Annotated in this window: 45 protein-coding genes; 30 read left to right on the top strand and 15 right to left on the bottom strand. The window is 69.0% G+C overall.

Annotated elements, in window-relative coordinates; translation table 11 throughout:
• Window positions 1-372, top strand: a 372-nt coding sequence (locus N801_RS21030) for a hypothetical protein (protein WP_035937074.1), incomplete at its 5' end; no start/stop codon positions are given.
• A 17-nt stretch (window positions 373-389) separates the two neighbouring features.
• On the opposite strand, the gene N801_RS19725 is transcribed toward N801_RS21030, so the two are convergent.
• The 3 genes from N801_RS19725 to N801_RS09935 all read right to left on the bottom strand — a co-directional run bounded on the left by N801_RS19725 (window position 390) and on the right by N801_RS09935 (window position 2444).
• A complete protein-coding gene (locus N801_RS19725) occupies window positions 390-1250 on the bottom strand; it encodes an alpha/beta hydrolase (protein WP_169744244.1) in 861 nt (286 codons plus the stop codon).
• 28 nt (window positions 1251-1278) lie between these two features.
• Window positions 1279-1515, bottom strand: a complete 237-nt coding sequence (locus N801_RS09940; RefSeq protein ID WP_035937071.1) for a DUF1059 domain-containing protein — start codon at window positions 1513-1515, stop codon at window positions 1279-1281.
• 74 nt (window positions 1516-1589) lie between these two features.
• Window positions 1590-2444, bottom strand: a complete 855-nt coding sequence (locus tag N801_RS09935) for a sigma-70 family RNA polymerase sigma factor (protein WP_035937068.1) — start codon at window positions 2442-2444, stop codon at window positions 1590-1592.
• 115 nt (window positions 2445-2559) lie between these two features.
• On the opposite strand from N801_RS09935, the gene N801_RS09930 reads away from it, so the two are divergent.
• The 3 genes from N801_RS09930 to N801_RS09920 all read left to right on the top strand — a co-directional run bounded on the left by N801_RS09930 (window position 2560) and on the right by N801_RS09920 (window position 4548).
• A complete protein-coding gene (locus N801_RS09930) occupies window positions 2560-3141 on the top strand; it encodes an RNA polymerase sigma factor (RefSeq protein ID WP_035937067.1) in 582 nt (193 codons plus the stop codon).
• Window positions 3138-3899 carry a hypothetical protein gene (locus tag N801_RS19720; protein ID WP_156996667.1) on the top strand — a complete coding sequence of 254 codons (762 nt, stop codon included), beginning with the start codon at window positions 3138-3140 and terminating at the stop codon, window positions 3897-3899. Before N801_RS09930 ends, N801_RS19720 begins: the two co-directional genes overlap by 4 nt.
• Window positions 3900-3978: 79 nt before the next feature.
• Window positions 3979-4548, top strand: a complete 570-nt coding sequence (locus N801_RS09920; protein WP_035937063.1) for a mycothiol transferase — start codon at window positions 3979-3981, stop codon at window positions 4546-4548.
• A 52-nt stretch (window positions 4549-4600) separates the two neighbouring features.
• Here N801_RS09920 and N801_RS20200 read toward each other — a convergent pair whose 3' ends face one another.
• The gene (locus N801_RS20200; RefSeq protein WP_084108636.1) at window positions 4601-5089 is read right to left on the bottom strand and encodes a MerR family transcriptional regulator; all 489 of its coding nucleotides are present in this window, start codon (window positions 5087-5089) and stop codon (window positions 4601-4603) included.
• A 148-nt stretch (window positions 5090-5237) separates the two neighbouring features.
• Between N801_RS20200 and N801_RS09910 the strand changes: the two genes are divergently transcribed.
• Both N801_RS09910 and N801_RS21880 read left to right on the top strand, forming a co-directional pair.
• Window positions 5238-5666 carry an Hsp20/alpha crystallin family protein gene (locus tag N801_RS09910; protein ID WP_035937060.1) on the top strand — a complete coding sequence of 143 codons (429 nt, stop codon included), beginning with the start codon at window positions 5238-5240 and terminating at the stop codon, window positions 5664-5666.
• A gap of 196 nt (window positions 5667-5862) precedes the next feature.
• Window positions 5863-6198 carry a J domain-containing protein gene (locus N801_RS21880; RefSeq protein WP_084108633.1) on the top strand — a complete coding sequence of 112 codons (336 nt, stop codon included), beginning with the start codon at window positions 5863-5865 and terminating at the stop codon, window positions 6196-6198.
• Here the strand turns inward: N801_RS21880 and N801_RS09905 are convergent.
• A complete protein-coding gene (locus tag N801_RS09905) occupies window positions 6098-6634 on the bottom strand; it encodes a hypothetical protein (protein ID WP_035937055.1) in 537 nt (178 codons plus the stop codon). The genes N801_RS21880 and N801_RS09905 overlap by 101 nt on opposite strands.
• Before the next feature lie 182 nt (window positions 6635-6816).
• Here N801_RS09905 and N801_RS09900 point away from each other — a divergent pair, with 182 nt between their 5' ends.
• Window positions 6817-10251 (top strand): ATP-binding protein, encoded by a 3435-nt coding sequence (locus N801_RS09900; protein WP_084108630.1) that lies wholly within the window; start codon window positions 6817-6819, stop codon window positions 10249-10251.
• Here N801_RS09900 and N801_RS09895 read toward each other — a convergent pair.
• From N801_RS09895 to N801_RS09885, 3 genes are all read right to left on the bottom strand, one after another.
• Window positions 10248-10967 carry a hemerythrin domain-containing protein gene (locus tag N801_RS09895; protein ID WP_052112825.1) on the bottom strand — a complete coding sequence of 240 codons (720 nt, stop codon included), beginning with the start codon at window positions 10965-10967 and terminating at the stop codon, window positions 10248-10250. The two genes, N801_RS09900 and N801_RS09895, sit on opposite strands and share 4 nt — an antisense overlap.
• Window positions 10964-11923 (bottom strand): SDR family oxidoreductase, encoded by a 960-nt coding sequence (locus N801_RS09890; RefSeq protein WP_035937050.1) that lies wholly within the window; start codon window positions 11921-11923, stop codon window positions 10964-10966. Before N801_RS09890 ends, N801_RS09895 begins: the two co-directional genes overlap by 4 nt.
• 198 nt (window positions 11924-12121) lie before the next feature.
• Window positions 12122-13138, bottom strand: a complete 1017-nt coding sequence (locus N801_RS09885) for an EcsC family protein (protein ID WP_035937048.1) — start codon at window positions 13136-13138, stop codon at window positions 12122-12124.
• A 265-nt stretch (window positions 13139-13403) separates the two neighbouring features.
• Here N801_RS09885 and N801_RS09880 point away from each other — a divergent pair, with 265 nt between their 5' ends.
• From N801_RS09880 to N801_RS09830, 11 genes are all read left to right on the top strand, one after another.
• Complete coding sequence (locus tag N801_RS09880) at window positions 13404-18653, top strand: DEAD/DEAH box helicase (protein ID WP_052112823.1); 5250 nt, start codon at window positions 13404-13406, stop codon at window positions 18651-18653.
• Complete coding sequence (locus tag N801_RS09875) at window positions 18650-21544, top strand: DUF8741 domain-containing protein (RefSeq protein ID WP_035937045.1); 2895 nt, start codon at window positions 18650-18652, stop codon at window positions 21542-21544. Before N801_RS09880 ends, N801_RS09875 begins: the two co-directional genes overlap by 4 nt.
• Window positions 21541-25521: an Eco57I restriction-modification methylase domain-containing protein gene (locus tag N801_RS09870; protein ID WP_035937043.1), complete on the top strand. Its 3981-nt coding sequence runs from the start codon at window positions 21541-21543 to the stop codon at window positions 25519-25521. The genes N801_RS09875 and N801_RS09870 overlap by 4 nt, the downstream gene beginning before the upstream one ends.
• A gap of 2 nt (window positions 25522-25523) precedes the next feature.
• Window positions 25524-28523, top strand: a complete 3000-nt coding sequence (locus N801_RS09865; RefSeq protein ID WP_052112822.1) for an AAA family ATPase — start codon at window positions 25524-25526, stop codon at window positions 28521-28523.
• Window positions 28520-29749 carry an McrC family protein gene (locus N801_RS09860; RefSeq protein WP_052112821.1) on the top strand — a complete coding sequence of 410 codons (1230 nt, stop codon included), beginning with the start codon at window positions 28520-28522 and terminating at the stop codon, window positions 29747-29749. Before N801_RS09865 ends, N801_RS09860 begins: the two co-directional genes overlap by 4 nt.
• Complete coding sequence (locus tag N801_RS09855) at window positions 29746-30378, top strand: hypothetical protein (RefSeq protein WP_035937042.1); 633 nt, start codon at window positions 29746-29748, stop codon at window positions 30376-30378. Before N801_RS09860 ends, N801_RS09855 begins: the two co-directional genes overlap by 4 nt.
• 1116 nt (window positions 30379-31494) lie before the next feature.
• The gene (locus tag N801_RS09850; protein WP_035937039.1) at window positions 31495-31839 is read left to right on the top strand and encodes a hypothetical protein; all 345 of its coding nucleotides are present in this window, start codon (window positions 31495-31497) and stop codon (window positions 31837-31839) included.
• 82 nt (window positions 31840-31921) lie between these two features.
• Window positions 31922-32605 carry a DUF6345 domain-containing protein gene (locus tag N801_RS09845; RefSeq protein ID WP_035937037.1) on the top strand — a complete coding sequence of 228 codons (684 nt, stop codon included), beginning with the start codon at window positions 31922-31924 and terminating at the stop codon, window positions 32603-32605.
• A gap of 37 nt (window positions 32606-32642) precedes the next feature.
• On the top strand, window positions 32643-33608 hold the full coding sequence (locus N801_RS09840; protein ID WP_035937034.1) for a hypothetical protein: 966 nt from the start codon (window positions 32643-32645) through the stop codon (window positions 33606-33608).
• A gap of 21 nt (window positions 33609-33629) precedes the next feature.
• A complete protein-coding gene (locus N801_RS09835; protein WP_035937031.1) occupies window positions 33630-34103 on the top strand; it encodes a pyridoxamine 5'-phosphate oxidase family protein in 474 nt (157 codons plus the stop codon).
• 103 nt (window positions 34104-34206) lie between these two features.
• Window positions 34207-34809, top strand: a complete 603-nt coding sequence (locus N801_RS09830) for a DUF5701 family protein (protein WP_035937027.1) — start codon at window positions 34207-34209, stop codon at window positions 34807-34809.
• Window positions 34810-34961: 152 nt separating this feature from the next.
• On the opposite strand, the gene N801_RS09825 is transcribed toward N801_RS09830, so the two are convergent.
• The 3 genes from N801_RS09825 to N801_RS21025 form a co-directional block, all read right to left on the bottom strand.
• Window positions 34962-35411: a cupin domain-containing protein gene (locus N801_RS09825; RefSeq protein WP_035937024.1), complete on the bottom strand. Its 450-nt coding sequence runs from the start codon at window positions 35409-35411 to the stop codon at window positions 34962-34964.
• Between the two features lie 84 nt (window positions 35412-35495).
• Complete coding sequence (locus tag N801_RS09820; RefSeq protein WP_035937020.1) at window positions 35496-36656, bottom strand: N(5)-(carboxyethyl)ornithine synthase; 1161 nt, start codon at window positions 36654-36656, stop codon at window positions 35496-35498.
• 1 nt (window position 36657) lies between these two features.
• Complete coding sequence (locus N801_RS21025) at window positions 36658-36798, bottom strand: hypothetical protein (RefSeq protein ID WP_169744243.1); 141 nt, start codon at window positions 36796-36798, stop codon at window positions 36658-36660.
• Between the two features lie 191 nt (window positions 36799-36989).
• On the opposite strand from N801_RS21025, the gene N801_RS09815 reads away from it, so the two are divergent.
• From N801_RS09815 to N801_RS09800, 4 genes are all read left to right on the top strand, one after another.
• Window positions 36990-37994 carry an ABC transporter ATP-binding protein gene (locus N801_RS09815; RefSeq protein ID WP_084108627.1) on the top strand — a complete coding sequence of 335 codons (1005 nt, stop codon included), beginning with the start codon at window positions 36990-36992 and terminating at the stop codon, window positions 37992-37994.
• Window position 37995: 1 nt separating this feature from the next.
• Window positions 37996-39171, top strand: coding sequence for an ABC transporter permease (locus tag N801_RS09810; RefSeq protein ID WP_052112820.1), 1176 nt, complete (start codon window positions 37996-37998; stop codon window positions 39169-39171).
• On the top strand, window positions 39168-40340 hold the full coding sequence (locus N801_RS09805) for an ABC transporter permease (protein ID WP_035937017.1): 1173 nt from the start codon (window positions 39168-39170) through the stop codon (window positions 40338-40340). The genes N801_RS09810 and N801_RS09805 overlap by 4 nt, the downstream gene beginning before the upstream one ends.
• A gap of 145 nt (window positions 40341-40485) precedes the next feature.
• Window positions 40486-41238, top strand: a complete 753-nt coding sequence (locus N801_RS09800) for an SDR family NAD(P)-dependent oxidoreductase (protein ID WP_035937012.1) — start codon at window positions 40486-40488, stop codon at window positions 41236-41238.
• A gap of 77 nt (window positions 41239-41315) precedes the next feature.
• Here the strand turns inward: N801_RS09800 and N801_RS09795 are convergent, their stop codons facing one another.
• Window positions 41316-42140, bottom strand: coding sequence for an alpha/beta fold hydrolase (locus N801_RS09795; protein ID WP_035937009.1), 825 nt, complete (start codon window positions 42138-42140; stop codon window positions 41316-41318).
• A 99-nt stretch (window positions 42141-42239) separates the two neighbouring features.
• On the opposite strand from N801_RS09795, the gene N801_RS09790 reads away from it, so the two are divergent.
• Window positions 42240-42881, top strand: coding sequence for a TetR/AcrR family transcriptional regulator (locus N801_RS09790; RefSeq protein ID WP_052112819.1), 642 nt, complete (start codon window positions 42240-42242; stop codon window positions 42879-42881).
• Here N801_RS09790 and N801_RS21875 read toward each other — a convergent pair.
• Both N801_RS21875 and N801_RS09780 read right to left on the bottom strand, forming a co-directional pair.
• Window positions 42836-42991, bottom strand: coding sequence for a PLDc N-terminal domain-containing protein (locus tag N801_RS21875; RefSeq protein ID WP_369323924.1), 156 nt, complete (start codon window positions 42989-42991; stop codon window positions 42836-42838). The genes N801_RS09790 and N801_RS21875 overlap by 46 nt on opposite strands.
• Before the next feature lie 461 nt (window positions 42992-43452).
• Window positions 43453-44445, bottom strand: coding sequence for a DUF2804 domain-containing protein (locus N801_RS09780; RefSeq protein WP_245618347.1), 993 nt, complete (start codon window positions 44443-44445; stop codon window positions 43453-43455).
• A gap of 152 nt (window positions 44446-44597) precedes the next feature.
• On the opposite strand from N801_RS09780, the gene N801_RS09775 reads away from it, so the two are divergent.
• The 5 genes from N801_RS09775 to N801_RS09755 all read left to right on the top strand — a co-directional run bounded on the left by N801_RS09775 (window position 44598) and on the right by N801_RS09755 (window position 50990).
• Window positions 44598-45344 (top strand): response regulator, encoded by a 747-nt coding sequence (locus N801_RS09775; RefSeq protein WP_245618346.1) that lies wholly within the window; start codon window positions 44598-44600, stop codon window positions 45342-45344.
• A 294-nt stretch (window positions 45345-45638) separates the two neighbouring features.
• On the top strand, window positions 45639-46523 hold the full coding sequence (locus N801_RS09770; protein WP_035937002.1) for a diacylglycerol/lipid kinase family protein: 885 nt from the start codon (window positions 45639-45641) through the stop codon (window positions 46521-46523).
• A gap of 282 nt (window positions 46524-46805) precedes the next feature.
• Complete coding sequence (locus N801_RS09765) at window positions 46806-49787, top strand: M14 family metallopeptidase (protein WP_211254704.1); 2982 nt, start codon at window positions 46806-46808, stop codon at window positions 49785-49787.
• 144 nt (window positions 49788-49931) lie between these two features.
• Window positions 49932-50456 (top strand): 2'-5' RNA ligase family protein, encoded by a 525-nt coding sequence (locus N801_RS09760; protein WP_035936996.1) that lies wholly within the window; start codon window positions 49932-49934, stop codon window positions 50454-50456.
• A 96-nt stretch (window positions 50457-50552) separates the two neighbouring features.
• A complete protein-coding gene (locus tag N801_RS09755) occupies window positions 50553-50990 on the top strand; it encodes a VOC family protein (RefSeq protein WP_035936993.1) in 438 nt (145 codons plus the stop codon).
• Between the two features lie 63 nt (window positions 50991-51053).
• On the opposite strand, the gene N801_RS09750 is transcribed toward N801_RS09755, so the two are convergent.
• Entirely contained in the window at window positions 51054-51956 is a 903-nt protein-coding gene (locus N801_RS09750; protein WP_035936991.1) for an NAD-dependent epimerase/dehydratase family protein, read from the bottom strand.
• A gap of 176 nt (window positions 51957-52132) precedes the next feature.
• Between N801_RS09750 and N801_RS09745 the strand changes: the two genes are divergently transcribed.
• The gene (locus N801_RS09745) at window positions 52133-52816 is read left to right on the top strand and encodes a DUF6345 domain-containing protein (protein WP_035936987.1); all 684 of its coding nucleotides are present in this window, start codon (window positions 52133-52135) and stop codon (window positions 52814-52816) included.
• 12 nt (window positions 52817-52828) lie between these two features.
• The coding region (locus N801_RS09740) for a hypothetical protein (protein ID WP_035936986.1) at window positions 52829-53662 on the top strand (834 nt) is incomplete at its 3' end.

Genomic DNA, 53662 nt, shown 5'->3' with positions numbered 1-53662 from the left:
CCCACCCCCACACCGACCCCGGCGACCCAGTCCCCCGCCTCCCCGGCGACGACGTCACGACTCGCGTCGGCGATCACCGACTACTACGCACTGCTCCCCGGCGACACGGCGCAAGCGTGGCCGTTGATGACGGCCGACTACCAGAGCCGGAACGCCGGTGGCCGAGAGTCCTACGAGGCGTTCTGGAACGAGATCAACGACGTGAGCGTCAGCGACGTCGAGGCCACGGCCCCGGACCGGGTCGTCGCCACCCTGACCTACACCCGCGACAACGGCCGTGTCGACGTCGAACGCACCAGCTTCCGACTCGTCGACGAGGGCGGGCGCCTCAAGATCGCTGCGTCAGAGGTGCTCAGCAGCCGGCGCAGGTAGCCTTGCCGACCGGCCGGTCAGCCCAGACCGGCCAGCCAGCGGGCGATGAGGTCGGCGACGACCTCCGGGCGGTAGATCGTGTCGTGGTCGGCATCGGGGAGGATCTCCAGCTCCACGTCGTGGCCCGCGCCGGTCAGCGCAGCCCCGAAGTCCCGGCTCTGCGGGACCGCCACGACGTCGTCGAGCTCACCGTGCGCGAGCAGGACCGGCGGCGAGGGGGTGCGCTGACCGACCCAGCTGCTCGGGGTGCCCTCGCGCCACCGTTCGGGCTGCTGGCGGGGCGTCGCACCGAAGAGCGGCTGGACCACGTCGGCCAGCCCGGTGAGGTCGTACGCACCGGCCAGCCCGACGAGGCCGTCGACGTTCCTGGCCGGCCACGGGCACTCGGCCCGGAAGTGGGCGGGCGCCAAGGTGCCCAGCGCGGCCAGGTGTGCCCCGGCCGAGTGGCCGAGCAGCACGACGCGAGTCGGCGCGATCCCCGCCCGGGCGGCTCGAGCAGCGCCGTAGTCGGCTGCACAGACGACGTCCGAGACGGGCTGGGGGAACCGCGCGGCCGGCGCCACCCGGTAGGTCGCGTTGACCGCGACGTTGCCCGCGGCCGCCAGGGATGCGGCGAGCGGGCCGAGTCCGGCGCGATCGGCGCTGGTCCACCCGCCTCCGGGCACGAGGACGACCACGGGGGCCGACCCAGGGTTGCCGGCCGGCAGGTACAGGTCTGCCTCCAGCCCGGGAAGGTAGGCCTCGGTGCTGTCAGGCGCCCGCGCCGACACCGTGCTCGGCCCTCCCGTGGTTCCCGGGTCCGGGTCCGGGTCCGAGCCGCACCCGAGCAGGGCAAGGGTCGCGACGGTCGCCACCACCACCCTCGTCCCGCACCGCACGACATCCAGTGTGGCCGAAGCGGTGGGCTCAGGCCTCGGGGAGCGCGGCGAAGGCCTTCTTGGTGTCGTTGTACCAGCCCAGCGACTTCTTGGGGTGCCGCCAGCGGTTCTTCATGGCGTCGCGGGCCTCCTGGTGGGTGGCATCGCCGGCCGCCTCCGCCTCCTTGAGGTGCTGGTCCTGGGCGGTGATGACGTCGTCGGCTGTGTCGCCGTGGTGCTCGAGGTCGCAGGGCCCTCCGAGGTCACGGCAGGTCATGGTCTTCATGGGTGTCTCCTTCTCGATGGTCTCGATGGCCTTCTGAGGTGTTGACGATCGGCGTGGGCGGTGTGTGACCGGAGTCAGCCCTCGGCGCGCCCACCGCTGGTGGGCTCCCCGCCGTCGCGGCGGACGACGCGGGAGAGCACGTCGGGCGCGGCGCGGAAGGTGATGGCGCGCACGAGGCCGTCCGCCACGGTGAAGTCGAAGACGACCTTGGCCGCGCCACGGTGGAACCAGGCGGTGCCCGGGCGGTCGCCGAGGAAGACCGGAAGCGCTGCCTGTGCGCTGCCGTCGAAGAACGTGGCCACCTGATCCGCACCGTCGATCTGCTGCGGCGTGCCCATGAGGACCGCGGCGTCGTCGGCAGTCACCGCGGCGTCGGGCGCGAGCAGTCGGAGCAGCCGGTCGAAGTCGCCGTTCCTGGCCGCGGCCATGAAGGCGTCGACCACCTCCCAGTCGGCCAGACGGTCCTCGGGTCGCGGCTGGGCGACCTTGGCGCGGGCCCGCGAGGCCAGCTTGCGGGCGGCCGCTGGTGTGGTGTCGAGGACCGCCGCGATGGTGGCGAACTCGAAGCCGAAGCTGTCGTGGAGGACGAACGCGACCCGCTCGCGCGGAGCCAGCCGGTCGAGCACGACCTGCAGGCCGACACCGACCGTGTCGGCGAGCGCGACGTCGTCGGCCGGGTCGCTGACCGTCTCGCCGAGATCCACGTCAGCCACGGGCACCGGGGTCCGGGAGCGCAGCCGGTCGAGGCAGAGGCGGGTGGTGACCGTGGTCAGCCACGCCGGGAGGCTCTCGATCTCGGTGTCCGTCCGGTGCAGCCGCAGCCACGCCTGCTGCACGACGTCCTCCGCCTCGACGTGGTCGTCGAGGACGCGGCTCGCGATCGCCACGAGCCGTGGTCGTTCGAGCAGGAACGCTTCCGTCTGGTCCACGGCGTCCACCCTTCCACGGTGTTCGGTCACCCCACTGACGCGCGAGGCGGGCCCGGTGTGACCGCGGAACGGCGAAACGCTCACCCACCCCGCGCGGGAGCCCCACACTGGGCACGTGATCGGCGGGGAGTTCGCCACCGTGCTGGCCCGTGCCCAGGAGGGTGACGAGGTCGCCTTCGCGATGCTGTGGCGTGATCTCAACCCCGCACTGGTCCGCTACCTCGTCATGACGCGTGAGCCCGCCGACGACGTGGCGGCCGAGACGTGGCTGTCCGTGGTCAGGGGCTTGCACGCGTTCCGCGGAGACGAGATCGCCTGGCGCGCATGGGTCTTCACGACCGCCCGACGTCGGGCCGTGGACCAGGGTCGACGTCGCGCCCGGATCGCGGTCGTGGACCGGGAGTGGGTCCGGTCCACGACGGAGCCGGGGACCCGGGACGCCTCCGACCGAGCCCTCGAGCGGATCGACACCGAGGAGGCGCTCCGGCTGGTGGCGCAGCTCCCGACGGCGCAGGCCGAGGTCATCGCGCTGAGGATCGTCGTCGGGTTGCCCGCGGTGGCGGTGGCCGACGTCCTGGGGCGCAGCCCCGGTGCGGTCCGGGTCGCCACCCACCGTGGGCTGCGACGCCTCGAGGAGCTGCTCGCCGAACGAGGTGTAACGCCATCGCCGGCTCAGTCGCTTCCCCTTCCGACATGAGATCCGTGATGTGGAAGGTCCACGCGTGGTGGCGTCCTCGGGGCGAGGACGACGGCACGGACCTGTCGCTGCCCTCGGAGGGACAGCAACGCCTCGCGCAGCTGCGTGACGCCCTGACGGCCGAGGCCCGACCGCACGAGCTGGTCGGCTCGGCCGAGCCGCTCGCCCTGTTCCGCGCCACCGCTGCGTCCGCCGCGATGACGACGCGCAGCCCCCTGACGAGGAGAATCCCCGTGCTCAGTCCACTCATGAGTGCCCGGGCCGGGGCGGCAGTCGCCGGCATCGCCATCGGACTGGGTGGCACCGCCGTGGTCGCGTGGTCCGCCAGCCGCCCACCGGCCGCGCCGTCGACGGTCACTCCGGCCACGACCTCGACCAGCCCGAGTCCGAAGCCGTCGGACCGCCCCGTCGGCCCCGATGCCAACGGACCGGCCAAGTTCGGGCTGTGCCGGGCCTGGTCCAACCACCACAAGCACGACGACGGCGTCGAGCGCGCGAAGGGCTCCGTCGCGATGCGCAACCTCGCGGCCGCCGCCGGCGGCGAGGACAAGGTCGAGGCCTTCTGCGCGGCGGTGCCCCACCCGGGCAACGGGCCCAAGGCCGGCAAGGACGACGCCACCGAGGACGGCAAGGACGGGAAGGCCGGCAAGTCGGGCAAGGACAAGCCCGCGCACGCCGGCCCGAAGGACAAGTCCACCCCGGCCGGACCGAAGGACAAGGCGGCCCCCAGCCCCAGCCCCACCCCCAGCAGCCCCTGACCCGTCAGGTCCGAGCGGTGGAGGGAGGGTCCATGCGCTCAGGAAGCCGATCGTCCGGAACCCGTCCTACGGTGCCCTCATGAGCGAACAACCGACAGCCGGCTTCCCGGAGCCCCCGGCCGTGGGCGACGAGGTCGTCACCCTGCTCGGGTCCCTCGAGCGGCAGCGCGCCACCTTCACGTGGAAGTGCGCCGACCTCACCGCCGAGCAGCTGCGGCTGCGGCTCCCCTCGTCCGAGCTCTCCCTGGCCAGGCTCCTCAAGCACCTGGCCTGGATGGAGGACCTCAACTTCACCCGGGACCTCGCCCACGAGGAGGTGCCGGCGCCGTGGGCGGACGTCGACGCCGAGACGCGTTCGGAGTGGGCGTTCGAGTCCGCCGACCGCGACTCGGCCGACACGCTTTACGCCCTGTGGGGCTCGGCCGCGGAGCGGTCGCGGCGGGCGGTCCTGGCCGCCCTCGGCCCGGACGGCCTCGGCGCCACCTACCGCGACGGCAACGGGAACGAGGCCACGCTGCGGCGCCTGCTCGTCGACATGATCGAGGAGTACGGCCGGCACACCGGCCATGCCGACCTCCTGCGTGAGGCGATCGACGGCCGCGTCGGTGAGGACCCGCCGGGGCGCCCGGTGGCCTTCACCGTGGGCTGACCGGCATACGTCATCAGCCGGCGACACAGCGTGACCGCCGGCCGATGCGCGATCAGGTGGGGTCGGGCTCGTACTCCTCGTCGGGGTCGCCCACCACTTCCTGCACCTGTTCGAGGCGGTCGGCCTCGTCCCCGTCCCGGCCCTCGGGGGTCGGCCACTCCTCGTCGAGGCTGACCCTCGGGTCGGCCTGCTGCTGTTGTTCGAGGCGGTCGACCTCCGGGACGACGCCGTCGATCGGAATGTCGTCGGTGCGAGCCATGCGTTGCCTTCCTCTCTTGCGCAGCCGAGAGTTCTCGGCCTCCAGGTGCAGGACCCTGGCGACGCCCGCCAGGTTGAGCCCGGCCCCGAGCAGCTCCCCGATCCGGCGCAGCCGGTCGAGGTCGTTCGCGCTGTACCGACGGGTGCCGCCGTCGCTGCGTTCCGGCGTGAGCAGGCCCCGGGCCTCGTACAGCCGGAGGTTCTGCACCCCCATGCCGACGAGCTCGGCGGCCACGGAGATGCCGTACACGCCGCGGTCGTCGTCAGGAGTGCGGGTGGTCATCGTGCGTCGATCCTTCCCACATGACTTTCACTCGGGTACTTGCACCACTATGCCGGTGGTGCTAGAAAAAATCTATAGCGGTTGCCACAGGTTCTGCCTGATGGCAGCCACTCGTCCACAGGAAGAAACCGATACGGAGGTGACCACGATGCTCATGCGAACCGACCCGTTCCGTGAACTGGACCGACTGACCCAGCAGCTCTTTGCCCCGCAGGGCAGGCTCGCCCAGCTCGCGGCGATGCCGATGGATGCCTGGCGCGACGGTGACAGCTTCCACGTCGAGTTCGACCTGCCCGGAGTGGACCGGGACTCGATCGACATCGACGCCGAAAGCAATGTCGTCACGATCGAGGCAGAGCGTCCGACCCGTGCCAGCGATGCGGAGCTCCTCGCGGCCGAGCGTCCGCGTGGGGTCTTCAGCCGCCAGCTCGTCCTCGGGGACAACCTCGACACCGAGCGCATCGAGGCGGCGTACGACAACGGTGTCCTCACGCTGACCATCCCGATCGTCGAGCAGGCCAAGCCGCGCAAGATCGAGATCGGCAGCAGCGAGGGTCAGAAGGCGATCAACTCCTGACCCTTCCCCGCTCCCCCGCGGGGGCGGACACCCCGAGACCCTCGTCTGGGTCGCGTTCGTGCCATTGCGCTCGACGCCACCTTCGCGGCGCCCGCGCCTTGACGGCGTACCCGTTCGCGGCCCAGGCGAGGCCCTCACCCGGGGTCCTCCGTGACCACCGGGGGCTGTCCGCCGAAGGAAGGAACGTCCGGCGCACGTGAGCAGCGATGACGGCGACCTCTACAGCGCCCTGGGCCTGACACGTGAGGCGACCCCGGCGCAGGTCCGGCGTGCCTACCGCTCCCTCATGCGCCAGAACCACCCCGACACACGCGAGCCGGGGGACCCGGCCTCCGACGCGGCGCTCCAACGCGCCCTCGCGGCCTACGCGATCCTCGGCGACCCGGAGCTCCGAGCCGGCTACGACGAGCGCACCACCCGCCGGGACCCGGTCACTCCCCCTCCCGTCCGGCGTGCGCGAACCTTCCCGCGGACTGATCCGCAGACGTCACCGATCCGAGTGGGCCCGGTGCGCTGGCACCGGAGCGGGTGAGCGTCTCGCGCGTCCGCACCTCACCTCCCTGCCGCAGCCGGAAGAACCGACGTGCGGCGACCCCGCCCACGACCGCGATCATCGCGACGAGCAGACCTTGGTATGCCGTGTGCGCGCCGGTTCTCGCGGGGTCGCTGTAGCCGCCGTCGAAGAACCCCGACACGATGCAGACCGGCGCGACGAGCGCGAGCAGCGCGCTCGCGACGAGGGCCGGACGGCGACGTCGCCCGGACGCGACAGCGGCGGCGACGAGCTGGGCCAGCATCATCGGGACTGGGATCGACAGCCGTCCGGTGGGTCCCATGGCGTCGAGGACGGTGTCGGCGAGGCCACCGGTGACGGAGACGAACGCTCCGCCCAGCGACACCGCGGCGAGCACCGCGACGGCGAGGAGGACGCGGCGGTCCGGGGCGATCGGGCTGGGGGCGAGGGTCATGGCGGTCCTTTCGGGAGCGGAGGCGGGTGCGGGGGTCCGGGTCTGCCCCGGACGATTCGCCGCGACCAGAGTGCTCGTGGCTGCTTGAGCCGGGCTTGCGTGGGTCGTGAGCGACCTCAGGCCGGGGCGGTGCCGGCCCGGACCTGGGCAATCCCCGACCCCCGGTCCGCGCGGTCAGTAACGTGACGGCCGTGTCGGTGCAGGTCAGCGTCCTCGGGACGACCGCGCTCGCCGGGTCGGACGGGCCCGTCGCCATCGCGGCGCGCAAGCGTCGTGCGCTCCTCGCCGCCCTGGCGCTGGACCTCGGCGCGGTCGTCTCCGCGGACCGCCTCGTCGACCTCATGTGGGGTGCCGTGGCGCCGCCCGGAGCGTTCGGCACGCTCCACTCGTACGTCTCGGGCCTGCGGCGTCTCCTCGAGCCCGGGTTGGAGCCCCGCGCCAGGCCGACGATCCTGCTCACCTCGGATGCGGGCTACCGGCTCGCCCTTCCCCGAGGTGCCGTGGACGCGACCGTCTTCGTGGACGAGGTCCGCGCCCGACACCGCGTCCTCGACCCGCTCGCCTCACAGCTCACGACCGGGCCGGACGGCCGCTGGCCCAGGCGGGCCGAGGTCGAGGAGCAGGTCGACCGGCTCGAACAGGCGCTGCGCACGTGGCGGGGCACCCCCTACGCCGACCTCACCGACCACCCCGACGTCCTCGCCGAGCGGACGGCCCTCGAAGGGTTGCGCACGACCGCCAGCGACGACCTCGCCCTCGGGCTCCTCGCGCTCGGGGAGCACGCCACGGTCCTGGCCCTCACCGAGCAGGCCACCACCCGGGACCCGCTCCGCGAGCGTGGCTGGTCGCTGCACGCCCTCGCGCTGGCCCGGGCGGGGCGCCAGGCCGAGGCGCTCGACGCGATCCGACGACTGCGGAGCATCCTCGACGACGAGCTCGGGCTGGACCCCGGCCAGGAGGTCCGCGACCTCGAGTCCGCCATCCTCCGGCAGGACGAGGCGGTGCTCACCGGCTGGCTGCCGCCGTCGCGCCCCGGTGAGGCGGAGGCGCCGCCGGTCGCCTCCCTGCCGGCACCGACGCCGATGCGGGCGTCGACGCAGCCGCCGGTGTCACGTGCTGCCTCGAGCGAGCTGGGCGAGTGGCCACTGGTCGGTCGTCAGCGGGAGCGCGACGCCATCGCCCAGCTGCTCACGGCCGCCTCCCAGGGCCGGCCGGGCGCCCTCCGGATCGTCGGGGAGGCCGGGGCAGGGAAGTCCCGCCTCGTCGACTGGGCGGTCGCCGAGGCGATCAGCCGGGGCATGACCGCAGCGGTCGGAACCTGCTCCGCGGACGACGGGGCTCCGCCGCTGTGGCCCTGGCGGCAGCTCCTCGCGCGGCTCGACGTCCCCACGCCGCCCGAGCTCTCCCACGAGCACGGCGCCGACGGGGCCGCCGCCGAGCGGGCCTTCGCCACCCACGACGCCATTGCCGGCGCCCTGCGGGAGGCTGCGGCGGACCGCGGGCTGCTCGTCGTCCTCGACGACGTCCACTGGGCCGACACCCCGACCCTGCGCTGCCTGGCGCACGTCGTCGCGAGCCTGGAGCCCGGGGTCCGCGTGGCCGTCGTCGCGACCCGCCGGCCGGTCGCGCCGGCTGGCTCCGACCTCGCCGAGCTCGACGCCGCGCTGGCGCGGCACAGGGCGCGCACGCTCGAACTGGAGGGCCTGGCAAGCAGCGAGGCCCACGACCTCGTCACCTCGATCCTCGGTGAGGAGCTCGACGCATCCGCGGTGGAGGAGTGGCGCGACCGGACCGACGGCAACCCCTTCTTCCTCGTCGAGCTGGCCCGATTGGCGGGGCACGACGGACGGGTCGACGGTGAGGTCCCGGCCAGCGTCCAGGCTGTCGTGAGGCATCGCCTCGGTGACCTGCCCGAGCCCGTGCGGGAGCTCCTCCTCCTCGCCGCCGCGCTGGGCCGGCGGCACCCTCCGCTGCTGCTCGCCCGCGTCGCCGACCTCGATCCCGACGCCCTGCTCGACCGGCTGGAGCCCGCGCAGGAGGCCGGGATCATCCACAGCCGCAACGGGATCCTCGCCTTCGACCACGCCCTGACCCGGGACGCGGTCCTCGCGATGACCACCCCGAACCGCGTCGCCAGGGCGCACGCGCGCATCGCCCGCGCCCTCGAGAGCGCACCCCCCGCGGCAGCCGGTGGGGCCGAGCGCGCCTTCGACCTCGCCCACCATTGGCTCGCAGCCGGGCCGTTGTATGCAGCGAGCGCCTGGCCGGCGGCCAAGGCGGCCGGCGCTCTGGCGGCCGACGACTTCGCCAACGTCGAGGCCGCCGACCTCTTCCAGGCGGCCCTCGACGCCCACGCGGTCGACCCGTCCGGAACGGCGCTCGAGCGCTACGACCTCCTCCTGCAGTTCAACGAGACCGCGGCCCGCGCCGGGATGTGGCGTGAAGCCATGGCCGCCGTCAGTGCCGCCGTGGCCCTCGCCCGATCGCTCGGCGACCCGGTGCGGGTCGCAGGCGCCGTCGCGGCACTGACCCGCTACTCCGTCTGGACGCCGATGGAGTACGGCGTCGTCGACCACGAGCTCATCGAGGACCTCCGCGCCACGCTCGCCCAGCTCGAACCGCACGACTCCGCCGAGCGCTGCACCGTCATGCTCGCGCTCGCCGCCCAGCTCTACTACCTGCCCGGCTCTGACGCCGAGGTCGAGGCGCTCGTCGACGAGGGCATGGCGCTCGCGCGACGGCTCGCGGAGCCGAGCGTGCTCGCCTGGGCCGCGCGGACGGCATACATCGCACTGTGGCGGTCGCGATCGCTCGACCGTCGACGCGCCCTGGCTGCCGAGGAGGTCGAGGCCGCCCGCGCCAGTGGTGACCCGGCGGCCGAGGCGGTGGCGCTCGCGGGGATGGCCGGCGCCGCCCTCGAGGCCGGCGACCGGTCGACCTGGGAGACCGCGAGCCGTGCGGCGCTCGACATCGCCCGGAGGAGGCGGTTGTCCTTCGTGGAGTTCGCCGTCCGCTTCGTCGAGCTCGGCCTCGCCAGCCTGAGGGGAGGTGACGCATCCGCTGACGCGGCAGCGCTGCTCACCATGACCGGCGTGCGGATGTCGATCCCGGCCACCGAGTACATCGAGCTCGGCATCGCCTACGTCCTGGCCGGATGGGACCCGGTCGGCGCCCGCACGCTCGTCGACGGGGCCCTCGCCCTCGACCCTGACGCCGAGGACGACATCACGCGCACGCCGATCCTCCAGCTGCTCGCCGTCGTGGGGGACCGCCCGCAGCTGGAGCGGCTGCTGCCGAAGGCGCCGCTGCCCGCGGAGGACTGGAGCCAGTCCCTCGACCTCGCCATCCTCGCCTTCGCGTCGGCCACGGCGGGTGACGCCGAGCTGTCGCGCCGGGTGGCCGACGCCCTGGCCCCAGTCGCTGGCCGGATGGCCGTGGCCGGTATCGCGAGCGTCCAGGGACCGATCGACTGCTTCCTCGCGATGGCCCTGTCCGGGGCCGGAGACCGAGCGGCGGCGAGCGCCGCGGCCGACCGAGGCGAGGCGATGGCCCGCGAGTGGGGTTTCACCTCCTTCCTCGACCGGTTCGCGGAGCAGCGCCGCCAGCTCGGCTTCTAGCTCGCCACCCCGACGAGCCCGGCGTGACGGAAGGCCCGCTGTTCGCGACGGGCGTACGAGCGGCGCACCACGGCATACAGGATTTTGAAGGGCGGACCGCTGAAGGCGAAGAAGCGCTCGAGAGCCTCGGGCGGGAGGCCGTGCACGACCCAGCCGATGATGAAGGGCGTGTCGCGCAGGCGGTAGCCCTTCTGGATCTCGCGCTCGACACCGGCGAACTCGTCCTCGGTCATGACCCGTTGGACCAGCGGGAGGACGACGGTCTCCTCGTGCTCGAGGTGGGCGCCGAGCACCTCCCGCAGGCCGACGAGCCGGATCTCGATCGCGCGCCGGTGGTCGTCGCACGGGTGGTCCGACATGGCACGGAAGGCCGTGACGAGAGCGGTGAGCGCCGGGTCGATCTCGGCGTGCTCGTCACTCATCGCCGCGACCTCCGCGCGGTCGGCGTCGGTCCCGCGAGCGGTGACTGCCCTGTCGAGGACGGGCCAGTAGTACGTGTCCTCGGCGTGGTGGTGCTCGTGGAGGACGTGGCAGAACCGGTCCCAGCGGTCGGCCAGCGCGGCCCAGGTGTCCGGCTCACCGAGCGGCGTCACGGCGACTCCGGAGGCGAAGCGGGCCAGGTCGCGGCGGAAGGCGTGGTGCATGACGTACATGCCGGTGTGGTCGTGCGGGCCCTCGGCGACGTGCGTCTGGCCGGGGAGGTCGAGCTGCTTCATCGCAGTGCCCCTTCCGTGTTTGCCGGTATGCCGTCCGCTCCCGTTCGGGTGCTCGGCGCGAGTCCGTGCTCGTCGACGATGCGGCGGACGAACTCGGTGAAGTCGGTCGGCGGGCGGCCGAGCAGTCGCGTCGTGGCGTCGACCTCGGACTTCTTGGTCTTGACGGCGAACCCGCGCAGGGCCCGGAACGACGACTTCCAGTCCGCGAGGCGGTAGCCGGTGAGGTGTGCGGTGAGGGCCGCGTCGATCGCCTCGTCGTCGTCGCCTACGTAGGTGACGGGGACGCCGAGGGCCTGCGACCAGGTTTGGGCGCACTCGGCTCCGGTGAGGGAGCGTGGGCCGGAGACGGGGTAGGCGCCCGCGGGGATCGTCGGGTCGAGGAGGACGTTGGCGACGATCTCGCCGAGGTCCCGAAGGTCGACCCGGTTGAGGCCCTTCGGGTGAGTCGGGAGGACGAACTGGCCGGCGCGGATGACGTCGAGGAGGACCTCGTCGCACTGCATGAAGTTGCCGACGCCGAGGACGACCGGACGCGTGTTGGAGGTCTCGACCATGTGGCCGATCGAGATCTTGCCGCGGTAGCGCGGCATCAAACGGCCGTAGACCGTGCGCATCGTCCACTTGGCCAGCCGGTTGGAGGCGTCGATGTGGATGCCGGAGAAGACGAGACGTGCGCCTTCGCGCTCGACCGCGTCGAGGACGGTACGGGTGAGCTCGACCTCGTCGGCCTCGTGCGGAGAGATGTGGAAGACGGCGTCGACTCCCCGCATGGCGTCGCGGAGGGAGGCCGGGTCGCGGAGGTCGCCGACGCGGAGGTCGACCTGGTCGGTGGGGCGGAGTCGGCCCGGGTCACGGACGAGGACTCGAGGGGTGACGCCGCGCTCGTTGAGCGAGCGAACGACCTCGCGACCCATGAGCCCGGTCGAGCCGAGAACGAGGATGGTGGGGACGGACATGGTGTGCCTTTCGTGGACGATTCCTGTGGTCGTCCACGAGGTTGACGGGGCGGACTTGAGCCGCGCTTGATTCCTGCTCGAGCGCTCGCTCTCGTAGTGCAGGCGCGCCTGCACTCGTTCGGTTCGGGCGCTCAGGTGGGCCTGGGATCCGAACTGGTGACGCGACGGTCCGGGCGTTGCACGGCCCCATGGGCGTAACTACGCCTGAGTTTCGTCCTCTCCATCGTCTTCAGCCATGTTGCGCCGCAGACTGTCTGGGAGTGCCAAGCCGTACTTGTCCGCTAGCAACACTGTGGCCCCGTAGTGCCGGGCCTGTGTGACGGTGTCTCCCAAGACGTACGAGTTGGTCGCAGCGCCCGCTATTGCCGAAATCAACGGCATGCCCATGCGTGCGTTCTTGACAGGTACTCGCTTCCCTCCCCCGGCTGACTTGAGCAACTTCTCGACCGCGGCCATCAGTCGGTGATCTTCACGCAGTTTCTTGCTCCAGTTGACTCGACCTTTGGCAGCGTCGAAGGCGGAGCTTGCCTGACGTACCGATCGGACCTTCACGGCTTGGTCCCTGTAGGACCGGGCGACCATCCGATCAACCATGTTCCGTATGCCGGGGTCGCTTGGGTCGTATCCGTATGCGTAACAAACTCGGGTTGCAATGGCTGCGGTCAATGCCTGCATCACCACTAAGTCGAGCCCGATTGCGACGGCGCTCCCCACGACCGGGACAGGGATCATGGCGAGCGAGCCGAGTGCCGCTCCCTCTCCTGCTCCGATGGTCTGCCACCGCAGCGCCATGCCGTTCGTGCACTCATCGAGCAATCGAAGGTCAAGCTCCCGCAGCTCCTCGAGTGAGGAGATGTTGCGGCCACGCTCCCTGTGGTACGCCAACACCGATTCAGGATCAGTTAGCTCGACAACCCACTCGTTGAGGAGTTCGAGCAATGTGACGACGTTCCTCAGGGTGGGGACGAGAACCGCATCGAACGTGCCGGTGGCTGCTTTCTTGACGCTCTCCGGAGTGTGGTCGAGCGCGGCGCGGGTGGCCTTCGAAACTGCGTCCCGACCAACGTCGATGGTCGCGCCTAGGGCCTTCTTCGCAGGCGCGGGGAGCATTCGTCTTCCCCCTTTGGCCTTTTTCTCCCAATGCGCCTGCAGCTCACCCCAGCGCTTCTGCTCATACGCGGACATGGCTGCTCGACCAGGCGGAACCTCGTTCATGGCGTGAGGCTATATGGCCGTACGGGCCCACCGCGGAATCAGTCAGCGCTGCGACATATGCGAGGCGCGACGCCAGGGCCAACCCGGCAGGCGAAGGCTCTTCAGGCGCCCACCTCAACGTCAAACCTCCTTCGAGCTCAGACAGAAGGAGACTGCGCGGCTCCCGAAGTATTTGGCCCGGCGTCTTCGAGTCGTCTGCTGGAAATGAGCTTGGTAGGTATGGTCAGGGCTCGTTGGGTCTGACGCGCGGGAGGGATGGATTGCTTTGGATGCTTTCGGGGTCCACCGACAGTTGATTGAGGATTACCGATCCTTCAGTGAAGGCTTTGTCGACATTCGCGATCCCAACCTCCGCGAGGCCATCAAGCAGCAGAGCCTCGAGGGAGCTCAGTGGCCCGACCCCTGGCTCTCGCTCAACCCCTCGTTCGCGCCGGGTGGACGCGTCGACGAGCTGGTCGCCACAGGGCTGCTCCATCCCCGATGCGAAGCAGTCTTCTCCGCAAAGCGCCCGGGGGGCGCCCCTACCCCCTTCTCCCTCTACCAGCACCAGCGTGAAGCGATCGCGGCCGCCCGCGACGGCGCCTCCTACGTCCTCACCACAGGCACCGGCTCCGGTAAGTCGCTCGCCTACATCGTCCCGATCGTCGATCGCGTGCTGCGCGACGGCAGCGGCGAGGGCATCCGCGCCATCGTCGTCTACCCCATGAATGCTTTGGCCAACAGTCAGGTCGAAGAGCTCGACAAGTTCCTCCGGGTCGGCTTCGACGAGCCCCCTGTGACGTACCGCAGGTACACGGGCCAAGAGCAGGGCGAGACCCGGCAGGAAGTTCTCGACAACCCGCCGGACATCCTGCTGACCAACTACGTGATGCTCGAGCTGATGCTCACACGGCCGGATGAGCGGCGGTTTCTCCAGCAACACGCCAAGGACCTGCAATTTCTGGTGCTCGACGAGCTCCACACCTACCGCGGCCGGCAGGGAGCCGATGTGGCCATGCTGGTCCGCCGCATCCGAGAGCTCACCGGCTCGGGCGAGGCGCTTCAGTGCGTCGGAACCTCCGCCACGATGTCCAGCGGGACGACCATTGCCGAGCAGCAGGACGACGTCGCCGGTGTCGCCTCACGGATCTTCGGGACGCCCATCGTCCCAGAGCGGGTCATCGTCGAGACACTCGTGCGCGCCACGACGGTGCGCGACCCAGAGCCGGCTGCATTGGCCCAAGCGACGAGGACCCGCGGCCAGGTGGAGTACGCGACCACCCTGGGCTATCCCGAGCTCGTCCAGGACCCGATGGCCTCGTGGATCGAGGACACGTTCGGCATCACCGAGGAGAGCGGGTCGGGGCGCCTCGTGCGCCGTCCGCCGACGACTGTCAAGGTTGCCGCCCGGGAGCTGGCCGCCATCACCGGTCAGGACGAGCAGACCTGCGGCAATGCCCTCCGTGCCACCCTGATCGCCGGTTCGGCCGCCAAGGACGAGCACACCGGCCGGTCGCTCTTCGCCTTCCGCCTGCACCAGTTCCTGTCCAAGGGCGGCTCCATCCACGTCACGGCCGAGATGCCAGCTGTTCGGCACATCACCCCCGACTACCAGCTGACCGTCCTGACGCCCGAGCAGGACGCCGAGCTCGACACAGAGAAGCGCCTCTATCCACTGGCCTTCTGTCGCGAGTGCGGCCAGGACTACCTCATGGTCCGCATCCCCAAGGACGGCGATGGGAGCCACTTCATCGCAAGGCACGACATGCGCCCAGCGGACCAGCTGGACGGCTATCTGTTCATCTCCTCTGAGCGCGAATGGCCAATCGACCCGGTCGCGGAGGACAGGCTGCCTCTCTCGTGGCGCAGCGGGCAGCCAAGCAACCCGATCGTGCCTGCCCGCCGCGGCGACGTGCCGCGCCGTGTGCTCGTGTCGCCCGCGGGGGACTTCGTTGCCAGCGACGTGGCCGGCGCCGGCGACGCCCAGGGTCGCGTTGTTGCCGCGTTCGTCCCGGGTGCGTTCAGGTTCTGCCTCCACTGCGGGGTGACCTACGAGGGGCTGAGGACCAGCGAACTGGCCAAGCTGGTCACCCTCGACAAGGAGGGCCGCTCCAGTGCGATGAGCGTCATCGCCTCCAGCATCGTGCGCGCGCTACGTGCCTCGGGCGGCGACGGCGTCCCGCCGGAGGCGCGCAAGCTCCTGACGTTCGTCGACAACCGCCAGGACGCCAGCCTCCAGGCCGGGCACTTCAACGACTTCGTGCAGGTTGTGCAGCTCAGAGCCGCTCTCTACCAAGCGGTCCTGGCCGTCGACAGGGACTCTGGGCTGGATCTGCTCGATCTCGGCCGCGAGGTCGCCAAGGCCATGAACCTCCAGCTGTCCGACTACGCCCTCGCCCCCGACGCCCTGGACGATCGACCCATCCGCCGCGCCCTGAGAAACGTCGTCGAGTATCGCGCCATGCGGGACCTGCAACGCGGCTTCCGGGTCACCCTGCCCAACCTGGAGCAGACCGGACTGGTGCGCGTCATCTACCCCAGCGCGCGCCGCCTTGCCGAGCGCGAGGATCGCTGGGTCGGCACCCATGAGCGGCTTGAAAGTCTGGCACCGACGCAGCGCGAAGAGATCGTGCACGTCCTTCTCGACGAGCTCAGGCGCGTCCTGGCGATCGACGCGGAGGCCCTCACCCAGGACAACGTCGACCGCCTCCGTCGGGAGAGCCGGGAGTACCTTGCAGGCGTCCTCGCCGTGGGGGAGAACGAGCCAGACCCCGTCGTCGGCATTGCCGTCCCCGAGTCCGGAAAGAAGGGCGGAGCCCGGTCCATCCTCAACCTGACCGGGCGCTCCGCTTTCGGTCGCTGGCTCCGGTCCCTGACACCGTTCAAGGGCATGTCCGCCGCAGAGGCAGACGACGTGATCGTCGCCCTCGTCAGGCTGCTCCACGATGTGGGCATGCTCGCCGAAGTCACCGAGCTCGGCACCACCGGCTACCGCGTCAAGTCCTCCGCCATGGCCTTGTTCGCCGGCGACGGCAAGGGCGGGGCGCCCGACCCGGTCCGACGCACGTTTGACGCCGAGCACCGGCCCCGGGTCGTGACATTCTTCCGAGACCTGTACGTCGATTCTGGTCACCAGCTGAGGGGTCTCCGCGCAGCCGAGCACACGGCCCAGGTGCGGGCCGATGATCGTGAGAAGCGCGAGAAGGCATTCCGGACGGCTGAACTCCCGCTGTTGTTCTGCTCGCCCACCATGGAGCTGGGCGTCGACATCGCCTCCCTCAATGCCGTCGCCCTGCGCAACGTCCCCCCCACCCCGGCCAACTACGCCCAGCGCAGCGGTCGTGCCGGACGCTCGGGCCAGCAGGCAATCGTCGTCACCTACTGCTCATCGGGCAACAGCCATGACAGCTACTACTTCGAGCGCTCGCATCAGATGGTCGCCGGCAAGGTCACGCCACCGCGGCTCGACCTGGCCAACGAGGACCTCGTCCGATCCCACGTCCACGCCCTGTGGCTCGCCGAGGCGCTCACGCTCACCCCCGCCGGACTCCAGAGCTCCATGTCGTCGGTGCTCGACCTCGGCCATAAGGACTTCCCGGTCCGCGCGGAACTGGCAGAGGTCCTCAGTGAGCCCGACGTGACGAGCCGCGCTCGCCTGGCCGCCCACGCCCTCCTCGAACCGCTGGAGGCTGAACTCAGGGCCGGTACGTGGTGGGCACCCGACTGGTCCGACCGCGTCATCGATCGGGCCGGCGACGAGTTCGACGTCGCCTGCAATCGCTGGCGCGAGCTCTACCGCTCCGCGGTCATGGAGCGTGACGTCGCAGAAAAGCTCGCGGCCGACCACTCCAAGAGCAAGGACGAACGCCGCGATGCGGACCGGCGCCGGATGGAGGCGCGCCAGCGAATCGAGCTGCTGCTCAACGAGTCCGACACTCGAGGGCAGTCGGACTTCTACACGTACCGGTACCTCGCCTCCGAGGGGTTCCTCCCTGGCTACTCCTTCCCAAGACTGCCCCTCGCGGCATACATCCCAGGCTCGCGCAGGGGAGCGGAAGGCTCTTGGCTCCAACGGCCCCGATTCCTCGCCATCAGCGAGTTCGGACCCAATGCGCTCATCTACCACGAGGGCGCTCGCTATCAGGTGACGCGAATCGCCCTGCCGCGCGGCCACAGCGGCGACGGTGCCGCTGATGTCGTGCGCAGCCGGCTCAAGGTGTGCCAGGCCTGTGGCTACCACCACGAAGCTGACCCTGGCCCCGACATGTGCGAGGAGTGCGGCGAGCGCCTCGGCCAGACCTGGAATGAGCTCCTCCAGCTGCAGACCGTCATCACGCGCCGACGCGAGCGCATCTCCGCCGACGAGGAGGAGCGCAACCGCGTGGGTTACGAGCTGCACACCACCTACCGCTACATGCCGCGCGGCACCCACCCTGGTTACTCCCGTGCCACGGCAACGGATCGAGACAACAAAGCGGTCATCGCCCACGTCACATACGGCGACAGCGCCGAACTGCGCGTCACCAACCTCGGCCGGCGGAACCGTTCCAACCAGAACCTGCAGGGCTTCTGGCTCGACCTCGTCAAGGGGCGATGGCTCTCCGAGGTCAAGGGAGAGCAGCAGGGCGCCGACTCGGACGAAGATGGACTGGAAGCCGCCCAACAGGACGTCAAGGCAAAGGCCCGGGTTATCCCCTATGTGAAGGACCGGCGCAACGTCGTCGTGTTCCGCTGGGACCGCCAAGTCGAGGAGAGCGACGCCATCACCCTCCAATACGCCCTCGAGCGCGGCATGGAGATCCATTTCCAGCTCGAGGACTCCGAGCTCACCAGCGAGCTGCTGCCCGACGCCGACGGCCGCGGACGCGTGCTGTTCGTCGAGTCGGCCGAGGGCGGTGCCGGGGTGCTGCGCCGCCTGCAGGCCGAGCCGGAAGCCCTCGCCCACGTGGCCCGCGCTGCACTGGAGCTCCTCCACGTCGACCCCGTTACTGGGGAGGAGACCGAGGATGCATGCATCCGGGGCTGCTACCGATGCCTGCTCTCCTACGGGAACCAGACCATGCACGAGCGGATCGACCGTCGGGTGGCGATCCCGGTCCTGCAGCGCCTTGCCGAGGGGATCACGACACCGGAAGCCGAGCGGCCCGACCGGTCGGTCGTCGCCCCGGCCCTGTCACCGCTGCCTACGTCAGACCGCATGGCTCCGATTGAGCCGGGTCAGGAGCGGAACGGCAGAGCCAGCGAGCTTGAGGCATGGCTTCGAGCGGCCGGCTTGCGGCTGCCGAGCGCGTCAAAGGCGACGCGCGAGGGCATGACCGTCGACATGGCATTCGACCAGACGTCGCCGCCTGCCGCCATCGTTTTCGAGGACGGTCACGACCGTGACGCAGCAGGTTTGGTCTTCGCCGGTTACAACGTCGTCACCGTCTCTGCGCAGGACGACCTCTGGGAGGTCATCCTGCGCAACCCCGCCGTCTTCGGCACACCGACCACCAAGCCAGCACCGCCAGCGCCAGAGCAGGGAGCCCCCCGATGAGCGTCACCACCGACCAGACCACCACCCGGTATGCCGTGGGGTCCCTGGTGCACGCCCGCGGCCGCGACTGGGTGGTGCTCCCCGAAAGTGACGCCACCCTGCTCGTGCTACGCCCGCTCGGTGGCGGAGAGGACGACATCGCCGGCGTCCTCACGGACTACGAAGAGGTGCGCCCGGCCACGTTTGCGCCCCCGAGCCCGACGGACCTGGGTGACGACCGCAGCGCCCGACTGCTGCGTGACGCGCTGCGTATCGGATTCCGCTCCACCGGCGGTCCTTTCCGCTGTTTGGCCGGGCTGGCTGTCTCGCCCCGGCCCTACCAGCTGGTGCCGCTGCTGCTGGCGCTCCGGCAGGAGACGGTCAGACTGCTTATCGCTGACGACGTGGGCATCGGGAAGACCGTCGAGGCGGGCCTGGTCGCAGCAGAGATGCTGGCCCAAGGTTCGGCGCGGGGGCTGACCGTGCTCTGCCCGCCCAGCCTGGCGACCCAGTGGCAGCAGGAGCTGTCGCAGAAGTTCGGCTTGGACGCCGAGCTGGTCCTCCCGGGCACGGTCCGTCGGCTGGAGCGGGGCCTGGCGGGCGATGAGTCGATCTTCACGCGCCACCCCGTGACGGTCGTCTCAACCGACTTCATCAAGTCCGAGAGTCGGCGACACGAATTCCTGCGTGCGGCACCCGATCTGGTGATCGTCGACGAAGCCCACGGCTCGGTCAACGACGACAACGGCCGAGGATCCAGCGGCCGCACCCAGCGCTACCGCCTGCTGCGCGACCTCGCGGATGACGACCAGCGACACCTCGTGCTGGTGACCGCCACCCCGCACAGCGGCAACGAGGGCGCCTTCCGGAACCTGATCGGGCTGCTGGACACCGACCTCGCCGGCGTCGACCTTTCCTCCGAGCAGGGCCGCCGTGCCTTGGCGCAGCACCTCGTGCAGCGGCGCCGCGCCGACATCCGGCATTACCTCCAGCAGGAGACCCAGTTCCCCAAAGACCGGCAGATCCAGGAGCGGTCCTACCTGCTCACGCCGTCACACCGGGACCTGTTCGACGACGTGCTCGCCTACGTGCGGGGACAGGTTCAGGACACCAGCGGCACCAAGCTGGAGCAGCGCGTGCGCTGGTGGTCGGCGTTGTCCCTGCTGCGGGCCATGGCCTCATCGCCCGCGGCGGCCAAGGCGACCTTGGCGACCCGCAGCGCGTCGGCTTTGGCCGAGTCGGTGCGTGTCGCAGACGACTTGGGGCGCGCTGAGGTGCTCGACCTCGCGGAGGACGAGGCCCTCGACGGTGCCGACGCGACGCCGGGGGCAATGACTGACGGGGAGCCCACGAGTCGGGGCCGACGGACGCTGAAGCAGCTGCAGGAGCGCGCCGAGGCCCTTCAGGCCCGCCCGCAGGACGACGCCAAGCTTGCCTTGCTGGTGGCCGAGATCAAGAAGCTGCTCAAGGACAAGGAGGCCGGCGACGCAGGCTTCCATCCCATCGTCTTCTGCCGCTTCATCCAGACGGCTCACTACGTGACCGATGCGCTGCGCACCGCCTTCCCCAAGGCGGCCGTCGAGGTGGTGACTGGTGAGCTTGCCGCGGACGAGCGGTCGGCCCGCGTCGCCGAACTCGTCGAACGGGCCGGTGCCGGCCCGAAGGTGCTCGTGGCCACCGACTGCCTCTCCGAGGGGGTCAATCTCCAAGAGGACTTCCAAGCGGTCATCCACTATGACCTCGCCTGGAACCCCACCCGACACGAGCAGCGGGAAGGGCGGGTCGACCGCTTCGGCCAGCCCAGCGACGTCGTGCGCGCCTTGCTGCTCTACGGCGAGGACACCGGCATCGACGGCATCATCCTCGACGTGCTCCTGCGCAAGCACGAGGCCATCCGCAAGGACCTAGGCATCAGTGTCGCCGTGCCTCCGCAGAGCGACCAAGTGCTCGCCGCGCTTCTCGAGGGTGTCCTGATGCGTGGTGCCAACCACGAGCAAATGACCCTCGACCTCGGCGTCATGCCCCAGGCCAAGGGGCTCGAGGACGACTGGCGCAGCAGCGCCGAAGAGGAGCGCAAGAGCCGGTCCCGATTCGCCCAGGCCACCATTCACCCTGAGGAAGTTCAGGCTGCCCTCGACGCCGCGCGCGCGGCCATGGGCGAGCCTGCCGACGTGCGCAGCTTCGTCGCCGGGGCGTTGCGCGAGCTGGGGGCTGACGTCGTCACCGAAGACGCCAAGGGGATGACGGTGGACATCGCCAACACGCCTGTGGGTTTGCGTGATGCCCTGCGCGCCAAGGGGACCTCGATCACCTTCTCTGCCGACCTCCCTGCTCCCAAGGGCGCTGCCGTCCTTCAGCGCACCGATCCAACGGTGGCCGGATTGGCCCGCTTCATCCTCGACGGTGCGCTCGACGCTCAGATATCCGACGAGCAACGACCGGCCCGCCGCTGCGGCATGATCGCCACCCATGGTGTCGACCAGATCACTACGGCGCTGTTGCTGCGGCTGCGCACCCACGTGACCCTCCCTGGTCGTGACGGTGAGCGCACCCATGTCGCGGAGGAGGCCAAGATCGTCGCCTTCAGCGGTAGTCCCACCAGCCCGCGATGGCTCGATCCCGACGAGGTTGACCAGCTCATGACGGCCCTGCCCGACGCCAATGTCGCGCGCGACGTCGCAGTCAACACCATGGCTGCCGTCCTGAAGGCCGTGCCGACCCTCGAGCCCGAGCTGGTCCGCGTGGCCCACCAGGTCGCCGAAGATCTGCGCAGCGCCCACGTGACCGTGCGCACGGCGGCCCGAGGCGATCGCGTCGGGCGCCTTGCCACCCACGGTCTCGACGTCACCCCCGAGCTGCCCGCCGACCTGCTGGGCGTCTATGTCTTCCGGCCCGCGGGAGGTGTCGCATGACCAACACACAATCCATCCGCGTCGTCGGTGGCGTCCTGCCACCGTCACTCATCGGGCACCTGCAGGACGGCACCCTGGGTTCCGCCGAGAGCCGGTCCGCGAAGTCCTACCACCTCATCGGCTCGGAGTCGGTGCGCGACGGAGCTGCCCGGGCCTGGTCCTACCTGCGCGGGGCGTGGAGGGCGTGGCACGAAGCCGACCAGGGACGCGTCGAGGGATCTGCGGGCACCGGTCCCGCTCGCGAGCGGTGGTTGCTGCCCCTGCTGCGCGAGCTCGGTTACGGCCAGGTGCCGGCAGCGGGCCACGGCCTCACCATCGACGGGGTCGACTACCCCGTATCCCATCTGTGGCAGCACGTCCCGGTGCACCTGCTCGGTCCCGGTGTCAGCCTCGACAAGCGCAACCCTGGCATCGCTGGCGCAGCGCGCGCACCGCAGGCCATGGTGCAGGAGCTGCTCAACCGCACCGACCAGCACCTGTGGGCGATCCTCTCCAACGGCTCCCGTCTGCGGCTGCTGCGCGACTCCACCGCCCTCGTCGGCTCGGCCTACGTCGAGTTCGACCTCGAGGCGATCTTTGAGGGCGAGCTCTACGCTGAGTGGCTCATCCTCTTCCAGCTGGCGCACGTCTCGCGTCTGGAGGTCCGCTCTGAGGAGGGGCCGGCAAGTTGCTGGCTTGAGACCTGGCGCGGCGAGGCGACTGATGCCGGAGCCCGCGCCCTGGGTCGGCTGGAGAGCGGCGTCGAGCGTTCGCTCGGCGCCCTTGGCACCGGCTTCTTGACCCACCCCGCAAACAGCTGGCTCCTCGAGGCCTTGCGGAGCGGAGAGATCGGCCGGCACGACTACCACCGCGCACTGCTGCGCCTCGTCTACCGGCTGCTCTTCACATTCGTGGCCGAGGACCGCGACCTCCTGCTCGACCCCGCCCGTGCGGCGCAGAGCCGCGAGAGGTATGCCGCGTACTTCTCCACCGCGCGCCTCCGCCGCCTCTCGCGCGTACGCGCAGGTGGCCCCCACGGCGATCTGTGGCACCCCCAACGCGTCGTCCTCACGGCGCTGGGCACGGACGGCCTGGCCGACCTTGCGCTGACCGCGCTCGGCGGCGTCTTCTCGCCCGACGCCCGGCAGACCATTCCCGCGAGTGCACCCGACCAGCGGGATCTCCTGTGGGGCGCTGAAATCGCCAACGCCGACCTGCTCTCCGCCGTCGCGCACCTCGCCTGGATCACGACGCCCAGCGGCCGGACCCAGCCCGTGGACTACCGCCACCTCGGCGCCGAGGAGCTGGGCTCGGTCTACGAGGCACTCCTCGAGCTCGACCCGTCGGTCGATGTGGACGAGCGCACCTTCGCCGTGGAGCGGGTCATCGGAAACGACCGCAAGACCACCGGCTCCTACTACACCTCGCCCAATCTCGTGTCGGCCCTCCTCGACACCGCCCTCGACCCGGTGATCGACCGCGTGGCGCCGTTGGGCGTCGACCCTGAGGCGGGGGAGCGCGCGCTGCTCGGGCTGACGGTATGCGACCCCGCCTGCGGCTCAGGGGGATTCCTCGTCGCCGCTGCACGCCGGATCGCGCACCGACTTGCCGAGGTGCGTGCGGGAGACGACACACCGACGCCCGAGATGGTCCACCACGCCATGCGTGACGTCGTCGGTCGCTGCATCTACGGCGTCGACCTGAACGACCTTGCCGCCGAGCTGGCCAAGGTTTCGCTGTGGATCGAGGCGCTGGAGCCCGGCAAGCCGCTCAGCTTCCTCGACGCCCGGATCCGCACCGGCAACGCCCTCTTCGGCACCACCCCAGCCCTGCTGGAGCGCGGTGTGCCTGACGAGGCATTCAAGGAGATCGGGGGCGACGATAAAGCAATCGCTGCGACGCTGCGCAGGAAGAACAAGTCGCAGCACACCGGCCAGGGCATTCTGTCGTTTGGCTCAGCCATCGACATGCGATCCCTTGCGGATGACCGCGAAGCGCTCCTGGGCAATGCCGACGACATTGAGGGAGTCGAGAAGCAACGCGAGCTCTGGTCGCAGGTCCTGGCGTCTGGTGAACGGCAGCGCGCCCTCAGGCAGGCGGACGCTTGGTGTGCCGCCTTCGTCTGGCCACTGACCGCGGAGACCGCGGCCACCGCGCCGACAACCGCCATCGTGTCTGCCTTGGCTGGTGAGAATGTTCCGTCTGATCTCGAACCGACTCAACGGGAAGTGCACCGCCTGAAGGCTCAGTACCGATTCTTCCATTGGCACCTCGAGTTCCCCGAGGTCTTCCTTGGCGACGGCGAGCCCGGTTCCGACGGCTGGTCAGGGGGCTTTTCCTGCATGCTCGGCAACCCGCCGTGGGAGCACGTCGAACTGAAGGAGCAGGAGTACTTTGCCGCCCGCGATCCCGAGATCGCATCGGCTGCCGGAGCGAAGCGCAAGAAGCTCATCGCTGCGCTGGCGGCGAATGACCCCGTGCTCGATACCGCATATCGCAAGGCCAAGCGGGAGGTTGACGGACTGAGGCATTTCGCCTCAGCTGGTCGTTATCCGCTGACTGGCCGGGGGCGGGTCAAGACCGATCCGATCTTCGCTGAGTTGTTCCGCAGCCTCACGGCGCCCGACGGTAGGACAGGCGTCATTGTCCCCACAGGGATCGCCACCGATGCCACGACGCAGTTCTTCTTCAAAGACCTCGTGCAGACGAAGTCGCTAGCGGCGCTCTACGACTTTGAGAACGCCAAACCCTTGTTCGAGGGCGTGCACCGTTCATTCAAGTTCTGTCTCCTGAGCCTGACGGGTCGCCGGGATCCGGTTGACGCTGCAGCGTTTGCCTTCTTCTTGCACGACCCATCGGAGATCGCAGCGAAACAATTCGCGCTGACGCCCGAAGAGATCACGCTGCTCAATCCAAACACCGGAACGTGCCCGATTTTCCGCACTCGCCGCGACGCCGAAATCACCCTTGGCATCTATCGTCGGGTGCCCGTGCTGATCCGGGAGGGTGACCCGAGAGGGAATCCTTGGGAGGTCTCCTTTATGCAAGGACTGTTCAACGTAACGACCGATTCGAATCTCTTCGGAACTTACGCGCAGCTGGTGGAGAACGGCTGGACTCTGGACCGCAACGTCTTTCGACGTGGAGTCGACGCCATGCTGCCCCTTTACGAGGCGAAGATGGTTCACCAGTTTGATAATCGCTGGGCAACATACGAGCGCGATGGATCGGTGCGCGCTGTGACGACTTTGGAGAAGGGGGATCCGTACTTCGCCTCCCTGCCGCGCTATTGGGTCGGCGCCGGGGAGGTCGCCAGCCGACTGGATGGCCGGTGGAATCAGTCATGGCTGATGGGGTGGCGCGATATTGCACGTGCAACGGATGAGCGAACCGCCATTGCATCGTTCGTCGGTGAAGGAGCCTCGCCGGAGGGTGGAACGCTGCTCGTGCTGCCTCGATCCCAATCCGTGCACCAGGCGCAGATGCTGCTCGCTTCTTTCAACTCGTTTGCCTTTGACTTTGTGGCGAGGCAGAAGGTGGGCGGGACGCATCTGAAGTACTTCACAATGCGCCAGCTCCCAGTCCACCACCCAGCCACCTTCGACAGCAAGGCCGCGTTTTCGGGGCTTCCGCTGAGGGACTGGATCGCAGTGCGCGTCAGCGAGTTGGTTGCCACCTCGTGCGACACGCAGCCGTTGATCCCGGGCGAGGAGCCATTCAATTGGAATGTGGATCGGAGGAGGCACTTGCGCGTCGAACTCGATGCCGCCTTCTTTCACCTGTATGGCGTAGACCGTGACGGGGTCGACTACATCATGGAGACATTCCCCATCGTGAAGCGCAAGGACATCGCGGCGCATGGGGAGTACCGCACCAAGCGGCTCATCCTCGAGGTGTATGACGCGATGCAGAAGGCGATCGAGACCGAAACCGAGTACCAGACCATCCTCGACCCGCCGCCCGGCGAAGGCCCGCGGCACCCCGCGAAGGAGTCCTGACGATGGCCGATTGGAGCCAGTTCCTCCACTGGGCAGAGCGATTCGCTCAGGAGGTCGACCTCGACGCCGAGGAGCGGAACTACAAGCTCGTTGCCGCAGAGCGGTGGAAGGCAGCAACTGCCGCTTGTCTCAGCGGCGCCGATGACTGGGCGGAGCTCCTTCGTCGGGCGGCAGGCTCCGGGAATCTTGTGGATCCGTTCTCCCAGACCTGGCTGCGCAACGCCATCGAAAAGCATCCGGAGCAGGTCCGTGAGGCGTTCTCTACGCTCGGCGGGGCCGGTGATCCCAACGCCATTGACGCATTTGAGGCGGCCTTGAGGTCTTGGGGGGATTACGTCAGTCCGGGTGACATCACCGCATTCGCCTCTCTCGTCCTCATGGCTGAGAAGCCCGAGGGCCGTCCACCGTATAGAGCGCAGTTCGTCACAGACTGGGGAAAGCGGCTGGACTTCCCGTCGAGCGGTTCCCCGGTAGAGCGCTACGTCGCGCTTCTTGCGTTGTGCGACGAACTCATCGAGGCCGCCAGCGAGCACGGACTGGCGGTCAAGGACCGGCTCGATGCCCAAGGGCTGGCGTGGGCAGTCATGAAGTACGAGCCTCCGGTGCGGTGGGAGCCGCTCGAGCAGGCGAAGCTGATGGCGTGGCGGCGTGGCGAGCAGTCCTCCGATGCTGTTGTCGAGCGGGGTCAAGGAGTTGCGCCGCTGATGGAGGAGGGGGCCTGGCTCGTCCTCGGACGTGGACTGCGGGGAGACACCTCAGCCCTTGACCTCACGCTACAAACCTGGACCGTCGAGAACGCCGTTGAGCTACGCCGCCGGATCCAGGACAACCCGCCCGGCGACGGTGGATTCATGGAGAAGCTCGCAGGCCAGATGGCTGGAGCCGACGACGCAGTCATCGTCCTACTCGCCGAACTCTTATATCTGCGCAACGCGCCGCTCACCGACATGAAGGCGGGTACGAAGATCGCGCGCACAAACGCGGTTCTGTCTTGGTGCGCCACCCCGCGTTCCTTGCCACAGCAGCTGGCCGACTCGTTGGCGGAGGCCGATGCCTTCCGTGGAGGACAGGGCTATCACAACCGCACTCCTGACCACCTGCTGTGGCTGACCCGCTTCGTCGAGCACTGGATGCAAACGCCTGACGGAGAACGATTTGAAGGCCTCCGCGACCCGTTCGCGTTCCGCGATATCGCCGCAGCCACGGCAGAGGACATGCCGACGATTCGCTATGTCATCGAGTATCTCGCCTGGCCGGGCATCTTCCCCTCGGTAGTCAGCGGCGACCACCGCACCAAGATCCACGAAGTGCTGATGGCGGATCTTGGCGAGCCCAGCGGAACTGACGAGCGGGCCATCACGCGGGATCTAGTGGCTCTACAGGCCTTCCATAACCGCAAGGCCAAGGGGCACGGCGCACGGTACATGTGGTACCGCTCGCCGTACCGAGAGCGGTGGAACCCCGGGGCCGACATTCCGCCCCGAGCCTGGATCGTCCGTCCCAGTGACGGCGGCAGCGCCCTCGTCGCATCGTGGATTGCGGAGGGGTTCGTCTCACTCTCGGCCAAGATGCTCGGCACCGTCGAGCCGGGTGCGACCGAGCCCGTGGTCAGCAAGGCTGTCAAAGAGGGCTACACGCATCTCGACGCCTCACAACGCGAGGCGACCGCCACGGCATACCACGCATTCCTCACCCTCATGAAGGAAGACGACATCGTCGCCACGATCGACGGCGGGCGTCTTCATGTGGGGCTCGTGAGTGGTGCTGCGCACTACGTTGGCGCGCCGGGCAGTCGACTGCGGCGAGAGGTCAGCTGGTCCCAGGCATCAACGGATCAGGGAGCGCTCGCCGCACCCCTGCCGTCGCTGCTCGACCAGCAAGGCTCAGTCGTTGACGCCACAGCTGCGTTCGACGTTCTCGCCAGCTTGGTCGACCAGGCAGAGCCTGTGGAAGACGAGGAGGTAAACGAAGCCCCGGCCGACAAGCCCACGCTCGTTGCCACGCCACATCTCCCGGCGGTCACCGACAGCGTGGCAGCGGCCCTGCACATGGACCGCGGACCGCTGCAGGAGATCGTGGACCTGCTTCAGCGACGCCAGCAAATCGTCCTCTACGGTCCGCCCGGAACGGGTAAGACATACGTCGCGAAGGAACTCGCCAAGCACCTGGTCGGGGATCCGAGCCGAGTGCGGCTGGTGCAGTTTCACCCCTCGTACTCCTACGAGGACTTCTTTGAGGGGTATCGGCCCGTCACCGAGAACGGTCAGGCCACGTTTGCCTTGAAGGACGGACCTCTCCGGCTGTTGGCAGCCGAGGCGAGCAACCCCGAGAACCGCGAGAACGCCTATATCCTCATCATCGACGAGATGAACCGAGCCAACCTCGCGAAGGTGTTCGGTGAGCTCTACTTCCTGCTCGAGTACCGGAAGGAGACGGTGCGTCTCCAGTACCAGCCGGAGAAGACGTTCTATCTCCCCCCGAACCTGTTCATCATCGGCACCATGAATACTTCCGATCGGTCTATCGCACTAGTCGACGCTGCCATCCGACGCCGTTTCCCCTTTGTCGAGATGCACCCGTCCGAGGAGCCGGTGAAGAGTGTGCTCAGCCGCTACTTGGCGTCCAACCACATCACGGACGAGCGTGCGGCGCTGCTGGCGGAGCTCAACCTCCGCATGGGCGAGGGAGGTCGTGACCTGCAGATCGGCCCGTCCTATCTGATGCGCCCCGAGATCCAAACGGCCTCGGACATCGACCGGATCTGGCGCTACGACATCTTGCCGCTCCTGGAGGAGCACTACTACGGCCAGCTCGATCGCCAAGCGATCCGTGAGAAGTTCGGGGTAGCGGCTATGCGACAAGCCGTCATGAAGAAGTCAGCTTCCGAATCTTCGCCGTCAACGTCATTCGGCGCTGGTAGTGCCGACGAAGCGGATGGATCGGCGGCACTCGATGCCTTCGACCTGACCCTCGAGGGCGACTCGTCCGGTGAGCCCATGTGAGCGCGCTCCGATCCGTTCAGCTGGATGAGCTGAGCGACGGTGGCGAGCTCGCCGCATTGTCAGTTGTTGAGGCTGCCGCTCTTTCATCTACTGAACTCGTCGAGGTACGGCCAGAAGGCGATGGCCGCTGGAGACTCCTCCCCCGTGGGCGGGTCGGCGCAGTCCGCATCGGCGATGTGCAGGTTCAGGTCACCCCCAAGGAGAAGGTGGGTCTCGCACACCTGATCTTCCTTCTCGGGTATGCGAAGGATCCGGGATTCCGCCCGGAAGACGTTACGGGCGAGCGTGACGATGATCTGTGGCCCGCCATGGCGCACTCCCTCGCTCGCGCCGCGGATCGGGCCCTAGCCCGAGGGGTGGTGCAGGGGTACCGGACGACGGACGAGGCTCTGCGCACCATCCGCGGGCGTATCCGATTCGGTGACCAGCTGCGGGCTCGCCCGGGTATGTGGGTGCCGGTCGAAGTCACGCACGACGACTTCACTGTGGACACCGTTGAGAACCGGATCCTGAGGGCGGCGCTCCGGATCATGCTGGCGGTGCCACGGCTCGACGACGGAGTTCGTCGGCGTCTCGCGCACCTCGACGGTCGCCTCGAGGGTGTCGAGGTGCTGCGGCCCGGTTCTCCAGTGCCGTCATGGACGCCGTCGCGACTGAATGAGCGATATCAGCCAGCCCTGAGGCTGGCGGAGGTCGTGCTTCGGAACTGCTCGGCGAAGCCCAGTCAAGAGGGCATCGAGATGGCCTCGTTCGTCGTGACGATGTGGAAGGTGTTTGAGGATTTCGTGACAATCGCTCTCACGGAAGCACTCGCTCCGCACCCCGGGCGGACGCATGCTCAACTCCCAGCCTTCTTGGCGGGCGCAGGCAGCTGGGAGAGGGGCGAAGTCCCGATGAACGTGGACGTCGTCCATCGCGCGGACGACGGAAGGCCCCTCGTTGTCTTCGACGCGAAGTACAAGGTGGCGTCAGCGAGCGGCCAGTACGCGAACGCCGACCACTATCAGATGCTCGCGTACTGCACAGCCCTTAAGGTGCCGCGCGCGTGGCTCATCTATGCGGGTGGTGGGTCATCCACCCGAACTCGGACGATCAAGAACATAGGGGTTGAGGTTGTCGAGGCGCCACTCGACCTGTCGCAGTCTCCCAATGTGGTTCTGAGGCAAGTCGCTCAAATCGCCACTGAGGCCCTCGCCGGAACGACGTCCAAGCAGGAGGCAGGATGAGGAATCGAACCGTCACACTGGTCGATCTGGGCTTGGATGCGCCCTTCAATGCGTCGATGCAGTTCGTGCAAGCGACGCTCGACAACCTCAACGAGGGTGGCCAACATCCGATCGTCGATGTCAACTTCGTGCGTTCACGAGACCAAGAGACGCTCTGGGCAGCACTCACGACTCCGTCAACAGTGCTTCACGTGATGGCGCACGGTGATCATAGTGACGAGCCCGTCTTTCTCTCCAGCGATGAAAAGACCGAGATCACCCTGAGTTACTTGGCCGAGCATTACACCGGACTTGGCACTGGAGTCGCAGCCCCGATCGTCATCGCTGACGGCTGCAAAACGGGAGTCGGGGTCTGGCAACGTGCCATCCGCGACAGCCTTCAGGACTCGATTCTGTACATCGGTACGACAAAGGCTGTGGGGTGGTACGAGGGGACGGTCTTTGCCAGCGCCTTCTATGGATCGCTGTTGCGGCGACGGGGTCGAGGGCTCTCGGCACTCGACCAAGGACGGGATGCGGTGGCGAAAGCCTCAGACGCCTTCACGACGGTGACTGGTCGGAAGTGCCCCTATCAGGGGCGTGTGCTAAGCCCAAGCCGTCGCGCCATAACGGCGGGCGCCAAGCGCTAAGGACTGTCGCGAGGCCAGTCGCGCCGCCAGTCGCCGCCGACCGAAAAGTCTGGTGTTGATGTGTGTGGTGTGAGCCAGCGCGCCGGGTTACCGGGTTAAGGGGGGAAGGCGTCCAGCCCTTGATGCTCGGGCGACTTTCATCCCGCGTGAACTCACGGATCTCGACGATATCCGAGCCTGTGTTGCGCTGCCGTGCCGCCGGCGGGCCGGTGACCTCCTTGACGCCGACTCACAGCTGGCCTCGATGACGGACCTCGTCTATACGTCGCGGTCTGGAGCTGGTACCTCGCGCGAGGGCATCGGACCAAACTCCAAAGGCCCGTGCGCCTCGTTCTCGGGGGAGAGCCGTCCGGCGGGTTGCGAGGCGTCCTCTTGTGCACGCACCGCCCTCCGATGTAGTTTCATGCTCCTAAGTCGACTGCGTCCGGCGCCTTCCGGAGGTAGTCGACTTTTGGCTACCTTCCGCCAGGCAGTGGACGCCCAAGTGGAGGATGAGAGTGGATGCCGAAGCCACTGGATCAACGTGAAGTAGACGAACGACTGCGGCGACTCAACCTCCGCTTGTTCGGACCGCGTGATGCCGCAGGGAACTGGCACTGCTTGTGTTTGAACTGTCACGGGCGGGTCCGGATCAGCCCCTCACGCCTGGCAAACAAGAATGCGAAGCTCGGCTGCCGAACATGCAGCTACGCAATCAGAAACCGGGCCCAGCGAATCTCCGATGACGATGCGCGAGACCTTGCGCTGGCTGCCGGCATGAAACCGCAGGAGTCCTACCCCGGCTACCACCGTCCGTGGCTGTGCGAGTGCGTCTCGTGCGGTGAGCCCGGGAAGCCGCGCCTCGCCAACCTTCGCAGCCGCGGTTCGGGATGCGAACCCTGTGCACGAAGGACCCGGGCCGACGCCAAGCGGTTACCCGCCCCGCAGGCAGAGGCAGTGATGCGCCGCGCTGGGTTGGAGCCCTTGGTTGAGTACCCTGGCTGTGCCCGAAGGTGGCGATGTCGGTGTATGACATGCAAGCGTGTTGGGCACCCGACCCTAATCAACGTGCGTCGCTTGGGCCGGGGTTGTCGCGGGTGCGGACGCTACGGCATTAAGTGGGATGAGCCCGCGTTCGTGTACCTGCTGGAACATCAGGAGCACCGGAGCCTGAAGGTGGGGGTTACGGCGCAGAAGCCATTGGCGGAGCCTCGTGTGCCGCGACTCTGCCGCCGCTACGGCTGGTGCCTCGTCGGCAAGATTCTCCTTCTGACCGGCGAACAGGCATATGAGGTCGAGCAATCAGTCTTGAGATGGGTCCGTGACGATCTTGGACTTCCGCATCACCTCACCAGCGCCGAGACGGAGGGGGCAACCGAAACCTTCAGTGCGGACATGGTCGGCGTTGTTGACGTTATGGACAAGATTCGTGCCGAGGCGCAGCGGGTGAGAGCCGCCGGAGGTGGTTTCTGGCCAAGCTAGAGGTATCTGGACGGCGCGCGTCTGCCTCCTTGTCCCTGTAGCCGTCACCGTGACGGCGCAGGGGAACGCAAGGGAGCACGACATGGCCAAGTACGTGGGGTCGTGGTGGATCCGCGACAACATCGATGGGCGCCGGCTCGAGGCTGAGGGGTTCGCATCGACGCTGGGCGGCCTCGCCGAGTTCGACTGGACCCAGAACCACGGTGAGAGCGACGTCAAGGAGTCCGACTTCGTCACGACCGCCAGCACCACCCAACGCAGCGACCAGGTCGACGCGATGCAGATGAGCTCGCACGGCTGGCAGGACGGGTTCCTCGTCTGGGGCGGCAGCGTCGATACGAGCGAGGCCGTCGACTTCGGCAAGAACGACCTCGAGGTCTTCGCGACGCACGCTTGCGACCTGCTCCACCACGGCTCCGACAACTCGGTTGGCCGCTGGATCCCCGCCTTCTCGCGGCTGCACTACATGCTCGGCTTCCACAACAGCAGCTACTCCGGCGGCGGCCAGAACGCCCGCGGCACGTGGTTCGCCATGTACGCCGCGTGGTTCTTCTACGGCCCGCTGAGCTGGCTCTTCAAGATCGACCTGCCGGTCCGCGAGGCGTGGGCCGAGGCCAACGAGATCGTCGAGGGCAGCAACGTCCAGTGGGCCTACCTGCGGGCCGAGGCCCCCGGCGCCCCCACCTACAACGAGCGGCTGCGCGCCGCCGAGACCCCCGACCCCGTGAGCAACCGGTCCTTCTGGACCGCGCGCGGCACCTGCTGACTGCGCTCGCGCGCACCGAGACCCCAAGGAACTCGCCATGCCACTGACATTTCACGACATCGACTTCACGGTCGACCTCCCCGACGTCCCGCGCACCAGCCCAGTCGCGACCCACGTCCCGCCCTGCCTCAAGGAGCACGACGAGACGACCCGGGCCATCGCCAAGGTCCTCGACATCGACGTCCGTGGTACCGCCCAGGTCCCCCACGGCTACGCCATCGGCAGCAGCCGCGGCCAGGTCGAGGTCTTCGCCGCGAGCGGCGCGGTCCGCGCGCGCAACACCGAGCGGCTCACGGCATACGAGGACGAGAGCCGCCGCTGGGAGGGCGTCGAGCGCGGCGACGACGGCACCTACCGGCTCTCCGACGACGCGAGCAAGCGCCTGAGCCACCACGGGCTCGAGATCCTCGGCCGCGTCGGTATCCGCGCCGAGTACGCCGGACTCGACGTCACCCTCGGCCAGTGGGCCCGCCTGGGCGAGGACGGCAAGGAGGAGGACTCCGGACCCGGACGTGCCACCGTCCGTCTCTCGTATGCCGTCCACGGCCTGCCGCTCCTCGGTCCCGGCGCGAAGACGAACCTGCACTTCGACCCCGAGGACGACGGCCAGACGCCGGCGCTCGCGCGGATGTTCCACGTCAACCGCGGCATCGAGTCGACCGGCGAGGTCGCCACCCAGTCGCTCGACGAGGCGTTCTCCGGGCTGCTCCGGCAGAGCTGGTCCGGCAAGGGCATCCGCGACGGCGAGGGCCGGATCACGATCACGGCAGCGACGTTCGGGCTGCTCGCGCTGCCCGCCGACGTCGTGCAGACGTTCGCGGCATCGGCGCTCATGGTCGAGGGATCGGTCAGCGGCGTCGAGGTCGGCAAGGACGAGACGGTGACGGTGCGCTTCGGCCAGTACCTCCCGCTCGCCCACCCCAAGGCGCTCGCCGAGGCGGGCTACGGCGGCGGCCGTCTCGAGCCGGGCGTCGTCGTGACGGGCCGCTCCAGGGGCGAGTGACACCTCGCAGCCGACCGCCCGGTGATTCCGGACGGCTACGGCATCCCGACGAACTCGAAGGGCCAGCTCGCGTGGAGTGACGTCGAGCCGCGTCTCGTGCGGTCGATGCACTACTGGCTGAGCAGCGTCCGACCCGACGGCAGGCCTCACTCGGTGCCCCGCTGGGGAGTCTGGCTCGACGGCAGGTTCTGGTACGACGGGGCGCCGAGCACCCGGCACACGCGCAACGTGGAGGCCAACCCCGCCGTCACCCTGACGCTCGAGAGCGGGACCGAGGTCGTCATCGTCGAGGGCGAGTCCGTCGCGACCCGCGCCGATGCGGACGGGCTCGGTGCCCGGCTCTCGGAGGCGTTCACGAAGTACGCCGACAGCGGCTACTCGCCCGGGCCGGACTCGTGGTCGGGCGAGGACGGCGGTGGGCTGCGGGTGATCACCCCGCACCGGGCGATGGCGTGGTTCGCGTTCCCGACGGACTGCACGCGCTTCACCTTCTGACGCAACGGCACTGCCCCTCGTGGCTGCGCGTCGACCTCTCGCCCGCAGGCGCACATCCGACCGGGGGAGGAACCATGGGGCGGGTCGCGGCGTTGAACTCCTCATGCCCCTTCCCCCGCTGACCGACCAGGCCCGTCGACTCGTGGAGCTCGGGGTGCACGACCTGGCCGGAGTGAGTGAGGCGGAGCTGCTCACTGCGGGGAAGGGTTCTGCCACCGGGCTGTTGGTGACGCCAGCCCCGGCCTCCGCGCTGGCCGGTCTGCTGCGGCTGGACGGCAACGAGGGCTTCGTCGTCGAGGACCTGACGGACGTCGACGAGTTCAGTCCGATCGAGGAGGCGGCTCGGCCGGACGGCGTCTACGTCGTGGACGGCCTGGACCGTGGTGACTCGCACCGCAACCGCACCCCCGCCGAGGCGCTGCCGGACCTCGTGGCGGCGGGGCGGTCGCCTCTCACCCTGGAAGAGGGGCTGCATTGGGCGATCCAGGACTGTGCGGTGCTCGAGCGGAACCACTGCTTCATGACGATCGGGTCGAGGCTGCGCAAGGCCAGGGGCGGGTTCGACGCCCGCACACCGGCGCTGTGGATCAGCAACGGCACCGGGCGCGACGGGCGGGCTCGCGCGGGGGCGCCGAAGCTCGGGTGGTGCTGGTGGGGCAACCGCCACACCTGGCTCGGCATCGCCTCGTGCGCCGGTCGCTCCTGAGCTCGACCGGCATCCAGCACCGCGTCCGCCGGCGGCTCGTAGAACGTGTGCTGCACCTCGAGGACGGGGGAAGCGGCGTACGTAGGACGACTGGGAGGCGGTCCACCCACACAGCCCGACGCGAGCGTCCACCTCGCTGCCCGTCCGGCGGATCAGCTCGGCTGGACGGTCCACTCCGGCGGCTCGTCCGTGCCGGCCTCCTCGTCCTTCTCCGCATCCTCCGCCGTCTCGTGCACGGTGCCCTTGGCGTGGTGGGTGGGGGCGTAGATCGCGTAGAGCTGCAGCGGTTCGTCGCCGGTGTTGACGACGTCGTGCCACGTGCCGGCAGGCACCTGGATGGACCAGCCGTCGGTGACGTCGGTGTGGGTGAGCTCGGTCTCGGAGGGGCCCATCCGGCATACGCCGGAGCCCGCGTCGATGCGCAGGAACTGGTCGGTCTCGGGATGGACCTCGAGCCCGATCGAGGAGCCGGGGGCGATCGACATGAGCGTCACCTGGAGGTACTTGCCCGTCCACGCCACCGAGCGGTAGGTCGTGTTCTGCCTGGTCGCCGTCTCGATGTCGAAGGCGTTGGGCTTCGGTCCGTTGTCGGTGATGCTCATGACGGGGACGTCCTCTCAGTCGGCTGCTTCGAGCCTAGCGTCGAGGCGGGCGCTCATCCCGGGGATGGCAGTTCACGAGGTTCGTCAGGCGGTGGCGTTGGCCGCGATGGGGTGGGGGTAGGTCGCCTCGCGGTCTTGGAACGACAGGATGTTGGGGTTCTTGATCTCGCCGTCCTGGATCTCGATGGCCCGAGCGATCGTCGGCTCGTCCTTCCACGCCGCCGGACCAGAGAGCACCGTCCGCAGGTGCGGGAGCAGCGCCGAGCTGATCTCCCACGTCGCCGAGTTCCACAGGTAGGACGGGGTGTGGTCGACGGCGTAGTAGGTGATGTTGTCGCCCACGACGAACGTCGGCTCCTCGAAGGTCGTCGGCTTGGCCCAGCTGAAGCCCATGCCCTCGTCGCACGACACGTCGACGATGAGGCTGCCCGGTCGGAACAGCGGCAGGTCCGACTCGGTGAGGAAGGTCCAGGGCGCCTCGGTGTCCTGCAGCACGCAGTTGACGACGATGTCGTTGTCGGCGAGGTAGTCGGCCAGGGGGACCCGGCCCTCGTTGGTGACGACCATCGTCAGTGACGGGTCGTCGGCGTGGTGGTCGAGGTGGACGATCTCGACCGAGTGGATCGGGGACGCGACCGCGGCGACCTTGCGGTTGGTCAGGACCCGCACGTCGGCGATCCCGAGGGCGCTCAGTGCCGTGACCGCGCCGCGCGCCGTCGCGCCGAACCCGATGACGACCGCGCGCAGCTTCCGCCCGTAGCTGCCGGTCGAGCCGATCTGCTCCAGCGAGTGCAGCACCGAGCAGTAGCCGGCGAGCTCGTTGTTCATGTGGAACACGTGCAGGAGGAAGCTGCCGTCGTGCGCCCAGTGGTTCATCGCCTCGAACGCGATGAGCGTCTGACGGCGGTCGACCGCCTGCTGGGTGATCGCCTGGTCCTGGACGCAGTGCGGCCAGCCCCAGATGATCTGGCCGTCACGGAAGTCGGCGAGGTCCTCGGCCTGGACCTTGGGCTGCAGGACGACGTCGCACTCGGCGATGAGCTCGGCGCGGGTACGGACCCCGCCGATGAGCTCGGCCACGGCCTCATCCGACATGCCGAAGGAAACCCCGTACCCCTGCTCAACGAAGATCTGGGACCGGAGGTCGTCGTCGATCCTGGCGAGGTGCTCCGGGTGGATCGGTAGCCGGTGCTCGTTCTCCTTGCGGGAGTGAGCGAGGACGGCGACGGTGAGCAGGGGGTCCAAATCAGCGCTTCTTTCCGTGGAGCGTGTTCTCGATGCCGGAGGTCGCCGAGCCGTCCGACTTGGCCTTCTTGTCGGCGCGCTTCTCCTTGATCGACTTGCCGGACTTCTTGGAGAGCGAGTGGCGTGGAGATTTGTCGGACATGACCGGCTCCTAGGTGAGGGGACCCGAAGGGTCCCGCTCTCTCGGAGGGTACGCCCTGTGCATGAGGCCTGGCTCCAGCCCACGAGGGTCCTGCCGGGGGTCCTGCCGCCCGGCTCGGGTTGACGCACGTCTCACCTCCGAGTTCACCCGATCGACCTGCCGGGTTCGCGCAGGAGGCCTAGCGTGGAGACATGCCGACGACTGTGGGGACAGAGGCTCAGAACGCGGACGCGCGAGGCGGTTCCGCCACCGGCTCGGTGGAACCGGTGCTCGTCGCGGAGGGGCTGGTCCGCTCGTTCGGGTCGCTGCGCGCGGTCGACGGGGTGTCGCTGCGGATTCTTCCCGGCGAGACCTTCGGGCTGCTGGGACCCAACGGGGCGGGCAAGACGACCGTGATCTCGATGATCGCCGGCCTGCTGCAGCCCGACGAGGGCACGGTCACCGTCGCGGGGGTCCCCATGGGGCGCTCCTCGGTGGAAGCCAAGGGCCACATCGGCCTCGTCCCGCAGGACCTCGCGATCTACCCGGAGCTGTCGGCCCGGGACAACCTCCAGTTCTTCGGGAAGCTCCAGGGGATGCACGGTCGGCCGCTGCGCGACCGTGTGGCCGAGGTCCTCGACCTCGTCGGCCTCGGTGACCGGGCCAAGGAGCAGAGCAAGAAGTTCAGCGGCGGCATGAAGCGCCGCCTCAACATCGGGATCGGGCTGCTCCACCAGCCGGACCTGCTCATCCTCGACGAGCCCACGGTCGGGGTCGACCCGCAGTCCCGCAACGCGATCCTCGAGTCGGTCGAGGCGCTCTCGGGCGAGGGCATGGCCGTCCTCTACACGACGCACTACATGGAGGAGGCCGAGCGGCTGTGCGACCGGATCCTCATCCTCGACTCGGGGCAGGCCCAGGCCGAGGGCACCCGCGACGAGCTCATCGAGCTCACCGGTGACGCCGACCGGGTCCACCTCTCGGGGAGCGGCGACCTGGCCGCAGCGGAAGGTGCCGTGGCCGGCATACCGGCTGTGGCGAGCGTTCATCGCGACCCCCATGCCCTCGATCTCACCGTGCGGGGTGCGCCCACCGCGATCGCCCTCATCGTCAACGCCGCCACCGGCGCCGGCATGAAGCTCTCCAACGTCGAGATCCGGCGTCCCGACCTCGAGTCGGTGTTCCTCCACCTCACCGGCAAGGCGCTGAGGGACTGACATGGGGCGGGTCCTCACGATGGTGCTCTCGGACCTCAAGCAGCGGGTGCGGGACTTCTCCGTGCTCGTCTTCGCGGTGCTGGTGCCGCTGGCGCTGATGTTCGTCATGAACCTCGTCCTGTCCGGGGTCGCCGACGAGGGGCTCCAACCCATCACCGTCGCGGTCTCCGTGCCCGACGGCGACGAGCTGGCGGCGGTGGTGCCGCACGTGCTCGGCGAGGCCAGCCTGGGTGAGCTCCGGGTCACCGTGCGCGACGCGGACCCCGAGGAGGTCCGGGGCTTCGTCGACGACGGCACCGCGGGGCTCGGCGTCGTCGTGCCCGCCGACTTCACCGCCGCCCTGACCAGCGGCACGGGGCCGGAGGTGGAGATCATCCGGGGTGACGACTCGGGCATCGCCGGAAGCGTCGTGACCGCGATCGTCGACGGGACGCTCGCCCAACTGACCGCCGGCACCCGGGCCGCGGTGGCCGCGCAGGGCCTCGGCGTGCCCCCGGAGCAGCTCGGCGCCCTGGCGCAGGCCGTCGCCACCGAGGCGCCGCAGGTGACGTGGACCGAGGGGCGGACCGCCTCCGAGCAGCTCGGCATGGGGGAGAGCATCGTCGCCGGGCAGAGCGGGATGTTCCTGCTCTTCACCGTGGGCTTCGGCGTGCTGGCCCTCGTGACCGAACGCGGCCAGGGCACCCTGGGCCGCCTCCTCTCGATGCCGATGAAGCCGGAGCTCATCGTGCTCGCCAAGGGCATCGTCAGCTTCGTCCTCGGGATCCTCGCGACCACGGTCCTCCTCGTGGCGGGTGCGACCTTCTTCGAGGACGTCGACTTCGGCTCACCCGTCGCCGTGGCCGCGCTCGTCGTGCTCGTCGTCGCGGCGACGACCTCGATCATGTTCGTCATCGCCAAGGTGGCGCGGACCGCGGAGCAGGCGGGCATCGCCCAGGCGATCGTGGCCGTCTCGCTGGGCATGAGCGGTGGGGCGTTCTTCCCCGTCGCCAACACGGGGTGGGTGGGTCAGCTGCTGTCGGTCAACCCGGTCAAGGCCTTCACGAACGGGCTGGGCATCACGGCGGGCGGCGGTGGGGTCGGCGACCTCGGCCCGACCGCGCTGACCATGGCGGTCTTCACCGTGGCGTGCCTCGCGCTGGCCCGGGTGCTGCCCGAGCGGAAGGACGTCCTGTGAGGTCCGTGCTCGCCATCGCCGAGGCCGAGCTGCGCCGCTTCCTCGCCGACCGCTCCAACATCTTCTTCGTCTTCATCTTCCCGCTCGTCCTCGTGGCCGTGCTCGGGGCGTCGTTCGGCGGTGACTCCGCCAGCGCCAGGGTCGCCGTCGTCGGTGGGGAGTCCGCGCTGCGCTCAGCCGTCGTCACGCAACTCGAGCGAGCCGACGCCGAGGTGACGATCACCGGGGACGACGACATGCGCCAGCGGGTCGCCCGCGGCGGTGCCGACGTCGGGGTGCTCGTACCGGAGGAGGCCGCCCGGGCCTTCGACGCGGGCCAGGGGCCCGAGCTCGAGATGGTCACCGGCAGCCAGTCCAACGCGCAGGCCGCGGCCCAGGTGGTCCGGACCGCGGCCGCGGCAGCCACGCTGCGCTCCGGTCAGGAGCGGGCGCTCCAGGCTGCGGCCACCAGTGCCGGCGTCGACGGGGACATCGACAGGGCGCTCGACCGGGCGGGCACGAGCATCAGGCCCGCCGAGACGCAGGTGCGCGACACGAGCGGCCTGGCCCAGGAGCTGGGCGGTCTCGGCCAGTTCGACCTGGGTGCCTCGAGCCAGGTGCTGCTCTTCACCTTCCTCACGACGCTCAGTGGCGCGGCGGCGCTCATCCAGGCGCGGCGCGACGGCGTCGTCCGGCGCGTCATGGCCGGCCCGGTCACGTCGGTCCAGACGATCCTCGGCCTCGGGCTCGGGCGGCTGACGATCGCGCTGTTCCAGGGCGCCTACATCGTCCTCGCGTCGCGGCTGCTCTTCGGCGTCGACTGGGGGAACCTTCCCGCAGCGCTCGGCCTTCTCCTCGTCTTCGGGCTCGTCGCCGCGGGAGTCTCGATGGTCATCGGCGTCGTCGCCGACAACGAGGGCCTGGCGACCGGCCTGGCCGTCGGTGGGGGCCTCGTCCTCGCCGCACTCGGGGGCTGCATGATGCCCCTGGAGTTCTTCCCCGACTCGCTCCGCCCGGTCGCCTTCCTCACCCCGCACGCCTGGGGCTACGAAGGGTTCGCGGAGATCCAGCGGCACGGCGGGACGCTGCTCGACATCCTCCCGCAGCTGGGCGTGCTCGCCGGGATGGCCGTGTTGTGGCTCGCCCTGGGCTCGTACCTGTTGCGGCGCTCGCTCGCCCGCGCGATGTGAGGCACCGCTACTCCTTCGTATGCCGTGTCGTGCCCTTCGGTGTCGGACGTCGCCTCGTCGACCGGGCCGTTGGTCCCTGTGCCGCCCGGCGCCGACCGACTTCACTGGTAGTTGATTGATCACCCACCCAACGAAGGAGCACAGCATGAACAGGCTCGAAGGGCGCGTCGCCCTCGTCACGGGCTCGGCCAGTGGCATCGGCAAGGCCACGGTCCAGCGTCTCGTCGACGAGGGCGCCGCCGTCCTCGTCACCGACATCCAGGTCGAGGCGGGCGAGGCGACGGTCAAGGAGCTCGTCGACGCAGGGCACCGCGCAGCCTTCTTCCGGCACGACGTGACGAGCGAGGCCGACTGGGAGGCCGCGACGGCCAAGGCGGTCGAGGAGTTCGGCGGGCTCGACATCCTCGTCAACAACGCCGGCCTGGGTGACATCAAGCCGATCGAGGACACGACCCTGGAGGAGTGGGACCGCACCGTCGCGATCGACCAGACCGGTGTCTTCCTCGGCATGAAGATCGCCGGACCCCACCTCAAGACGTCCGAGCACGCGTCCATCATCAACATCAGCTCGATCTTCGGCACGAGCGGCGGGTTCGGGGTCTCGCCCGCCTACCACGCGGCCAAGGGCGCGGTCCGCACCCTCACCAAGAACGTCGCGCTCCACTGGGCCACCGAGGGCATCCGGGTCAACTCCATCCACCCGGGCTTCATCGAGACCCCGATCCTCGAGCCGGCCAAGGGCACCCCGATCTGGGACGGCATGACCGCGCTCACCCCGATGGGCCACCTCGGCCAGCCAGCGGACATCGCCGCGGGCGTGGCCTACCTCGCCAGTGACGACTCCGCGTTCGTCACCGGGCTCGAGCTCTACATCGACGGTGGCTACATGGCTCGCTGACTGAGCGCCCCTCCAGGACGACGTATGCCGCGAAGCCCAGCCCCGCGGCATACGTGCATCGCCGGGGTGGGGACGGCTCAGGCGGCGGCGAGCTCGTCCCAGAACCCAGTGACGAGTTTCACCGTCGCGTCAGGCGCCTCCAGCGGGATGAGGTAGGCCGCGTCCGGTACGACGACGCAACGCCCGCCAGGCACCAGTGCCGCATCGGCGCGCGCCTGCTCGCGTGTCCAGCCGACGTGCTCGGCTCCCGTGACGAAGAGCGTGGGCACACGGATCGACCCGAGCAGCGGCCTGACGTCCACCCGGTCGAGCGAGATGGAGTGGATGGCGTTGCGCAGTGGCGCGCCCGAGCGTTCGAGACAGCCGTCGACATAGGACACGGCCTCGGGGTCGGTGGTCCGGGTCCTGTGCGAGAGGAGGGTGTCCACGACGGCCGACCGGAGGAAGCCCACCGGCCCGGCGACGCGGTGGACCGCGGTGAGCAGCTGGGTCTTGCGGCGGCCCGATCCCGTGTAGGCCTGCGTGGGGCCCCCGAGGTTGACCAGGCTGCGCAGCTGCGGGGCGCCGTTGCCGGCGAGCACCACGCCGATGTGCCCACCCCAGGCGTTGCCCACCCAGTCGACAGGCTCACGCACGCCGAGCTCGGTGAGGACGGTGAGGGCCGCCTCACCGCACGCTGTCAGGTCGTAGCGTCGGCCGGGGTCGCCGCTCGTGCCGTGGCCCGGTCCGCAGATGACGACCAGCCTGCGGTGCCGGGAGAGCGCCGGGATGACGCGGTCCCACGAGTGGTCGTCGACGAAGAGGCTGTGCCACAGGACCGCCGGCGGCCCGGATCCGATCGTGCGAACGCTGAGGGGGCCCACCGAGGTGGCCATGGTGGTGTGTTGTGCGGTGTCGGACATGATGCGCCTTCCTCGTCGCTGGTTGACACTGTCAACGCTGAGCGTCCTCGGCTAGGTTGACACTGTCAATAGCCATCGACGCGCCACTTCGGAGCACTCATGACCCCCACCGCAGAGCCACCCCTGGGCGAGCGACTCACTGCCGTGGCGCTGCGCATGCTCGAGACCTCACCAGCGGAGGAGCTCAGTGTGCGCAGCGTGGCGCGTGAGGTCGGCGTGAGCCACCAGGCGCCCTACGTCCACTTCGGTGGACGCCAGCGCTTCCTCGCGGCGGTCGCGGGGGCCGGGATGCGGGTCGCCGCCGAGCGGGCGCGCCAAGCCATCGAGGCGGTGCCGGCCTCGAACCCCCTCGGACGCCTGCAGGCGCTGGGGGCGGCGTACCTCGCCTTCGTCCGCGAGTCTCCCCACGTCCACGACCTCGCCAACGGGCCGATGGTGCACAAGGGCGACCACCCGCACCTGCAGGCCGCGGCGATCGAGTACTGGAACCTCGTGCACGACACCGTCGCCGCCTGCCAGCCGGGGGGCACGAGCGAGGCCGACGTCCTCCGCCGGGCAGCGCAGGTGTGGGGCTCGGCTTACGGCATCTCGCGGCTGGGGGCCTTCTCCCAGATCCCCGGTACGGTCGCCGCCACTACCGACGAGCTCGTGTCGGAGACCATCGACGCCCTGTATGCCGGGTGGCGCGCTGCCGGTCAGTCGAAAGCCGGCAGGCCGCCACGCCGCCCGAAGAGGAAGTAGGCGCACGGTCCGACCGTGTTGACGAAGGTGGCGCAGGCCCACGCCCAGCGCGGCCCGTTGACCTCGTCAGGTGCCCTCCGGCGTAGGTCTCGTAGGGCGGCACCCTGCATGGTCAGCTGCAACGCGCCGCCCAGCACGACGAGCCGTCGCTGGGTCGGGTTCAGCTGTTTCCAGGACTTCCTGTGCATGAGGTGACGCTCCTGACGGTTCGGTGGACTCGTTCGCACGACCACTCAACCCGCGCAGCACGAGGTGCGGGAGGGTCCGAGGTCCCGGACTCTGGGCTCGCGACCTTCTGGGGTCCGCGTGGAGATCTCGGGGACCAGGGTCCTGGCGATGCTCCACCTGTGGCCTGCAGGATCCGGGCACACTCGAGGGTCCGCTGCCATGCCGCAGGGACCGGAGGTGTCGTCCGGAACGCTCCCACCTGACCACGTGCGCTGTCCGGCAGCGGCTGCTACATGCGGCGGTAGGTGGGGCTGTTGGACTCGTGGGTGATGACCTGCCACGCCTTCATCGTGAACTCGAAGTCGGCTGGCACCTGGGACAGTGTTGCCACGACCCCGGCTGATCACCAGCGCTGGTGGACGTCCTCGACCCACCCGAACAGCCCGTCCACGGCGACCTCGCCGACGTGTCCCGTCCACGTGCCGAAGCACTGGTGCGTGCGCGAGGCCAGCACGCCGAGCTGCGTGACGGACTTGCGCAGGTGCTCTGGCTGGAACGTCAGCGCCACCGGCCCTCCCTCGACTCGCCATGGCGCCATCCAGTCCTGCGGCGAGTAGTCCCATCGAAGGTCGTCGCTGATCTTCGTGAGGCGCCCGTCGACGACGACGGCGTTCTCGGTCGACCCGGTTCCATCGGTCCACCGGCCGCCGAGCTGGAGGCCGATGGTGCGTCCCGCGACGGTGCCCGAGCCGGAGCCCCAGTTCCACGAGATGGCATACGGCCAGCGTCCGCGGCCGTGGTCCAGGGTCGCCCACGAGGCTCCGCCGGCCATCGCCGACGTCACGCCGTCCACGGTCAGTCGGCCCACCGCCGGGCGGGCCGGGTCCTTGACGGTGTACTGGAAGAGCCGGTCGTTCCACGGCACCACGACGCCGAGTCGTTCATGTCCCGGCCTGATGTGGGCGACGACGTCGAGGTCGACGCGTTCGGAGTGGGCGCGCAGTCGGGTGCCGTCGGGCGTGGGGTCGATGTCGATGGACAGGCTCTTCGTGCGCGCACGGGCCGGACCCCGGTCGAGGGTGCCCGGCAGGGTCGTGCCACGGCCCAGAGGCGAGATCGCGTCCACCGTGATCTGCTCGCCGGAGCGGCGGTCGAGGACGAACAGTGAGGTCACCGCGGCATACCCGATGTCGGACACGACCAGGGCGGCGACGTGCGTCTCAGAGGTGACCGCCCAGTACTCCCAGCGCTTGTTGCGGCCCCAGCCGACCCGGCCGCGTCCGATGCCGTCGGTGCGGTGCAGCGGGGTGCGCGTCCAGCCCACGGCGTCGGGATTCACGCGACCGTTCGCCAGGGTGAGGTCGACAGGCTCGGTGATCTCGCGTTCACGGGGCACGCGACCCATCATCCATCTGGGCCGGGCCGCCCGACTGCACGCCCTTGACGACGAACCACCGGGCAACCCTGAGCTCAGACGGACGAGGTGTCACGAGGGCGAGGGTGACCGCTCAAGGTGCGGAGGAAGGTGGGGTGTTGCACCATGAGCCCGTGACACTTGCCCCGGTCTGGCCTGACCCAATTCGGATACTGATCGTCGATGACCACGACCTTTACCGGCGTGGCATGCAGGCAGTCCTCGGACTCGAACCCGATCTCAATATCGTGGCGGAGGCGGAGTCAGCCCTTGAGGCCATCAGCAAGGTCCGCGAGCTCCAGCCTGACCTGGTCCTGTTGGACCTCCGGATGCGGGGCCTCAGCGGCATCCAGGCGTGCCGCGCCATCAAGGAGGAGTCGTTCGGCACGAAGGTCGTGTTGCTCACCGCGTCCGACGATGAGGCAGACCTGTTCTCCGCGATCAAGGCAGGGGCCAGCGGCTATGTCCTCAAGGACGAGCCGGCGGAGCGGATCAGCGAGGTGATCCGGCTCGTTCACTCGGGGCAGTCCGTCATCCCTCCACGTCTTGCGAGTCTGTTGGTTTCCGAGTTCGGCAGGCTTGGCACTGTTCCTGCCCAGGAGACCCCAGTGGGGATACGCCTCACACCACGCGAGCGCGAGGTGCTCGTCCTGCTCGCACGGGGATGCTCCAACAGACAGATCGCGAAGCAGCTGTTCGTCAGCGAGAACACGGTCAAGAACCACATGCGCAACAGCATGGAGAAGCTGCAGGTGCGCACGCGCGTCGAGGCGGCGATGTACGCGCTTCAGCAGGGGCTCGATGGACCGGAAGCGCCTGACAGAGTCGCAAACCTCCCTGTGCCGGGTAGGGCGAAGAATGTGCGGCAGCACGTGCTGTGACCGGCCCATCGGGGGGACGGAACGCTGCTTCGCCCCCTCCCTTCGGGAGGGCAGCACGCGCCTGACCCGAGTCCCGACCACGGCGTCGGTAGCACTGCCAGCGGACTGCCGAGGACGAGGGTTGGTTTGCCAGCGAGGCGTTCCCCCGGCGCGGCCTGCCGACCGCGTTGATCCAGCTCGACCGCGTCGCCGACGTCTACTTTGCCGTCGAGACTCCTCCCAACATGACTCCGGGCACAACTGGTTGATCAGAGTCGTCACCATGACTGTCGAGAATGGCGTCTAGGCTGACGTGTGCCTCCTTTCGACCGCGTTGTCCTGATCTTCAACCCTCACAGCACCGGCAGCGCGAGGGAGCTGGCTGAGGGCCTCCAGCGGGACCTGGCCCAGCGTGTCCCGACCCTGCCCGTGGACCTGGTCCCCACCGAGCACGCTGGTCATGCCACGGAGCTGGCGCGGGTGGCCGCGGGGGTCGGAGCACCGCTGGTGATGTCCGTCAGTGGCGACGGGGGCTACAACGAGGTTGTCAACGGGGTCATGCAGGCGGGCAACGACCGCGCTGTCACGGCTGTGCTGGCTGCCGGGAACGCCAACGACCATCGACGCACGACCAAGGAGCGTCCGATCGCCGAGGCGATCGCCGAGGGGGCAGTCAGCCGGATCGACCTGCTGAGGTTCACCGCGGGGGGCGCAGCCGGGGACACGGTGCGCTACGCACACTCCTACATCGGGCTCGGGCTGACGCCGGTGGTCGCGATCGAGCTCGAGAAGGGAACCAAGGGCTCGTTGCGGGAGATGGTCACCGTCGTGCGTTCCTTCGCCAAGTTCCGCCCGTTCGAGATCGAGCTCGAGGACGGCACACGGCAGCGCTTCGACAGCCTCGTCTTCGCCAACATCGCGCAGATGGCCAAAGTCGCCACCCTGGCAGAGGATCAGGGCAGGCCCGATGACGGCTTCTTCGAGGTCATCACCTTGCGGCACAAGGCCAAGTGGCGCATTCTCACGACCGCGCTCAAGGCCAGCACCGCCGGACTGGGCAAGCAGCCCAGCGTTCGCAGCTACGCCTTCACCACGGTGACGCCACTGCCCCTGCAGATCGACGGCGAAGTCATGGACGTGCCGGCAGGATCGACGGTGCGCGTGGACATCTCCCCGAAGGCTCTCCACACCGTTCTCTGAGCCACCTCCGCCTGCTGGCCCGCCAAAGCCCTTCGGACGCCCAGTCGGGGCGGGAAGTCCGGCACCACGTGCTGCCAAGGAACTATTGCCGCGCCGCACGCCCAGTGGGACGGTGTTCTGATCAGCGCATGCCTACCTGCATCGAGGTGTGTCATGAGACGAGCTCGTTTCATGGTCGTCGCCATTTCCGCTGTCGTGGCCCTCGTGGTGGCCGCGCCGTCCCAGGCCTCGCGCGCCGCGTCGCCTGTGGATCGGGGCCATATCGATGCCTACACGGCGAGCGTGACGCCCGAGCAACGTTCGCAGCTCGCCCGTCTCGGCCACGACCTCAGCGAGCAGGGGCACGCGAACGACACGGTCCAGCTCTACCTGACGCCACGTCAGGCGGACGCGGTGCGCAAGCTCGGCATCGATCCGCGGCTCACCCGGGTCAAGGGGGGTAAGACGGTTCGCGAGTTCGCCACCGAACAGTCCCGCGACGGGTTCACCGTCTGGAGGTCCTACGACGAGGCCGGCGGCATCCGCGATCAGATGTATGCCGCGGCTGCAGCCAACTCCTCGATCGCCAAGCTCGTCAGGCTCGGAAAGACCGTCCAGGGCCGCGAGATCCTGGCCGTCAAGTTGACCCAGGGTGCACCCGGCCAGGCCGATGGCAGCCGCCCGGCGGTGCTCTACAGCTCAACGCAGCACGCCCGCGAGTGGATCTCGACCGAGGTCAACCGCCGGCTCATGAACTGGTACATCGACAAGTGGAAGGCCAACGACCCCGGCGTCCGGGCGCTGTTGAAGAGCACCGAGCTGTGGTTCGTCCTCGTGGCTAACCCGGATGGGTACCAGTACACGTTCGATCACGAACGCTTGTGGCGCAAGACGCTGCGGGACAACAACAACGACGGCCAGATCACCGTGGGTGACGGCGTCGACCCGAACCGCAACTGGCCGAACCACTGGGGCTACGACAACGAGGGCTCCTCGGACGTCACGTCGAGCGAGACCTACCGCGGCGTCGCCCCCGCGTCGGAGCCGGAGACTCTGGCCCTCAAGGGCCTGCTCGACAAGATCGGCTTCGCCTTCCAGGTGAACTGGCACTCCGCGGGCCAGTGGTTGCTCTACGCCGAGGGCTGGCAGATCGCGACGCCGACGGCGGACGACCCGATCTACTACGCCATGTCCGGCAACCTGGACAAGCCCGCGATCGAGGGCTTCCACCCGGGCCTCAGCTCGGACGTGCTGTACGTCACGAACGGCGAGACGACGGACTACGCCCACGCCGCCACGGGCGCGCTGGCGTGGACCCCGGAGCTGTCCGAGGGCTGCGAGGGGTGCGGTTTCGTCTTCCCTGACGATGACGCGCTCGTGCAGGAGGAGTTCCTCCGCAACCTGCCGTTCGCCGACTCGGTGGCGCGCTCCGCAGTCGACCCTGACGACCCGGTCTCCACGGTCGGACTCGACACCGCGGCGTTGTACGTCGACAGCGCCGACCCGTACAAGGGTGGCGTCCCGGGCACGCAGCTCAGCTTCGCGTACTCCTACGGCGATCCTCAGCCGGTGGCGGTCAACGCCAAGCGGAGCATCGGCGCGGTCTCGGTGAAGTACCGGATCAACGGCGGCCCGGTGCAGACGGCGCCGACCTCGCCGTGGGCCGGCGGGGAGACGTCCACGCCTGCCTCGGTGTACTACCACCAGCTGCGCGGGCAGGTGACCGGCACCAAGCCCGGCGACTCCGTGCGGGTGTGGTTCGAAGGAGGCGGGGAGACCAGCCAGCCCTTCACCTACCAAGCCGTGTCCGAGACCGGTCGGCGGGTGCTCGTCGTGGCGGCCGAGGACTACACGGGCGCGTCGCCGGTGCAGAAGGTGAACGGCCCGCACTACGCGAGCTACTACACCGCAGCGCTCACGGCGAACAACATCGCCTCCGACCTCTACGACATCGACGCCCGAGGGAGAACCGCACCCGACGCCCTTGGTGTGCTCAGCCACTACGACGCCGTCGTCGTCGAGGGCGGCGACGACATCGTCACCCGCCGCGCGGGCTGGGGCGTGGGCAACGCCGACCGGCTCGCGCTCGACGAGCTGCTCGAGCTCCGCGCCTACCTCAACGAGGACGGCAAGGTCCTCTACGGCGGCGACTTCGCCGGCGAGCAGTACACCGCCACCGTCGGTGACCAGCTTTACGACCCCAAGGGCGAGATCGCCTGCAACCCGCTGCCTGCGGACGTCGACCCCCGACGTTGCCTCCTGCTCCGCGGGTCCGGCGACGGGACGAACGACGTGCTCCAGTACTCGTTCGGTGCCTACCTCACGGTTCCCGGCGACGGTCTCGACGCCCAGGGCAAGGCGTACGACTCAGCCGGGACCGACGAACCACTCCTGGGCCTGACCTGGGGTTTCAACGGTGGTCAGAGCGCGAAGAACCAGGACGACACCTTGTCGTTCCTCGCCACGAGCGGCATCCTCCCGACGTCGACCTTCCCGCAGTTCGAGAGCTGGGCTTCGTCACGGTGGATCAAGCCAGGCGGCCCGTTCGAACCGCACACAGGCACGCAGTACGTGTACTCGCAGATCGCCGACGTGACGTACAAGCGACTCACGCGGCAGGTGCAGGTGCCTGCCGGCGGTGGAACCCTGTCGTTCTGGACGTCCTACGACACCGAGGCTGCGTGGGACCACCTGTTCGTCGAAGCCCGCACGCCCGGCGGAGACAACTGGACGACCCTGCCTGACCTCAACGGTCACACGTCGACGTCGACCGGGGACAGCTGCCCCGAGGGCTGGGCGGACCTGCATCCGCAGCTCACCCACTACCAGACTCTGGTGCCACCACCCAGCCCAGATGGTGCCCCGACCTGCACGTCATCGGGCACGACCGGGACGTGGAACGCCGCGTCGGGCAACTCCGGCGGCTGGCAGCAGTGGAGCGTCGACCTGTCCGCCTGGGCCGGCCAGTCGGTCGAGGTCTCGATCGCGTACGCCAGCGACTGGTCAGTCCAAGGCGTCGGCGCCTTCATCGACGACATCACCTACCCCGATGGCGCGACGGAGTCGTTCGAAAGCAGCCTCGGCGGCTGGGCCATCGCGCCGGCTCCACCGGGCAGCGCGGCGAACGCCAACACGTGGACGCGCACCGACGCCACCGGATTCCCGGTCGGGAACTCGATCACCACCCCCGACACGGTCATCCTCGGCTTCGGCATCGAGGGTGTGACCACCGCGGACAAGCGCGCCGCAATCATGGGCGCGGCTCTGGGTCACCTGCTCAACTGAAGGCCCGTCCGCAACCGCGCGCGGTCACCCATCCGGCGTTCCACGACGAGTCCGACCGGATCGACCTTGAGCCACATGGCGCCCACTCTCGGATGTTCGACTATTCCTTCACCTCCGCGTCTGGGGGGAGGCCATCATTGGCTCGTGGCCTTGGCTGTCTGCGCGCTCTTCGACAGCGCTGGCGAGCGCCTGATCCGCGGCCTCTGGGCACGCTTGGAAGCCGCGGGGATCGGGTCGCTGGCATCCCACACCCACGGGCACCATTACCCCCACCTCTCTTACGCCGTGCTCCTCGAGTGGGACCTGGACCGCGTCCGCGACGCTCTTGACCGCCTCCCGGACGGCCGCCGCTTCCCCGCGAGCGTGCAGGGGGCCGTCGTCTTCCCGCGGGGGCGCGTCGCGTTGGCGGTCGCCGTCCCCGCGCAGGTGGCACTGCGCCAGCACCGGGTCACCTCGGCGGTGGAGGCCACGGGCGCACAGCTGCACAAGCACTACCGGCCGACATCGTGGGTCCCGCACGTCTCGGTGGTGACGCACGCGTCGGCAGCCCGGCTTCCGGTCGCGGTCACCACGATCTTCGACGTGCTTCCTGTGACACTGACGGTCGCCGGCGCTGCGCTCATCGACACCGCCACTGGGGAGATCTGGCCCCTCCCCGGGATCCCGTGACCGGAACCAGCGACGCGGAGGTCCAGACCGGCGCCCGCAATCCTGGCTGCCGTCGACGCGCCACGACCTGTCGTCCTGCTCGGTAGCGTGAAGTGCATGCCCATCAAACTCGAGAACGTTGGCATCGCCGTCCGCGACCTCGAAGCGACGATCGCCTTCTTCACTGACCTGGGGCTGAGCGTCCTCGGGCGTGACACGGTCAGTGGGGAGTGGACCGACACCGCCGTTGGCCTCGACGGCAACCACGCAAACATCGCCATGCTCCAGACGCCAGACGGGAACGGTCGCCTCGAGCTCTTCGAGTACATCCACCCCGACGCGATAGAGACGGAACCCACCCGACCGAACGAGATCGGCATGCACCGCGTCGCCTTCTCGGTCGATGACCTCGACGAGGCCCTTGAGATTGCTGCGGCGCACGGTTGTCATCCGCTGCGCGGCGTAGCGACCTACGAAGACGCGTACAAGTTGACGTACGTCCGCGGCCCCAGCGGCATCATCGTGATGCTCGCGGAGGAGCTCAAGAAGGGCTGACGGAAGCGATCCTCAACTGGGCGCCGGGGTGAGGGCACGCACTCAGGCGTCGGTGCGCGTCGGTCACGTGCCGGCTCTGGGATCCGACAGGACGTCGCGCCACGAGTGCTGGGGTGCATAGCCGAGGAGCTCGCGAGCCTTGTCGATGGAGTAGAAGGTCTCGTCCCGCCCCATCTGGCGACTCACCTTCACCCCGTCGTAGAAGCGGTCCCGAATCTCGTCGGTGGTCTCGGCGACGGACATGTCCGCGTTCGCGACGTTGAAGACCTCGTAGCCGAGGCCGTCGACCTCGAGGCACCGCTGCACCATCTGGCTGAGGTCGCGCGTGTCGATGTAGGCGAAGATGTTGCGCCGTCGGAGCGAGGAGTCCGCGAGGAAGGCCGGGAACGTCTCGGCGTACTCGTTCGGCTCGATGACGTTGTTGATCCGCAGCCCGTACACGTCGGCACCGGTGCGGGCCTGGAAGGAGCGTGCCGTCACCTCGTTGGCCACCTTGGACATCGCGTAGGAGTCCTCCGGGACCGTCGGGTGTTCCTCGTCCACGGGCAGGTACTGGGGTCGCCTCTCGCCCTGGGCGAAGCAGATCCCGTAGGTCGTCTCCGAGGACGCGAACACGATCTTTCGCACGCCCAACCGCGTTGCGGCTTCGAGGACGTTGTAGGTACTGAGCACGTTGGTCGAGTAGGTCCGTGCGTCCGACGTGAGCAGGATCGCCGGCACCGCGGCGAAGTGTACGACAGCGTCGTAGGCGGGCTTCTCTGCCAGCTCCAGCTCCTCCATGCGGGCCAGGCCAGCCATCGCCGAGTACGTCTCGCCGGTGTCCGTGAGGTCGACCCTCAGATCAGCCACGGCTGGGTTCCTCAGGGGAACGAGGTCGGCGTTGGTGACCTGGTGACCGCAGGCGGCCAGGTGCGACGCGACGTGCTTGCCGGCCTTGCCGCTGCCGCCCGTGAAGAAGATGCGCATATGTCGATGAAACCACCGACACGTCCAGTTCACGCTCCGGAGCGTGGGCCGGCCCTCGCCCTCTGGTGCGAGCAGACGCAGGTGCCACCTCCGGGAACGTATCTGGCCGGCACACCTGCTCCTCCTCTCCCCTGTAGCCACCACCGAGGTGGCACCACACAGTCAGGGGAACCAACATGGCCAAGTACGTGGGGTCCTGGTGGATCAAGGACGGCATCGACGGCCGCCGACTCGAAGCCGAGGGCTTCGCGTCGACGCTCGGCGGGCTGGCCGAGTTCGACTGGACCCAGAACCACGGTGAGAGCGACGTCAAGCAGTCCGACTTCGTCACCACCACCAACGTCACGCAGCGCTCCGACACCGTCGACGCGATGCAGATGAGCTCGCACGGGTGGACCGACGGGTTCCTCGTCTGGGGCGGCGACGTCACGACGAGCGAAGCGGTCGACTTCGGCAAGAACGACCTCGAGGTCTTCGCCACCCACGCGTGCGACCTCCTCCACCACTCGTCGGACAACTCGGTCGGCCGCTGGATCCCCGCGTTCCAGCGCCTGCACTACATGCTCGGCTTCCACAACAGCAGCTACTCCGGCGGCGGCCAGAACTCGCGCGGCACGTGGTTCGCCATGTACGCCGCGTGGCTGTACTACTGGTCCGGCAGCTGGCTGTTCCGCGTCGACATCCCGCTGCGCGAGGCCTGGGCCGAGGCCAACGAGATCGTCGAGGGCAGCAACGTGCAGTGGGCGTACCTGCGCGCACAGACCCCCGACGCACCGACCTACAACGAGCGGCTCCGCGCCGCCGAGACCACCGACCCCGTGAGCGGACGGTCCTTCATGACCGCCCGCGGCACCTGCTGAAGGAGCGAAGCCATGCCACTGTCACTCCGGGACGTCGACTTCAAGGTCGACCTGCCCGACATCCCTTCCACCGCAACGGTGGTCAGCCACACCCCGCCGTGCCTCAAGGAGCACCGCGAGACGACGCGCGCCATCGCCGAGGCGCTCGACATCGACCTCAAGGGCACCGCGCAGGTGCCGCACGGTTATGCCGTCGGCAGCGACCGCGGCCAGGTCGAGGTCTTCGCCGCGAGCGGCGCGGTCCGCGCGCGCAACGCCGAGCGACTCACGGCATACGACGACGAACGTCGGGAGTGGAGCGACGTCGAGCGCGACGACGACGGCACCTACCGTCTCGGTGACGACGCGGCCAAGCGGCTCACCCACCACGGGCTCGAGGTGCTCCACCGGGTCGGGATCCGCGCCGAGCACGCCGGCCTCGACGTCGTCCTCGGCCAGTGGGCCGAGCTCGACGAGGACGGCACGGAGGTCGACAGCGGACCAGGGCGCGCCACCGTGCGCTTCTCGTATGCCGTCGAGGGCCTGCCGCTCATCGGTCCCGGCGCGAAGACCAACCTCCACCTCGACCCCGAGGACGGCGGGCGCAGCGTCTCGGTGGCCCGCATGTTCCACGTCAACCGCGGCGTCGAGGCCACCGGCGAGGTCGCCACGCAGTCGCTCGACGAGGCGTTCTCCGGCCTGTTCGCGCAGAGCTGGTCCGGTCACGGGCTGCGCGAGGGTCAGGGCCACATCACCATCACGGGGGCGACCTTCGGGCTGCTCGCCCTGCCCGCGGACGTCCTCCAGAGCTTCGCCGCGCCCGCCCTCATGGTCGAGGGACGACGCCGGGTCCAGCGCGCGGATCGA

It is taken from the genome of Knoellia aerolata DSM 18566 (assembly GCF_000768695.1).
Taxonomy (GTDB): Bacteria; Actinomycetota; Actinomycetes; order Actinomycetales; family Dermatophilaceae; genus Knoellia; species Knoellia aerolata.
The sequence above is the reverse complement of the archived record's forward strand: the minus strand, read 5'-3'. Positions and strand labels throughout refer to the sequence as shown.

Excerpts from the sequence above, each read along its gene's own strand:
- N801_RS09865 (WP_052112822.1), top strand. The coding sequence starts at position 25,524 with ATGGCCGATTGGAGCCAGTTCCTCCACTGGGCAGAGCGATTCGCTCAG.
- N801_RS09745 (WP_035936987.1), top strand. The coding sequence starts at position 52,133 with ATGGCCAAGTACGTGGGGTCCTGGTGGATCAAGGACGGCATCGACGGC.
- N801_RS09830 (WP_035937027.1), top strand. The coding sequence starts at position 34,207 with ATGCCCCTTCCCCCGCTGACCGACCAGGCCCGTCGACTCGTGGAGCTC.
- N801_RS09790 (WP_052112819.1), top strand. The coding sequence starts at position 42,240 with ATGACCCCCACCGCAGAGCCACCCCTGGGCGAGCGACTCACTGCCGTG.
- N801_RS09855 (WP_035937042.1), top strand. The coding sequence starts at position 29,746 with ATGAGGAATCGAACCGTCACACTGGTCGATCTGGGCTTGGATGCGCCC.
- N801_RS09845 (WP_035937037.1), top strand. The coding sequence starts at position 31,922 with ATGGCCAAGTACGTGGGGTCGTGGTGGATCCGCGACAACATCGATGGG.
- N801_RS09750 (WP_035936991.1), bottom strand. The coding sequence starts at position 51,956 with ATGCGCATCTTCTTCACGGGCGGCAGCGGCAAGGCCGGCAAGCACGTC.
- N801_RS09875 (WP_035937045.1), top strand. The coding sequence starts at position 18,650 with ATGAGCGTCACCACCGACCAGACCACCACCCGGTATGCCGTGGGGTCC.
- N801_RS09800 (WP_035937012.1), top strand. The coding sequence starts at position 40,486 with ATGAACAGGCTCGAAGGGCGCGTCGCCCTCGTCACGGGCTCGGCCAGT.
- N801_RS19720 (WP_156996667.1), top strand. The coding sequence starts at position 3,138 with ATGAGATCCGTGATGTGGAAGGTCCACGCGTGGTGGCGTCCTCGGGGC.
- N801_RS09825 (WP_035937024.1), bottom strand. The coding sequence starts at position 35,411 with ATGAGCATCACCGACAACGGACCGAAGCCCAACGCCTTCGACATCGAG.
- N801_RS09905 (WP_035937055.1), bottom strand. The coding sequence starts at position 6,634 with ATGACCCTCGCCCCCAGCCCGATCGCCCCGGACCGCCGCGTCCTCCTC.
- N801_RS09870 (WP_035937043.1), top strand. The coding sequence starts at position 21,541 with ATGACCAACACACAATCCATCCGCGTCGTCGGTGGCGTCCTGCCACCG.
- N801_RS09755 (WP_035936993.1), top strand. The coding sequence starts at position 50,553 with ATGCCCATCAAACTCGAGAACGTTGGCATCGCCGTCCGCGACCTCGAA.
- N801_RS09810 (WP_052112820.1), top strand. The coding sequence starts at position 37,996 with ATGGGGCGGGTCCTCACGATGGTGCTCTCGGACCTCAAGCAGCGGGTG.
- N801_RS09910 (WP_035937060.1), top strand. The coding sequence starts at position 5,238 with ATGCTCATGCGAACCGACCCGTTCCGTGAACTGGACCGACTGACCCAG.
- N801_RS09815 (WP_084108627.1), top strand. The coding sequence starts at position 36,990 with ATGCCGACGACTGTGGGGACAGAGGCTCAGAACGCGGACGCGCGAGGC.
- N801_RS09840 (WP_035937034.1), top strand. The coding sequence starts at position 32,643 with ATGCCACTGACATTTCACGACATCGACTTCACGGTCGACCTCCCCGAC.
- N801_RS21875 (WP_369323924.1), bottom strand. The coding sequence starts at position 42,991 with ATGCAGGGTGCCGCCCTACGAGACCTACGCCGGAGGGCACCTGACGAG.
- N801_RS09940 (WP_035937071.1), bottom strand. The coding sequence starts at position 1,515 with ATGAAGACCATGACCTGCCGTGACCTCGGAGGGCCCTGCGACCTCGAG.
- N801_RS20200 (WP_084108636.1), bottom strand. The coding sequence starts at position 5,089 with ATGACCACCCGCACTCCTGACGACGACCGCGGCGTGTACGGCATCTCC.
- N801_RS09795 (WP_035937009.1), bottom strand. The coding sequence starts at position 42,140 with ATGTCCGACACCGCACAACACACCACCATGGCCACCTCGGTGGGCCCC.
- N801_RS09885 (WP_035937048.1), bottom strand. The coding sequence starts at position 13,138 with ATGAACGAGGTTCCGCCTGGTCGAGCAGCCATGTCCGCGTATGAGCAG.
- N801_RS09895 (WP_052112825.1), bottom strand. The coding sequence starts at position 10,967 with ATGAAGCAGCTCGACCTCCCCGGCCAGACGCACGTCGCCGAGGGCCCG.
- N801_RS09920 (WP_035937063.1), top strand. The coding sequence starts at position 3,979 with ATGAGCGAACAACCGACAGCCGGCTTCCCGGAGCCCCCGGCCGTGGGC.
- N801_RS21025 (WP_169744243.1), bottom strand. The coding sequence starts at position 36,798 with ATGTCCGACAAATCTCCACGCCACTCGCTCTCCAAGAAGTCCGGCAAG.
- N801_RS09890 (WP_035937050.1), bottom strand. The coding sequence starts at position 11,923 with ATGTCCGTCCCCACCATCCTCGTTCTCGGCTCGACCGGGCTCATGGGT.